The organism is Streptomyces sp. NPDC050548 (assembly GCF_044457385.1).
In the GTDB taxonomy this organism is placed as follows: Bacteria; Actinomycetota; Actinomycetes; order Streptomycetales; family Streptomycetaceae; genus Streptomyces.
In genome coordinates this window covers 55,230-112,320 of the sequence record NZ_JBITGV010000009.1, presented here as the reverse complement: position 1 = coordinate 112,320, position 57,091 = coordinate 55,230, and the positions used below count along the sequence as shown (strand labels likewise).

General features: G+C 70.1%; 50 protein-coding genes and 1 pseudogene (2 of these 51 only partly in view). 31 read left to right on the top strand and 20 right to left on the bottom strand.

What is annotated here, in order from left to right; all coding sequences use genetic code 11:
• Positions 1-161: the 5' end (the start) of an aminoglycoside phosphotransferase family protein gene (locus ACIBJH_RS25005; RefSeq protein ID WP_399119068.1), read on the bottom strand. 982 nt of this gene lie to the left of the window's left edge; only the first 161 of its 1,143 coding nucleotides appear in the window; the start codon lies at positions 159-161; its stop codon lies off the left edge, out of view.
• A gap of 243 nt (positions 162-404) precedes the next feature.
• Here ACIBJH_RS25005 and ACIBJH_RS25000 point away from each other — a divergent pair, with 243 nt between their 5' ends.
• On the top strand, positions 405-1,913 hold the full coding sequence (locus ACIBJH_RS25000; protein WP_399119066.1) for a hypothetical protein: 1,509 nt from the start codon (positions 405-407) through the stop codon (positions 1,911-1,913).
• Between the two features lie 14 nt (positions 1,914-1,927).
• Here ACIBJH_RS25000 and ACIBJH_RS24995 read toward each other — a convergent pair whose 3' ends face one another.
• The gene (locus ACIBJH_RS24995) at positions 1,928-3,355 is read right to left on the bottom strand and encodes a PP2C family protein-serine/threonine phosphatase (RefSeq protein ID WP_399119065.1); all 1,428 of its coding nucleotides are present in this window, start codon (positions 3,353-3,355) and stop codon (positions 1,928-1,930) included.
• Between the two features lie 538 nt (positions 3,356-3,893).
• Between ACIBJH_RS24995 and ACIBJH_RS24990 the strand changes: the two genes are divergently transcribed.
• Positions 3,894-6,173 (top strand): M4 family metallopeptidase, encoded by a 2,280-nt coding sequence (locus ACIBJH_RS24990; protein ID WP_399119064.1) that lies wholly within the window; start codon positions 3,894-3,896, stop codon positions 6,171-6,173.
• 99 nt (positions 6,174-6,272) lie between these two features.
• Positions 6,273-7,952: a murein biosynthesis integral membrane protein MurJ gene (gene murJ, locus ACIBJH_RS24985; RefSeq protein WP_399119063.1), complete on the top strand. Its 1,680-nt coding sequence runs from the start codon at positions 6,273-6,275 to the stop codon at positions 7,950-7,952.
• Between the two features lie 82 nt (positions 7,953-8,034).
• On the opposite strand, the gene ACIBJH_RS24980 is transcribed toward murJ, so the two are convergent.
• Positions 8,035-8,922, bottom strand: a complete 888-nt coding sequence (locus tag ACIBJH_RS24980; RefSeq protein ID WP_399119061.1) for an SDR family NAD(P)-dependent oxidoreductase — start codon at positions 8,920-8,922, stop codon at positions 8,035-8,037.
• A 71-nt stretch (positions 8,923-8,993) separates the two neighbouring features.
• On the opposite strand from ACIBJH_RS24980, the gene ACIBJH_RS24975 reads away from it, so the two are divergent.
• The 3 genes from ACIBJH_RS24975 to ACIBJH_RS24965 all read left to right on the top strand — a co-directional run bounded on the left by ACIBJH_RS24975 (position 8,994) and on the right by ACIBJH_RS24965 (position 12,656).
• Positions 8,994-9,944, top strand: coding sequence for a LysR family transcriptional regulator (locus ACIBJH_RS24975; protein ID WP_399119060.1), 951 nt, complete (start codon positions 8,994-8,996; stop codon positions 9,942-9,944).
• Between the two features lie 108 nt (positions 9,945-10,052).
• Positions 10,053-10,466 (top strand): SsgA family sporulation/cell division regulator, encoded by a 414-nt coding sequence (locus tag ACIBJH_RS24970; protein ID WP_399119059.1) that lies wholly within the window; start codon positions 10,053-10,055, stop codon positions 10,464-10,466.
• 159 nt (positions 10,467-10,625) lie between these two features.
• A complete protein-coding gene (locus ACIBJH_RS24965; protein WP_399119058.1) occupies positions 10,626-12,656 on the top strand; it encodes a phosphocholine-specific phospholipase C in 2,031 nt (676 codons plus the stop codon).
• Here the strand turns inward: ACIBJH_RS24965 and ACIBJH_RS24960 are convergent.
• Together ACIBJH_RS24960 and ACIBJH_RS24955 are read right to left on the bottom strand one after the other, a co-directional pair.
• Positions 12,646-13,671, bottom strand: a complete 1,026-nt coding sequence (locus ACIBJH_RS24960; protein ID WP_399119057.1) for a Gfo/Idh/MocA family protein — start codon at positions 13,669-13,671, stop codon at positions 12,646-12,648. The two genes, ACIBJH_RS24965 and ACIBJH_RS24960, sit on opposite strands and share 11 nt — an antisense overlap.
• Before the next feature lie 81 nt (positions 13,672-13,752).
• Positions 13,753-14,853, bottom strand: coding sequence for a chemotaxis protein (locus tag ACIBJH_RS24955; RefSeq protein WP_399119056.1), 1,101 nt, complete (start codon positions 14,851-14,853; stop codon positions 13,753-13,755).
• Positions 14,854-14,940: 87 nt separating this feature from the next.
• On the opposite strand from ACIBJH_RS24955, the gene ACIBJH_RS24950 reads away from it, so the two are divergent.
• The 3 genes from ACIBJH_RS24950 to asnB all read left to right on the top strand — a co-directional run bounded on the left by ACIBJH_RS24950 (position 14,941) and on the right by asnB (position 19,795).
• Complete coding sequence (locus tag ACIBJH_RS24950) at positions 14,941-16,368, top strand: basic amino acid/polyamine antiporter (RefSeq protein WP_399119055.1); 1,428 nt, start codon at positions 14,941-14,943, stop codon at positions 16,366-16,368.
• 34 nt (positions 16,369-16,402) lie between these two features.
• The gene (locus ACIBJH_RS24945; protein WP_399119054.1) at positions 16,403-17,665 is read left to right on the top strand and encodes an arginine deiminase; all 1,263 of its coding nucleotides are present in this window, start codon (positions 16,403-16,405) and stop codon (positions 17,663-17,665) included.
• A gap of 288 nt (positions 17,666-17,953) precedes the next feature.
• On the top strand, positions 17,954-19,795 hold the full coding sequence (asnB, locus tag ACIBJH_RS24940; protein WP_399119053.1) for an asparagine synthase (glutamine-hydrolyzing): 1,842 nt from the start codon (positions 17,954-17,956) through the stop codon (positions 19,793-19,795).
• Here asnB and ACIBJH_RS24935 read toward each other — a convergent pair.
• On the bottom strand, positions 19,784-21,394 hold the full coding sequence (locus tag ACIBJH_RS24935; protein WP_399119052.1) for an alpha/beta hydrolase: 1,611 nt from the start codon (positions 21,392-21,394) through the stop codon (positions 19,784-19,786). The genes asnB and ACIBJH_RS24935 overlap by 12 nt on opposite strands.
• A gap of 332 nt (positions 21,395-21,726) precedes the next feature.
• On the opposite strand from ACIBJH_RS24935, the gene ACIBJH_RS24930 reads away from it, so the two are divergent.
• A complete protein-coding gene (locus ACIBJH_RS24930; RefSeq protein ID WP_399119051.1) occupies positions 21,727-22,377 on the top strand; it encodes a chaplin in 651 nt (216 codons plus the stop codon).
• An 81-nt stretch (positions 22,378-22,458) separates the two neighbouring features.
• Here ACIBJH_RS24930 and ACIBJH_RS24925 read toward each other — a convergent pair whose 3' ends face one another.
• Positions 22,459-22,977, bottom strand: coding sequence for a GNAT family N-acetyltransferase (locus ACIBJH_RS24925; protein ID WP_399119050.1), 519 nt, complete (start codon positions 22,975-22,977; stop codon positions 22,459-22,461).
• Between the two features lie 25 nt (positions 22,978-23,002).
• Positions 23,003-23,932: a LysR family transcriptional regulator gene (locus ACIBJH_RS24920; RefSeq protein ID WP_399119049.1), complete on the bottom strand. Its 930-nt coding sequence runs from the start codon at positions 23,930-23,932 to the stop codon at positions 23,003-23,005.
• A gap of 178 nt (positions 23,933-24,110) precedes the next feature.
• On the opposite strand from ACIBJH_RS24920, the gene ACIBJH_RS24915 reads away from it, so the two are divergent.
• Positions 24,111-25,013 (top strand): SDR family oxidoreductase, encoded by a 903-nt coding sequence (locus ACIBJH_RS24915; RefSeq protein ID WP_399119048.1) that lies wholly within the window; start codon positions 24,111-24,113, stop codon positions 25,011-25,013.
• 82 nt (positions 25,014-25,095) lie between these two features.
• A complete protein-coding gene (locus tag ACIBJH_RS24910) occupies positions 25,096-25,872 on the top strand; it encodes a GNAT family N-acetyltransferase (RefSeq protein WP_399119047.1) in 777 nt (258 codons plus the stop codon).
• Between the two features lie 4 nt (positions 25,873-25,876).
• Here the strand turns inward: ACIBJH_RS24910 and ACIBJH_RS24905 are convergent, their stop codons facing one another.
• Together ACIBJH_RS24905 and ACIBJH_RS24900 are read right to left on the bottom strand one after the other, a co-directional pair.
• Complete coding sequence (locus tag ACIBJH_RS24905) at positions 25,877-26,758, bottom strand: GNAT family N-acetyltransferase (protein ID WP_399119045.1); 882 nt, start codon at positions 26,756-26,758, stop codon at positions 25,877-25,879.
• Between the two features lie 101 nt (positions 26,759-26,859).
• Entirely contained in the window at positions 26,860-27,123 is a 264-nt protein-coding gene (locus ACIBJH_RS24900; RefSeq protein WP_019069104.1) for a GlsB/YeaQ/YmgE family stress response membrane protein, read from the bottom strand.
• 229 nt (positions 27,124-27,352) lie between these two features.
• On the opposite strand from ACIBJH_RS24900, the gene ACIBJH_RS24895 reads away from it, so the two are divergent.
• The gene (locus ACIBJH_RS24895) at positions 27,353-28,780 is read left to right on the top strand and encodes a hydrolase (protein WP_399119044.1); all 1,428 of its coding nucleotides are present in this window, start codon (positions 27,353-27,355) and stop codon (positions 28,778-28,780) included.
• A 43-nt stretch (positions 28,781-28,823) separates the two neighbouring features.
• On the opposite strand, the gene ACIBJH_RS24890 is transcribed toward ACIBJH_RS24895, so the two are convergent.
• Together ACIBJH_RS24890 and ACIBJH_RS24885 are read right to left on the bottom strand one after the other, a co-directional pair.
• A complete protein-coding gene (locus tag ACIBJH_RS24890; protein WP_399119304.1) occupies positions 28,824-31,544 on the bottom strand; it encodes a glycosyl hydrolase 2 galactose-binding domain-containing protein in 2,721 nt (906 codons plus the stop codon).
• Positions 31,545-31,681: 137 nt separating this feature from the next.
• Positions 31,682-32,866 carry an ROK family protein gene (locus ACIBJH_RS24885; protein ID WP_399119043.1) on the bottom strand — a complete coding sequence of 395 codons (1,185 nt, stop codon included), beginning with the start codon at positions 32,864-32,866 and terminating at the stop codon, positions 31,682-31,684.
• Positions 32,867-33,007: 141 nt separating this feature from the next.
• Here ACIBJH_RS24885 and ACIBJH_RS24880 point away from each other — a divergent pair, with 141 nt between their 5' ends.
• The 3 genes from ACIBJH_RS24880 (at position 33,008) to ACIBJH_RS24870 (ending at position 36,161) form a co-directional block, all read left to right on the top strand.
• Positions 33,008-34,456, top strand: a complete 1,449-nt coding sequence (locus ACIBJH_RS24880) for an APC family permease (RefSeq protein WP_399119042.1) — start codon at positions 33,008-33,010, stop codon at positions 34,454-34,456.
• A 101-nt stretch (positions 34,457-34,557) separates the two neighbouring features.
• Positions 34,558-35,286 carry a phosphotransferase gene (locus ACIBJH_RS24875; RefSeq protein ID WP_399119041.1) on the top strand — a complete coding sequence of 243 codons (729 nt, stop codon included), beginning with the start codon at positions 34,558-34,560 and terminating at the stop codon, positions 35,284-35,286.
• A gap of 104 nt (positions 35,287-35,390) precedes the next feature.
• Positions 35,391-36,161 carry an ArsR/SmtB family transcription factor gene (locus ACIBJH_RS24870; RefSeq protein WP_399119040.1) on the top strand — a complete coding sequence of 257 codons (771 nt, stop codon included), beginning with the start codon at positions 35,391-35,393 and terminating at the stop codon, positions 36,159-36,161.
• 34 nt (positions 36,162-36,195) lie between these two features.
• Here the strand turns inward: ACIBJH_RS24870 and ACIBJH_RS24865 are convergent, their stop codons facing one another.
• The gene (locus tag ACIBJH_RS24865; protein ID WP_399119039.1) at positions 36,196-36,636 is read right to left on the bottom strand and encodes an SPW repeat protein; all 441 of its coding nucleotides are present in this window, start codon (positions 36,634-36,636) and stop codon (positions 36,196-36,198) included.
• A 90-nt stretch (positions 36,637-36,726) separates the two neighbouring features.
• A complete protein-coding gene (locus ACIBJH_RS24860) occupies positions 36,727-37,329 on the bottom strand; it encodes a sigma-70 family RNA polymerase sigma factor (RefSeq protein ID WP_399119038.1) in 603 nt (200 codons plus the stop codon).
• A 158-nt stretch (positions 37,330-37,487) separates the two neighbouring features.
• Here ACIBJH_RS24860 and ACIBJH_RS24855 point away from each other — a divergent pair, with 158 nt between their 5' ends.
• Positions 37,488-38,471, top strand: a complete 984-nt coding sequence (locus ACIBJH_RS24855; protein ID WP_399119037.1) for a MerR family transcriptional regulator — start codon at positions 37,488-37,490, stop codon at positions 38,469-38,471.
• On the opposite strand, the gene ACIBJH_RS24850 is transcribed toward ACIBJH_RS24855, so the two are convergent.
• The gene (locus tag ACIBJH_RS24850; RefSeq protein ID WP_399119036.1) at positions 38,460-39,833 is read right to left on the bottom strand and encodes a cryptochrome/photolyase family protein; all 1,374 of its coding nucleotides are present in this window, start codon (positions 39,831-39,833) and stop codon (positions 38,460-38,462) included. The genes ACIBJH_RS24855 and ACIBJH_RS24850 overlap by 12 nt on opposite strands.
• A 200-nt stretch (positions 39,834-40,033) precedes the next feature.
• On the opposite strand from ACIBJH_RS24850, the gene ACIBJH_RS24845 reads away from it, so the two are divergent.
• Positions 40,034-40,201 carry a hypothetical protein gene (locus ACIBJH_RS24845; RefSeq protein WP_399119035.1) on the top strand — a complete coding sequence of 56 codons (168 nt, stop codon included), beginning with the start codon at positions 40,034-40,036 and terminating at the stop codon, positions 40,199-40,201.
• Positions 40,202-40,219: 18 nt separating this feature from the next.
• Here the strand turns inward: ACIBJH_RS24845 and ACIBJH_RS24840 are convergent, their stop codons facing one another.
• A complete protein-coding gene (locus ACIBJH_RS24840) occupies positions 40,220-41,131 on the bottom strand; it encodes a LysR family transcriptional regulator (RefSeq protein WP_399119034.1) in 912 nt (303 codons plus the stop codon).
• Positions 41,132-41,268: 137 nt separating this feature from the next.
• On the opposite strand from ACIBJH_RS24840, the gene ACIBJH_RS24835 reads away from it, so the two are divergent.
• The 5 genes from ACIBJH_RS24835 (at position 41,269) to ACIBJH_RS24815 (ending at position 45,570) form a co-directional block, all read left to right on the top strand.
• Positions 41,269-41,352: a putative leader peptide gene (locus tag ACIBJH_RS24835; RefSeq protein WP_350966533.1), complete on the top strand. Its 84-nt coding sequence runs from the start codon at positions 41,269-41,271 to the stop codon at positions 41,350-41,352.
• 118 nt (positions 41,353-41,470) lie between these two features.
• Positions 41,471-42,592 (top strand): dimethylsulfone monooxygenase SfnG, encoded by a 1,122-nt coding sequence (gene sfnG / locus ACIBJH_RS24830; RefSeq protein ID WP_399119033.1) that lies wholly within the window; start codon positions 41,471-41,473, stop codon positions 42,590-42,592.
• A gap of 31 nt (positions 42,593-42,623) precedes the next feature.
• The gene (gene ssuE / locus ACIBJH_RS24825; RefSeq protein ID WP_399119032.1) at positions 42,624-43,178 is read left to right on the top strand and encodes an NADPH-dependent FMN reductase; all 555 of its coding nucleotides are present in this window, start codon (positions 42,624-42,626) and stop codon (positions 43,176-43,178) included.
• Positions 43,179-43,183: 5 nt separating this feature from the next.
• The gene (locus ACIBJH_RS24820; protein ID WP_399119031.1) at positions 43,184-44,392 is read left to right on the top strand and encodes an SfnB family sulfur acquisition oxidoreductase; all 1,209 of its coding nucleotides are present in this window, start codon (positions 43,184-43,186) and stop codon (positions 44,390-44,392) included.
• Positions 44,393-44,427: 35 nt separating this feature from the next.
• Positions 44,428-45,570: an LLM class flavin-dependent oxidoreductase gene (locus tag ACIBJH_RS24815; protein WP_399119030.1), complete on the top strand. Its 1,143-nt coding sequence runs from the start codon at positions 44,428-44,430 to the stop codon at positions 45,568-45,570.
• Positions 45,571-45,577: 7 nt separating this feature from the next.
• Here the strand turns inward: ACIBJH_RS24815 and ACIBJH_RS24810 are convergent, their stop codons facing one another.
• From ACIBJH_RS24810 to ACIBJH_RS24795, 4 genes are all read right to left on the bottom strand, one after another.
• Positions 45,578-46,810: a GNAT family N-acetyltransferase gene (locus ACIBJH_RS24810; RefSeq protein WP_399119303.1), complete on the bottom strand. Its 1,233-nt coding sequence runs from the start codon at positions 46,808-46,810 to the stop codon at positions 45,578-45,580.
• 89 nt (positions 46,811-46,899) lie between these two features.
• Positions 46,900-47,928, bottom strand: a complete 1,029-nt coding sequence (locus ACIBJH_RS24805; protein ID WP_399119029.1) for an acyl-CoA dehydrogenase family protein — start codon at positions 47,926-47,928, stop codon at positions 46,900-46,902.
• Between the two features lie 91 nt (positions 47,929-48,019).
• Positions 48,020-49,717, bottom strand: a complete 1,698-nt coding sequence (locus ACIBJH_RS24800) for a purine-cytosine permease family protein (RefSeq protein ID WP_399119028.1) — start codon at positions 49,715-49,717, stop codon at positions 48,020-48,022.
• Between the two features lie 213 nt (positions 49,718-49,930).
• Positions 49,931-51,013 carry a substrate-binding domain-containing protein gene (locus ACIBJH_RS24795; protein ID WP_399119027.1) on the bottom strand — a complete coding sequence of 361 codons (1,083 nt, stop codon included), beginning with the start codon at positions 51,011-51,013 and terminating at the stop codon, positions 49,931-49,933.
• A gap of 111 nt (positions 51,014-51,124) precedes the next feature.
• On the opposite strand from ACIBJH_RS24795, the gene ACIBJH_RS24790 reads away from it, so the two are divergent.
• The 8 genes and pseudogenes from ACIBJH_RS24790 to ACIBJH_RS24755 form a co-directional block, all read left to right on the top strand.
• The gene (locus tag ACIBJH_RS24790) at positions 51,125-51,601 is read left to right on the top strand and encodes a MarR family winged helix-turn-helix transcriptional regulator (RefSeq protein WP_399119026.1); all 477 of its coding nucleotides are present in this window, start codon (positions 51,125-51,127) and stop codon (positions 51,599-51,601) included.
• A gap of 92 nt (positions 51,602-51,693) precedes the next feature.
• Positions 51,694-52,050, top strand: coding sequence for a YciI family protein (locus ACIBJH_RS24785; RefSeq protein WP_399119025.1), 357 nt, complete (start codon positions 51,694-51,696; stop codon positions 52,048-52,050).
• A complete protein-coding gene (locus tag ACIBJH_RS24780; protein ID WP_399119024.1) occupies positions 52,050-53,246 on the top strand; it encodes an RNA polymerase sigma factor in 1,197 nt (398 codons plus the stop codon). Before ACIBJH_RS24785 ends, ACIBJH_RS24780 begins: the two co-directional genes overlap by 1 nt.
• Positions 53,247-53,352: 106 nt before the next feature.
• Positions 53,353-54,681, top strand: a pseudogene (locus tag ACIBJH_RS24775) (aldehyde dehydrogenase family protein); the annotation flags it as partial.
• A 59-nt stretch (positions 54,682-54,740) separates the two neighbouring features.
• A complete protein-coding gene (locus tag ACIBJH_RS24770) occupies positions 54,741-55,106 on the top strand; it encodes a helix-turn-helix transcriptional regulator (protein ID WP_026178616.1) in 366 nt (121 codons plus the stop codon).
• The gene (locus ACIBJH_RS24765) at positions 55,103-55,735 is read left to right on the top strand and encodes an SRPBCC family protein (protein WP_399119023.1); all 633 of its coding nucleotides are present in this window, start codon (positions 55,103-55,105) and stop codon (positions 55,733-55,735) included. Before ACIBJH_RS24770 ends, ACIBJH_RS24765 begins: the two co-directional genes overlap by 4 nt.
• 84 nt (positions 55,736-55,819) lie before the next feature.
• Positions 55,820-56,875, top strand: coding sequence for an NAD-dependent epimerase/dehydratase family protein (locus ACIBJH_RS24760; protein WP_399119022.1), 1,056 nt, complete (start codon positions 55,820-55,822; stop codon positions 56,873-56,875).
• A gap of 133 nt (positions 56,876-57,008) precedes the next feature.
• Positions 57,009-57,091 carry the beginning of an RICIN domain-containing protein gene (locus ACIBJH_RS24755; protein ID WP_399119021.1) on the top strand. It continues 1,282 nt past the right edge of the window, so 83 of the gene's 1,365 nt are visible here — the first part of the coding sequence; the start codon lies at positions 57,009-57,011; its stop codon lies off the right edge, out of view.

The window sequence follows — 57,091 nt, the reverse complement described above, 5'->3', positions numbered from 1 at the left end:
CTGAGCGGTTGGGTGCCGAGCCCCGGAACGCGCCGCGGCCTGCCCGCACCGAGCACGGGGCCGGCCGCCGGGCGCGCCGGGTCGAGGTAGGGGCCGCCGGCGCCCGGGCGGGGGTGCAGCGACCGGGGCGGGGCGGACACGGAGGACGATGCTGTGTACATGGGAGAGACAGATCCCTTCGTGTGCCTGCAGTGCCTGTCCAAGCAAGCGCGCTACCCGGCCCGGTCCCGTGGGTCCATCCTGGGGAATGTCCCTCGGTGACCGGGTCGGGGTGGCGCGTTCCTACCTGACACCGGATGCGCACTGGCACACCATGTGGCGCACCCTGGCGAACCATGGCGAATAGTCGCCCGGCACAGCGCACCGGGCTATGTTCAAGTCAGCCGAGAACCTGGGGGCTTGACGTGAACGGACAACCCAACTCCCGTCTCTCGGACCTGTTCGGCCTGGCCGGCTGGTCCAAGGGCGAACTCGCGCGGCTGGTCAACCGGCAGGCGGCGGCCATGGGCCACCCTCAGCTCTCGACCGACACCTCGCGGGTACGGCGTTGGATCGACATGGGAGAGATCCCGCGCGATCCGGTGCCGCGGGTGCTGGCGGCTCTGTTCACCGAGCGTCTCGGCCGTGTCGTGACCATCGAGGACCTCGGTCTGGTCCGGCACGGGCGTGTGGGGAAACGGCCCGACGACGGGAGTGTGGAACATCCCGACGGTGTGCCGTGGGCGCCCGAACGGACAGCTGCGGTCCTCACCGAATTCACGGGAATGGACCTCATGCTCAACCGACGCGGCTTGGTGGGCGCGGGCGCCGCGCTCGCCGCAGGCTCCGCACTCAGCAGCGCCATGTACGCATGGCTGCACTCCGATCCGACTCTTTCCGCCGACGCTCCCCGGTTCGACGATCCCCTGCACGCCGACCCCGCTGGGTTCGACCGCTATGAGGCCGCCCCCATCGGGTCGCAGGAGATCGAGGAACTGGAGGAGTCCGTCCAGGTGTTCCGAGCCTGGGACGCGGCCCGCGGCGGCGGGCTGCAGCGCAAGGCCGTGGTGGGACAGCTCAACGAGGTGGGCGGCATGCTCGCCTACCGGCACCCCGCCGATCTGCAGCGGCGCCTGTGGGGCGTCGCCGCCAATCTCGCCGTGCTCGCGGGCTGGATGTCGCACGACGTCGGCCTGGAGCCCACGGCCCAGAAGTACTTCGTCATCGCCGCCCACGCGGCCCGTGAGGGCGGCGACCGGCCCCGCGCCGGGGAGGCGCTCTCCCGGGCGGCTCGCCAGATGGTGCACCTCGGCCGGCCCGACGACGCGCTCGATCTCATGAAACTCGCCAAGACCGGTTCCGGCGACCAGGTGCTGCCCCGCACCCGGGCGATGCTCTACACCATCGAGGCCTGGGCACAGGCGTCGATGGGCAAGGGCCAGGCCATGCGCCGCACCCTCGGCCAGGCGGAGGACCTCTTCGTCTCCGACCGCGGCGACGTACCGCCCCCCAGCTGGATGCAGACGTTCAAGGAGGAGGACCTCTACGGCATGCAGGCCCTGGCCTACCGCACGCTGGCCGAGCACGAGCCGGGAGCGGCCGTGCACGCCCAGTACTTCGCGGAGAAGGCGCTGGCGCTGCGCGTTGACGGACGGCAGCGGTCGAAGATCTTCGACTTCCTGTCGATGGCCTCCGCGTGTTTCATCGCGGACGACCCCGAACAGGCGGACAGGTACGCGCGGTTGGCCCTGGCGTCGATGGGATCGAACTCCTCCCACCGCACCTGGGACCGGCTGCGCGAGATGTACCGGCTCACCGCCCAGTACTCCAACTACCCGAAGATCCACGAGCTGCGGGAGGAGATCAAGCTCGCGCTGCCGAAGACACAGCCGAGGAGCGCGAGGATCAGGAACGGCAACAGCGCCCAGGCGTAACTGATCCAACTGCCCTAGCTGATCCTGGCGACCAGCACGCAGGCGTCGTCCTCGCGCGCGGAGTCGCCGAACTCCTCCATGACCATCCGCACACAGTCCTGTGCGGTGCGTGCCTCGCCGAACCGCGGGGCCAGGTCGAGGAGTTGGTCGACGGCGGTCGCTCCGCTGTGCCCGGGCACCAGTCCGTCCGTGTGCAGCACGAGCACGTCGCCCGCTTCGAGGCTCTCCTCGGCCTGTCCGTAGGACGCTCCCGAGGTGGCGCCGAGCAGGACGCCGTCCGGTGCGCTCAGCATGCGCCCCGTCCCGCCGCGGAACAGCAGCGGGGCGGGGTGTCCTGCCTGCGCCCAGGTCAGGGTGCGGGTCTCGGGCCGGTACCGGCAGCACACCGCGCTGCCCAGGGCCGGTTGCACGGTGGCGTCCAGTAACTGGTTGAGCAAGGACATGAGTTGGCCGGGCTCGGTGCCCGCCATCGCCATGCCGCGCAGGGCGCCGAGCAGCATCGCCATGCCCGAGGTGACGGCGACACCGTGTCCGGTGAGGTCGCCGACGCTCAACAGGGTGGCGCCGTCGGAGAGTTGGAGCGCGTCGTACCAGTCGCCGCCGATCAGCGCGTTCGTCGAGGACGGCAGATAGCGGGCGGCCAGGTCCAGTGTCTCCGGCCCCTGGTGCGGGAGCCGCAGGGTGCCGCGCCACGGCGGCAGCACAGCCTCCTGCAGCTCGACCGCGAGCCGGCGCTCGGTCTGCGCGTGGTGCCGGTGGCGCTGCAGCGAGTCACGGGTCTCGCGCACCGTCCGCTGGCTGCGGCGCAGTTCGCTGACGTCCCGCAGCACGGCCCACATCGAGGCGGTGCCGCCGTCGGCGTCGAGCACGGGCTCGCCCATCATGTGCACGGTCCGTACGGCGCCGTCGGGCCGGACGACGCGGAACTCGCCGTCGATGGGTTTGGCGTCGACCAGGCAGTCCGTGACCATCGCGGTCAGACTCGGCCGGTCCTCGTCCAGGACCAGCGACGGCAGTTCGTCGAGGGTGAGCGGGGGAGCGGCCGGATCACGGCCGAGGATCTGGTACAGCTCACCGGACCAACTCACCGCGTCCGTCAGCAGATTCCACTCGGCACTGCCGACCCGGCTGAGCAGCGAGTCGGGTCGGGGCGCCTCCGGTACGGCAGTCGGTGCGAGCGGCGCCTCGACGGCCGCCGGCACGGGCGGCGGGCCGTCCCGCAGCTGGGCCAAGTGCTCGTCGACGTCGTTGAGTTGATGCAGGGCCAGATCGCACAAGGCCCGCTGCCACCGCTCCCGGGGATCCGAACCGTCGTGCTGGGCGTCCCGCCGTACGGCGTCCACGTCGCCCATGAGCCGCCGGGCCTGCGATATCAGCGCGTCGACCGAGCCGCGCGCGGGCGGCTGGGCGGCTGGGCGGTCCGCAGAGAGATGGGACGGCATGACGCACTCCGATGCGGGGACGGTTCGACCAAGGCGGATGGAGGGACCGGTTACGACTTTCGCACAGCCCGCGACGCCCTGTAAGGGATTTGGCAACACCCGATCCGGTGGTGCTTCTGGCATATGCCAGCGTCTTCACGGACAGGACGTGCCGTGCTCGTGGCGTAGCTGTCCTGGTGAGGCAAGTCGTAGACGCCGTACGTGAGTTGAGGGATTGGATACCCCCTCGGGTCGACATTCAACCAGCTGTTCGAGGGCCTGGTGTTCGCATGCGGCGCCGACGTCCGGTGTGAGGCCGAAAAGTGCTGCCCAGGTGAGTGATCCGCAGTACGTAACAGCCATTTTGAGCCGTTGCTTTGTTATAGCCATGACAATTCTGTGGGCGTGATGCCACGCTGCTGTGCACCACGCTCACCGAGCGTTCACTTCCTCCTCACCCTTCCTCCTCGCACCCGCGCGCCGCCGGACGGCCGTACCCCGGCCCGACCCGCTCTCCAGGACTCCACCGAGTCCGACCACCCCACATAAGGAGAACGCCTTGACCCGGCATGACCGTTATCCGCACCACCCCAGATACACCGCCGCCCTCGTGCTCACCGCGGTCGGCACCCTGCTGGCCGCCGGTATGCAGACCGGCGCCGCCTCCGCCGTTCCCGGCGGCGGCCACTCCCCGGCGAAGATCCTGGCCACCCCCCGGGCCGGAGCCGCCCCGGCCACGCTGACGGCGGCGAAGCACGCAGCCCTCCTCAAGAGCGCGGGCGCGGCCGTCAGGAGCACGGCGAAGACCCTCGGCCTCGGGGCCAAGGAGAAGCTCGTCGTAAAGGACGTCACGCAGGACGCCGACGGCACCACCCACACCCGCTACGAGCGGACGTACGCCGGACTGCCCGTCCTCGGCGGCGACCTGGTCGTCCACGCGAAGAGCGGCCGCCTCACGGTGACGAAGGCCGCGAAGGCGGACCTGAAGCTGGCGGACATCACCCCGAACGTGACGTCGGCGACGGTGAAGGCCAAGGCGCTCGTGGCCGCGGCCAAGAAGGGCGGCGAGCAGGCCAAGCTCGACGGCGCCCCGCGCCTCGTCGTCTGGGCCGCCGGAGCCAAGCCCGTCCTCGCCTGGGAGGCGGTGGTCGGCGGCTTCCAGGACGACGGCACCCCCAGTGAACTCCACGTGATCACCGACGCCGACTCGGGCAAGGCCGTCTTCCAGTACCAGGGCATCGAAACGGGCACCGGCACCGGCCAGTTCAACGGATCGGTCCCGCTCAGCACCACGCTCGACCCGGCGACCTCGACGTACCAGCTCGTCGACGGCGACCGCGCCGGACACAAGACCTACGACCTGAACCAGGGCACCTCGGGCACCGGCACCCTGTTTACGGATGACAACGATGTCTGGGGCGACGGCACCGCGAGCAACCGCCAGACCGCGGGCGTGGACGTCGCGTTCGGCGCCGCGGCCACCTGGGACTACTACAAGGACGTTTTCGGCCGCAACGGCATACGCAACGACGGTGTGGCCGCCTACAGCCGAGCCCACTACGGCAGCAACTACGTCAACGCGTTCTGGTCCGACACCTGCTTCTGCATGACCTACGGCGACGGCTCGGGCAACACCCACCCGCTGACCGCGCTGGACGTGGCCGCGCACGAGATGACCCACGGCGTCACCGCGGCGACCGCCGGCCTCACCTACTCCGGTGAGTCGGGCGGTCTCAACGAGGCCACCTCGGACATCTTCGCCGCCGCCGTGGAGTTCCACGAGAACCTGCCGGCCGACGTCCCCGACTACCTGGTCGGCGAGAAGATCGACATCAACGGCAACGGCACACCGCTGCGTTACATGGACAAGCCCTCCAAGGACGGCGCGTCCCGCGACTACTGGAGCTCGACGCTCGGCAGCGTCGACGTCCACTACTCCTCCGGCCCGGCGAACCACCTCTTCTACCTCCTGTCCGAGGGCAGCGGCGCGAAGACCGTCAACGGCGTCTCCTACGACAGCCCCACCTACGACGGCGTGCCCGTCGCCGGCATCGGCATCGACAACGCCCAGAAGGTCTGGTACCGGGCGCTCACCACGTACATGACCTCGTCCACCAACTACGCCGGAGCGCGCACCGCGACCCTCCAGGCCGCGGCGGACCTGTTCGGCGCGTACAGCCCGACGTACCTCGCCGTGGCCGACGCGTGGGCGGCGATCAACGTCGGCAGCCGGATCGCGCTCGGCGTCAACGTGGCCCCGATCTCCGCCCAGATCAGCGGAGTCGGCCAGTCCGTGTCCCTCCAGATGAGCGCGTACACCACCAACTCCGGTGCGGGGCTGACCTATTCGGCCACGGGACTGCCCGACGGACTCTCCATCGACAGCACCGGTCTGATCTCCGGCATCCCGACCACCCTCGGGAGCAGTGACGTCACGGTGACCGTCACCGACGACACCGGCGCGAGCGCCACCGCCTCCTTCACCTGGCGGGTGGCGAACATCTACGCCAACAGCAGCCGGGTGGACATCCCCGACAACGCCGCCGCCGTGGAGTCCCCGATCACGGTCACCGGCCGCGACGGCAACGCCTCGTCCACCACCCAGGTGTACGTCAAGATCATCCACACGTACCGGGGCGACCTGACCGTCGACCTCGTCGGGCCGAACGGCACCGTCTACTCCCTGTCGAACCGCGCGGGCGGCTCCACCGACAACATCGACCAGACCTTCACCGTCGACGCCTCCGCCCAACCGGTCAACGGCACCTGGAAGTTGCGGGTCCAGGACCACGCGGCGATCGACGTCGGCTACATCGACCAGTGGCAGCTGACCCCCTGACCCACAGCCCGTGTGACTGACCGTCCCTGACGGTCCCGGCCGCGCCCGCACCACGTGGGCGCGGCCGGAGCCGTCAACCGGGCGTCGTAGATTGTGTCCATGATCGAGGAGACAGAGCCCGAGGAGTTACAGCGTTCGGACACCCGACGCAGACATGCCGCGCGGAAGAAGGCGGAAGGCGGGGGCGGACTGCTGCGTTCGTCCGCGCTGATGGCGGCGGGAACCCTGGTCTCGCGCGCAACCGGCCTGATACGTCAGGTACTTCAGGCCGCGGCTTTGGGCACCGGACTGCTGGCCACCACCTACAACCAGGCCAACACGGTGCCGACCAGCCTGTACTTCCTGTTGATCGGCGGCGCCCTGAACTCCGTCCTGGTACCCCAGTTGGTCCGGGCCAGGACCGAACACCCCGACGGCGGCGCCGCGTTCGAGCAGCGACTGGTCACCCTCGTGCTGTGCGTCCTCGGCGTGGGCACCGCGCTGGCCACCTGGGCCGCCCCCGAGATCATCAGCGTCTACCAGCACGACACCCCCGCCACGCACGACGCGTTCCGACTGACCGTCGTCTTCGCCCGGTTCCTGCTTCCGCAGATCTTCCTCTACGGCGTCTTCAGCATCTTCGGCCAAGTCCTCAACGCCCGGGACCGGTTCGGCGCGATGATGTGGACCCCGGTCCTCAACAACGTCGTCCTGATCACCATGTTCGGCCTCTACCTGGGCCTGCTGACCGTGCCGGAACAGGTGTCGGACATCACGGGCGCCCAGGTCCGGCTACTCGGCATCGGCACGACACTCGCCCTCGCCGTCCAGGCGCTCGCCCTGATTCCCTATGCGATGGCGGCCGGGTTCCGGTTCAGGCCACGCTTCGACTGGCGCGGCACCGGGCTCCGCAAAAGCGTCAACGCGGCCCGCTGGACACTGCTGTTCGTGCTGACCAACCTGGCGGCGAGCACGGTGGTGACCCGTCTGGCCTCCGCCGCCGACGCGGCCCGGCCCCGCGACGGCGTCGGGTACACCGCCTACAGCTACGCCCAGCAGATCTGGATGCTGCCCCAGTCGATCGTCACCGTCTCCCTGGTGACCGCGCTGCTTCCGCGCATGAGCCGGGCGGCGACCGAGCACCGCCTCGACGACCTGCGCGCCGATCTGTCCCGCGCACTGCGGGTCAGCGGTGTCGTCATCGTCCCCGCCGCCTTCTTCTTCCTCGCCTTCGGCCCGCAGACGGCCCAACTCCTGTTCGCCCACGGCTCCGCCGACGCCGCGACCACCGCCCCTCTGGGCCACATGCTGCAGGCCTTCGGCCTCGGCCTGATCCCCTTCTCCGCCCAGTACCTCCTGCTGCGCGGCTTCTACGCCTTCGAGGACACCCGAACGCCGTTCCGGATGGCCGTGTTGATCTCGGGCATCAACATCGCGCTGGCCGTGGCCTGCCACTTCCTGCTCCCCGCGCGCTGGGCGGTCACCGGAATGGCCGGCGCCTACGCCGTGTCGTACGGGATCGGTCTGCTGCTGACCGCGCTGCGCCTGCGGCGCCGTACGGCGGGACTGCTCGACGGACGGCGGATCTGCCGCACCTACGCGAAACTGACCGTGGCCGCCACCGCCGCCGGAGGCGCCGGGTGGCTCCTCGCCCGCGTCTGCAACCAGGGCCTGGCGGCGGACAGTTGGGCACCGGCGCTCTCGCTGGCGGCGGGCGGTACGGCGATGGCCGTGCTGTTCCTGCTGCTGGCCCGGGTGCTGCGGACAGGAGAGTTGCGGAGCCTGCCCGGACTGGGGTGAGCGTCGGGCACCGGCCCGTGCGGTCCAGGGCGGGGTGTCCCCGTTTCCGACTCGTCGCGCAGGCGCGGCAGTTGGCGGGAAGTCAGGGGGTGAGCTTCAGGTCCTGCTCGACCAGCGGTTTGCCGGAGTGCCAGTCCAGGGCCGCGCCGAAGCGCACCAGTTCGCCGTAGAGCGCGGGATCGACGTGCTCCGCGAGGACGAGGTCGAGCACGGCCGTGGCCGCCTCGGCCGGGGACTTGGCCTGGCTGAAGTCGTCGAACCAGGGGCGGGAGGTGGCCGTGTCCACCATGCCGGGGCACACGGACGCGACCAGGGTGTCGCTCGCCAGGTCGTCCTGGCGGCGCTCCGCGGCGACCGCGCGGACGGCGGCGACCTGGGCCACCTTCGAGGGCACGTTCAGCCAGAGCGGCCAGCCCGCCTCGGCCGTGGTCCGGTGGTGGACGGCGCTGCGCCAGGACTCGACGGCGTACTCGACCTGGTCCAGGCTCGCGCCGTCGAACAGGTCGTGCAGCGCGGGGTCGAGATGACCGAGGGTGCCGAGGCTGCTGGCCACGACGAGGAACCGGCCGCCCGGGCGGAGGATCGGCCCGAAGGAGCGCAGCATCGCGTGGGTGGCGGTGTTGGAGACGTCGATGAACTCGTCGGCGCGCTCGGACTGCGACTCCCCGGGGAGCATGCGGGTCACGGCGTTGGAGATCACGATGTCGACCCCGCCGTGGCGCTGCCGGAGTTCGTCGGCGAGGTGGGCGATGGCGTCGGTGTCGGTGACGTCGAGGACGCGGCCCTCCACCCGGCTGCGGGTGCCGGGCAGGCCGGCCACCTCGCGGGCCGCGTCGGTGACCCGCCGGTCGTCGCGGCCGGTGAGCAGGACGGTGTCGTCGGGGCTCATGCGGGCCGCGAGTCCTTCGACGAGGGCGCGGCCGAGTCCCTGGTTGGCGCCCGTGACGAGGGCGATGCGTGGAGCGTTCATGCCTCCACGGTAGGAACGATCACATTCATGCGTCCAACGAAAGTCACGCACAGCTGGTATGCGTAATCGTCATGGACTTCACGGATGTGTCACTCACCGCCCTGCGCGTCTTCCGCGCGGTCGCCGAGCAGGGGACCTTCACGGCCGCCGCCGTGTCGCTGGGCTACACCCAGTCGGCGGTGTCCCGGCAGATCGCCGCGATCGAGCGGGCCGCGGGGACGGAACTGCTGGAACGGCGCCGCGACGGCGTACGGCTGACCCCGGCCGGCCGCATCGTCCTGCGCAGGGCGACGGTCGTGCTCGACGAGATCGACACCACTGCCCGCGAACTGTCCGGGCTGCCCACCGAGGCCGCGACCGTCCGCCTGGGCTGGCTGCCCAGCGCCGGAGCGGCCCTGCTGCCCCGCGTCCTGCTCGCCCTGCGCCGCAGCGACCCCGACCTGAATGTCGTCAGCCGGGAGGGCGGCACCCCCGCACTGGTGCGTGCCCTGCGGGCGGGCAGCCTCGATCTGGCCCTGCTGGCGTCGGCGCCCCCGTTCCGGCCGCCGGACACCGAATCACCCCCGCTGATCCTGCGCACCCTCACCGAACGCCCGTTGTACCTCGCGGTGCCCGCCACCCATCCGCTGGCCCGCGCCGACTTCGTCGACGTGGCCGACCTGCGCGGGCAGCGCTGGATCGCCGGTTCCTCCTCCGGCGAGGACCGGCTCATGGGTGTGTGGCCCGGCCTCGACGAACGGCCCGAGATCGCCCACACCGCCCGCGACTGGCTGGCCAAGCTCCAACTGGTCGCGGCGGGCTGCGGGTTGACGACCGTGTCGGCCTCCCTCGCCCCCGCCGTCCCGCCGGGCGTTCGCGTCCTGCCGGTGCGCGGCGGACCCCAGGAGCAGCGGCGACTCCTGCTGGCGCGGCTTCCGGGGGCGCCCTCCGAGGCGGTCACCCGGGTGGCGTCCGCTCTCCGTCTCGCCGCGCTCGACGCCGGGGACGTGACCCTCGAAGGGGGCGGCGCGGCGGTGGTGTGATGCAGGTCACGTCAACTCATTCGAGCTTCGGCGTAATGCAACGGGCACCTGCGAGGTCGTACATGTACACGGCTATTCGGCCGACCTCACCCATAGCGGAGACCGACCATGGACATCACCCTCGAACAGCCCACCCGAGCCCGGCTGATCACGGCGGACGACACCGAGATTCCCGTGTCGGCCACGCTTCGCTATCTCACCTCGGACCCCCTGGCCGTGCACCTCGACTTCCCACCCGAGGTGTCCCTCGACGGTGACGGGGTCACCTGGACCTTCGCCCGGGCGCTGTTGGAGGAGGGGCTGCGGCGCCCGGCCGGCAGCGGGGACGTGCACCTGTGGCCGTGCGGCCTGGCCCGTACGGTCCTGGAGTTCCACTCGCCGTTCGGACTCGCCCTGCTCCACTTCCACACCCCGGCGCTGCGCCGCTTCCTGCTGCGGACCTACGAGGTGGTGGCCACCGGACAGGAGGACATGGACGCGGTCGTCGACCGGGGGCTGAGCGCCCTGTTCGGGAGCGTCTGAGGCCAATTCGACGTCAGGACGGCGAACTCGGCGTCAGGACAGCGGCTTTGACTTTTGTTCACCTCCATCTAACCGCCCCGGTATGGACCTTGGCGATCACCCCGTGCACCCTTGCGCGCGGTGTGCCGCTCGGGCACGCCTGTGACGAGGGCGGAGCGCATGACACCGATCAGCCGAAGAGGCTTCGTGGGGCTCGGTGCCACCATGGCGGCGGGCATGGCGACGGGCACCGGAGTACGACCCGCGATCGCCGCGCAGCGGACGCGGACGGCGACCGGCACGATCTCGGACGTGAAACACGTGGTGATCCTCATGCAGGAGAACCGCAGCTTCGACCACTACTTCGGGCGCCTCAAAGGCGTCCGCGGCTTCGACGACCGCAGCGGCATCACCCTCAGCGGCGGCTACCCGGTCTTCAACCAGCCCAACGGCGGCGGCCGTCAGTACCCCTGGAAGCTCAGCGCCACCCCGGCCGCGGGCGGCAAGGACGGCGAGACCCTCGCGCAGTGCAACGGCGACCTGCCGCACTCCTGGTCCTCGCAGCACTCCGCGTGGAACAAGGGCCGCCTCGACAACTGGGTCTCCGGCGTCGGCAACATCCGCTCGCTCGGCTACCTCGACCGCGCCGACATCCCCTTCCACTACGCGCTCGCCGACAACTACACCGTCTGCGACGCCTACTTCTGCTCCACCCTCAGCGCGACCGGCCCCAACCGCACCTATCTGTGGAGCGGCAAGGTCGACTCCGCCAGCTACGACGGCGGTGACGAGTCCGGCCTGACCTGGCAGAACTACGCCGAGGCACTGCAGAACGCCGGAGTGACCTGGAAGGTCTACCAGAACGCGGCCGACAACTACGGCGACAACGCCTGCGCCTACTTCAAGAACTTCGCCAACTCCAAGGCGGGCAGCCCCCTTTACGACCGCGGGATGTCCTCCGTCCCGGCCACCACCGGCTCGACCCCCGACGACATCGCCGCCGCCATCAAGGCCGACGTCCTCGCGGGCACCCTCCCGCAGGTCTCCTGGGTCGTCCCCAACCAGGCCTTCTCCGAGCACCCCTACGCCCCGCCCGGCGACGGCGCGCACTTCATCGGCCTCGTCTACCAGGCCCTCGCCGCCGACCCGGACGTCTTCGACTCGACCGTCCTGTTCCTCAACTACGACGAGAACGACGGCTACTTCGACCACGTCCCGCCACCCGTCCCGCCCGCCGGCACGGACGGCGAGTTCCTCAACGGCGTCCCCTACGGCTTCGGCTTCCGTGTCCCGATGATCGTCATCTCGCCCTGGACTCGCGGCGGTTGGGTCTCCTCCGAGGTCTTCGAGCACACCTCGGTCCTCCGCTTCCTGGAGGCCTGGACCACCGCCCTCGGCACACCCGCCGCCTGCCCCAACATCAGCACCTGGCGCCGCAAGGTCAGCGGCGACCTGACCGGAGTCTTCGACTTCGCCGATCCGGTCTACGGCGCGGTGTCGTTGCCTGCGACCAGCGTCATCGGCATCTCCACCTGCGGCCCGCTGCCCAACCCGGTGCCGACGAACAACGCCCTGCCGACGCAGGAGACCGGCACCCGGCCCGCCCGCGCGCTGCCCTACCAGCCCAACGGGTACCTGGATCACCTGGAGTTCGGGTCGAGCGGCAAGATCCTCGCCTGGTTCGCCATGGCCAACCAGGGCGGCGCCGCCAAGAGCGCCGCCCATCTCTCCATCCACCCCAACGCCTACCGCGACACCACGCCCTGGCAGTACACGATCGACCCGGGCGGCACCGCCTCCGACTACTTCAACATCGGTACGGGCTACGGCAGCGGCAAGTACGACCTCTCCATGGTCGGCCCCAACCGCTTCCTGCGCCGCTTCCAGGGCGACGCGACGAAGGCGGGCAAGTCCGTTGAGGTGAGCACCCGTTACGCGGTCGAGTCGGGCACCGGCAAGCTCGCGATCTACTTCAAGATGGTCAACTCGGGCTCCGTAGCCGTGAAGTTCACCATCACCTCCAACCACTACCGCGGCGACGGACCGTGGACCCACCCGGTCGCCGCGGGCGGATCGACGGAGGACTTCTTCAACGCCGTTGCCTACCAAGGTGGTTGGTACGACTTCACGGTCACCGTCGACTCCGACGCGACCTGGTCGCGCCGGTTCACCGGTCACCTGGAGTCGGGCGCGGCCAGCGTCAGCGGCTGACGTCGGCGTACAGCTCCGGGCGCGGGGCGAGTTCGACGGTCACCCGGCCGCCGCTCTCCAGCGCCCGGACCCCGGCCTCGGCGACCACGGAGGACGCGTAGCCGTCCCAGGCGCTCGGGCCGGTGACCCGACCCTGCCGGGTGGCGTCCACCCAGGACTGCACCTCACGGTCGTAGGCGTCCGCGAACCGCACGAGATAGTCCAGCGGGACGTCCTCGTGCGCGCTGCCGTGCGTGGTGACGACCATCGTGCGGTCCTCGCCGATCCGGGCACTGCCCGCCTCGCACACGGCCTCGCAGCGCACCTGGTAGCCGAAGCCGGAGTTGACGAAGACCTCGACGTCGACCAGGGCGCCGCCCTCGGTCTCGAAGAGCACGAGCTGCGGGTCGATCAGCCCCTCCGGGGCATTCGCCGACGAGCGAGGGCTGAGCACCGTCACCGCCGTGAGTTCCTGACCGAGCAGCCAGCGGGCCGCGTCGATCTCGTGCGAGACCGAACTGTCGATGAGCATCGCCGACGTGAAGTAGGGCGGTGAGGACACATTGCGGTGGGTGCAGTGCAGGATCAGCGGGCGTCCCAACCGGCCGCTGTCCAGAAGGGACTTGAGGTGCTGGTACTCGGTGTCGTAGCGCCGCATGAACCCGATCTGCGCCAGCCGCCGCCCGAGCCGCGCCTCGGCCTCCACCACCCGCAGCGCTCCGGTGGAGTCGGGGACCATCGGCTTCTCGCACAGCACCGGCAGCCCGCGCGCGAAGGCCGCGAGCAGCGCCTCCTCGTGCGCGGGACCCGGCGAGGCGATGAGCACCGCCTCGACACCGGGGGCGTCCAGCGCGGCCACGGCGTCCTCGTGCACCGAGACCGCTTCCAGACCGGCCGCCGCCTCCTTGGCGCGCTCGGTGTCCGGGTCGGCCACCGCGGCCACCCTCGCTCCGCTCACCACCTGGTCGAGGCGTCGTATGTGGTCGGCTCCCATGTGTCCCGCACCCAGCACGGCCACGCCCAGCAGGTCACCCACGTGTGCTCTCCCTCTACGTCGACGATCACGCCGTAGCGTACGCCGCGGGGGAGAGGCGACCTCGGGGACGAACAGACGGCCTCAGTAGCGCAGTACGCCCGCGATGCCGGCCGCGTCGTTCAACGTGCCGTCGGGGACGAAGCGGACCTCGGCGCCGGTCTCCAGGCACTGTTCGACGATCTCGTCCACGATGTCCTCGCGGGCGTCGAGGTCGCCGCTCCCGGCCGGGACCAGATGGTCGCCGTGGTCGTCGCGGACCGTGACGCGGTAGTTCTCCTCGACGGCCAGCAGCCGGACCCGGCCCTCGCGGGCGTTCTGCCAGACCTCGTCCACGCCGGCCGCGAACTCCTTGCGCCCGCGCGCCGATTCGAGTTCCCGGGTCACCGTGACGGTGTTGTTCCGGGCCTCGGCGTCGACCAGTGGCCGTACCGCCTGCCACACCGCGTCGGGTGTGCCGTGGGCGAGACCGCCGTGGGGGATGTGCGCCGCGCCCTTGGTGGCGCTGCCCACCTCGTCGAGTGCCGAGAGGGCCGCCTGCTCGCCGGTGATGTAGAGCGGGCGCCGGTGCTCGCGCAGGATCCGGCCCATCGCGGTGTCGGCCTCGCGCAGGAAGTGCCGGGTGTCCTCGTCGCGGAAGGTGCTCGGGATGTCGCCGATGCGCTCCTGGCGCTCGGCGTCGAAGTTGTCCCGGTGGTCGCGGGTCAGCGGGAAGCCGCCGGTGTGGGCCTCGGTGACCCGGTCGACACCGCCGTTCCACAGCGTGACGCAGTCCGCGGAGACCGAGAGCACCCAGAACGGCCGCTCGGAGGCCTGCGCGGAGACGAGGTTGCGGGTGAGGAAGGTGTCGGAGAGCACCACACGTTCCGGCACCGATCTGGCGAGGGACCACACCTGGTGCTCGCCCGGCGCGGCGAAGATCACCAGACCGTCCTCGGTGTGTGCGAGATCGATCTCGGCGAGGGCCTGGTCGAGCTGGCGGACGACGTCGATCCGCCGGTCCCGGGGGACCGCGGGATCGGCCTCCAGCTGCTTCTTGGCCTCGGCCAGCACATTGCGCAGCCGGACCGGATCCTGGGCGTTGTCGGGCTCGCGACGATGTGTCGGGGTGAGCACGGAGACCGCGGGGTAGGGGCGCGGGCGCCGCAGTTCGGTCAGGGTGGCGGGACTCAGTGCGTGCTCCATAACAGCACGATAGGGCCGATCGGCGGATGGGGCATATGGGGGAAGCCCGCCAGGCAATTGGGGCAAATGGTTGCTAACGTCCCACGAGTGACGCAAGCCGCCACTGCCGACACCCGGACCACGGCCGCCAAGCTGACCCTGCCGACGCTGACCACCATGGTGGTCGGCTCCATGGTCGGGGCCGGAGTGTTCTCGCTCCCGCGCAGATTCGCGCAGGAGACGGGCGTGGCCGGCGCCCTCATCGCCTGGGCCGTCGCCGGTACCGGAATGCTGATGCTGGCCTTCGTCTTCCAGACCCTCGCCGTCCGCAGACCCGACCTCGACGCCGGTGTCTACGCCTACGCCAAGGCCGGTTTCGGCGAGTACCTCGGCTTCTTCGCCGCGTTCGGCTACTGGGCCAGCGCCTGCGTCGGCAACGTGACGTACTGGGTGCTGATCATGTCGACGATCGGCACCATCGCACCCTCCCTCGGCGAGGGCGACACCGTCCTCGCGGTGGTCCTCTCCTCGGCCGGACTGTGGCTCTTCTTCCTGCTGATCAGCCGCGGAGTGAAGGAGGCGGCGGCGATCAACCGGATCGTCACCGTCGCCAAGGTCGTGCCGATCCTCGTCTTCGTCGTCCTCGCGCTCTTCTACCTCAAGCCCCATGTCTTCGCCGAGAACTTCGGCGGCGCGGACTACGCGGGCTCCCTGTTCCAGCAGGTCAAGGGCACCATGCTGGCCACCGTCTTCGTGTTCCTGGGCGTCGAGGGCGCCAGCGTCTACTCCCGGCACGCCCGCCGCCGCGAGGACGTCGGCCGCGCCACCGTCCTCGGCTTCCTCAGCGTCTTCGCCGTCTTCGCGTCGGTCACGATCGTGTCGTACGGCCTGATGCCGATGGGTGAGATCGCCGAACTGCGGCAGCCCTCCATGGCGGGAGTGCTGGAGTACGCGGTGGGCACCTGGGGGAAGGTCTTCGTCAGCGTCGGGTTGATCGTCTCGGTGCTGGGCGCCTATCTCGCCTGGACGTTGATGGCCGCCGAGGTGCTGTTCGTCGCCGCCAAGGACGACGACATGCCGCGCTTCCTGAAGAAGTCCACGGCGGCCGACGTGCCCGTGCCCGCCCTGGTGATGACCACCCTGCTCAGCCAAGTCGTGCTGGTCGTCACCTACTTCTCCGACGACGCCTTCAACTTCGCGCTGGACCTGACCAGTTCGCTGACGCTGATCCCGTTCCTGCTGGCGGCGGGCTTCGCCGTGAAGATCGCGGTCGCCGAAAACCGGGGCGGGCGAGGCGAGTTGGTGATCGCCGGGCTCGCCACCGTCTACACCGCGTTCCTGATCTACGCGGCCGGCTTCAAGTACCTCCTCGTCTCGTTCATCATCTACGCGCCCGCCACCTTCCTGTTCGTCAAGGCCCGCAGGGAGCAGGGGCGTTCGCCCTTCTCGGCCCGCGAACTGGTGATCCTCGCCGTCTCGGCCGGTGGTGCCGTTGTCGGCGTCGTCGCCCTGGCAGCGGGCTGGATCAGCCTCTGACCCCGCCTTCGACCTCCGGAAAGGTGTGCGCACCGTGACCAACCCAGACACCGTGGACCGACATGAGTACGGCGTCCACTCCGAGGTCGGCCGACTGCGCAAGGTGCTGGTCTGCGCACCGGGCCTGGCCCATCGCAGGCTCACCCCGACCAACTCCGACGACCTGCTCTTCGACGACGTGATGTGGGTCGAGAACGCCCAGCGCGACCACGCCGACTTCGTCAACAAACTCCGCGAACGCGGCGTGGACGTCGTCGAGTTGCACGAACTGCTCGCCCAGACCATGACGATCCCCGCGGCCAAGGACTGGCTCCTGGACCGGAAGATCGTCGCCAACGAGGTCGGCCTGGGCCTCATCGACGCGACCCGCGCCTACCTGGAGAGCCTCGAACCGGCCGAACTGGCCAAGTACTTGATCGGCGGCCTCGCCACCACCGACCTCCCGGACGACTACCGCTCCGACTACGTCGCCCTCGCCCGCGAGTCGACCGGTGTCCGCGAGTACCTGATGCCGCCGCTGCCCAACACCCTCTACACCCGCGACACGACCTGCTGGCTCTACGGCGGCCTCACCCTCAACCCGCTCTACTGGCCCGCCCGGCACGACGAGACCCTGCTGATGAAGGCGATCTACACCTTCCACCCGGACTTCGCGGGTTCCCTCGTCTGGTGGGGCGACCCCGAACTCGACTGGGGGCAGGCCACGTTCGAGGGCGGCGACATCATGCCCGTCGGCAACGGCGTAGTCCTCATGGGCATGAGCGAACGCACCTCGCGCCAGGCCATCACCCAGGTCGCCAAGGCGCTCTTCGACCTGGGCGCCGCGGAGCACGTCGTCGTGGCCGGTATGCCGAAGCTGCGCTCCGCGATGCACCTCGACACCGTCTTCACCTTCGCCGATCGCGATCTGGTCACCCTGTACCCGGCGATCATGGACGCCGTCCACACCTTCTCCCTGCGCCCCGGCACCAAGGGACCCGGCCTCGACATCGTCGACGAGGGCCCGACCCCCTTCACCGACGTCGTCGCCAAGGCGCTCGGCCTGCCCGAGCTGCGGGTCGTCGAGACGGGCGGTGACATCTACGCCTCCGAGCGCCAGCAGTGGGACAGCGGCAACAATGCGGTCGCGCTGGAACCGGGCGTGGTCTTCACCTACGACCGCAACACCCAGACCAACACCCTGCTGCGCAAGGCCGGCGTCGAGGTCATCACGATCGTCGGCGCCGAGTTGGGGCGCGGCCGGGGCGGCGGCCACTGCATGACCTGCCCGATCGTGCGCGACCCGGTGGAGTTCTGAACTGCCGGGCGAACCAGGGATGTTGGTGAACTCTTTGCCCGTGGCCGGTTCCTGACGAGCACCGCCCGGTGGGACGCCGGTCGGCGGATCTCGCGGACGCAAAGCACGGCCGAAAGCGGTGGGGTGGCGCGGCCGTTCAGGTTACGGACATGTTGACCGGCTTCATGGGTGTGCCCCACGCTCGACATGTAGGTGCTAGATACAACTGGTTCGGCCGGGGGTTCCCCACACTCGGAAACACGCAGGTGATCCGGGACTCCCCGGCCGGCCGGACGCGGGAGGTAACGCATGTGCGGCATCACCGGATGGGTCTCCTTCGACCGTGAACTGCGCACCGAGGCCGCGACATTGGATGCAATGACCGAGACGATGGCCTGCCGCGGCCCGGACGACCGGGGCGTCTGGGCACAGGGCCCCGCCGCCCTCGGACACCGCCGGCTCGCGATCATCGACCTGCCCGGCGGGCACCAGCCCATGACCGCCGACACGGCGGACGGCACGGTCGCCCTCGTCTACTCGGGGGAGACCTACAACTTCACCGAACTGCGCCGCCAACTCGCCGACAGGGGACACCGGTTCACCACCGACTCCGACACCGAGGTCGTCCTGCGCGGCTATCTCGAATGGGGCGACGCCGTCGCCGAACGCCTCAACGGCATGTACGCCTTCGCGATCTGGGACGGCCGTCGCGATCAACTCGTCATGATCCGGGACCGCATGGGCATCAAGCCCTTCTACTGCCACCCCACCTCCGACGGCGTCCTCTTCGGCTCCGAGCCCAAAGCGATCCTCGCCAACCCGCTCGCCCGCGCCAGGGTCACTCTGGACGGCCTGCGGGAACTCTTCACCATGATCAAGACACCCCAACACGCCATCTGGGACGGCATGTTCGAGGTCGAGCCCGGCACCGTCGTCACCGTCGACCGCGCGGGCCTGCGCCGCCGTACCTACTGGCAGTTGGAGACCCGCCCGCACACCGACGACCGCGACACCACCGTCGCGACCGTCCGCACCCTCCTGGACGACATCGTGCGCCGCCAGCTCGTCGCCGACGTGCCCCGCTGCACCCTGCTCTCCGGCGGCCTCGACTCCTCCGCCATGACCGCCATCGCCGCCCGCCAACTCGGTGTGCACGGCGAGAAGGTGCGCAGTTTCGCCGTCGACTTCGTCGGCCAGAGCGAGAACTTCGTCGCCGACCAGCTCCGCGGCACCCCCGACACGCCGTACGTCCACGACGTGGCCCGCGCCTCGGGCACCGACCACCAGGACATCGTGCTCGACGCGCACGCCCTGGCCGATCTCGACGTACGGGCGAAGACGATCCGCGCCCGCGATCTCCCCATGGGCTTCGGCGACATGGACTCCTCGCTGTACCTGTTGTTCCGCGCCATCCGCGACCAGTCCACCGTCGCCCTGTCCGGAGAGTCCGCCGACGAGGTGTTCGGCGGCTACCAGCAGTTCTTCGACGAGGAGGCCCGGCGCGCCGCCACCTTCCCCTGGCTGGTGCGCTTCGGCCGGGACTTCGGGGACGACTCCGACGTCCTGCGCACGGACCTGACCGAGGCACTGGACACGCCGTCGTACATCGCGGACGGCTACCGCACCGCCGTCGCGGGTGTCCAACGCCTCGACGGCGAGAGCGACTTCGAGTACGGCATGCGGCGCATCTGCCACCTCCACCTCACCCGCTTCGTGCGCATCCTGCTCGACCGCAAGGACCGCGCGAGCATGGCGGTCGGACTGGAGGTCAGGGTGCCGTTCTGCGACCACCGGCTCGTCGAGTACGTCTACAACACGCCCTGGTCCCTCAAGTCCTACGACGGCCGGGAGAAGACCCTGCTCCGGGAGGCCACCGCGGACGTCCTCCCGAAATCCGTGTACGACCGGGTCAAGAGCCCGTACCCGTCCACCCAGGACCCCAAGTACGCGGTCGCCCTCCAGGACCACGCCAAGGACCTGCTCGCCCGCCCCTCCCACCCGGTCTTCGACCTCGTGGACCGCGACAGGCTCCGCCGCATCGCCCACCGCGACGCCCCCATCAGCACCCAGGCGGGCCGGCGCGGCCTGGAACGCGCCCTCGACCTGGCGCTCTGGCTCGACCTCTACAAGCCCGAGATCTCACTCGCCTGAGGGTGAGGTGTCCGGCTGGCAGGAGCTCCCGCTGGGCGGCAGCGAGCCGTACAGCAGGAAGTCGTTGACCTTGGTGTGCACACACTTGGACGACGCGTAACCGGTGTGGCCCTCACCCTTGTTGTCGAGCACCACGGCCGAGGAGCCGAGCCGGTGTGCCGTCTCCACGGTCCAGCGGTACGGCGTCGCCGGGTCGCCCCGGGTGCCGACGAGCAGCATCTTCGACGTGTCCACGTTCTTCACGTCGTCGCGGATGTAGTCGGTGCCCTTGGGGCGGCCGTAGCACATCAGGACCTCGGTGAGCCGGTAGCGGCCGAAGACCGGTGACGCGGCCTGGTACTCGGCGCGCAGTCCGGCCAGGTCCTTGGTGATCCGCTCGGCGGTGGGGCGGTCGGGGTCGTCGGCGCAGTTGATGGCCATCAGCGCGGCCGGGAGGTTGTCGAGCGGGACGTTCTGCGCGTCGACGAGCCCGCCGCCCGACTCCTCGCCACCGCTCCGCAGTCCGGGCAGCCCGGACCCGCCGGACGAGAACGCCATCACGGCGCGCGTGTCACCGTCCTCCACCAGCGAGGCGATGGCACGCTCCAGCGACGGCCACAACTGCTTGCTGTACAGCGCCTGACTGATGGCGCCCACCAGGTCCTGGCCGGAGAAGGTGTCGCCGAAGTCCGTCTGCACCGGATCCTGGTCGAGCGAGTCGACGAGCCCTACGACCCGGTCCGGCGCCGACCGTGCGTCCGTGCCGAAAGGACAGGCGATGTCCTGCACACACCAGTTGAGGAAGTCCTCCAGCGCCGTCTGCTGTCCCTCGGCGCCCGCCCTGCCCTGCTCGGACAGCGGCTCGGTGAGCGTGTCGACTCCGTCGAGCACCAACCGGCCCACCTTCTTCGGGAATTGGGCCGCGTAGACCGCGCCGAGCCGCGTTCCGTAGGAGAAGCCGAGGTAGTTGAGCTTCTTGTCGCCGAGGGCCTGGCGCATCACGTCCAGGTCCCGGGAGGCGTTGACCGTGCCTATGTGGGGCAGGACCGGGCCGGAGTACTTGGCGCAGACGGCCGCAGCCTTCCGCAACTGCTTGAGGACGACCTTCGGATCGCTGCTGTCGATGTCCGCCGGTTCCTCGTCCGTGGCGGCCGAGCCCTGGTCGGCGCCCGCGCCACAACTGACGGGCGAGGACTGGCCGACACCGCGCGGATCGAAGGTGACGACGTCGTAGCCGTTCGTCAGATCCATGAACTCCTTGCCGTCCGAGGCGAGTTCACTGACGCCGGCACCGCCGGGACCGCCGAAGTTCAGCAACACGGAACCCCGGGACTTCCCGGTCGCCCGGTAGCGGGCGAGCGCGAGATCGAGCGTGGCTCCGCCGGGCTTCGCGTAGTCGAGCGGGACGGTGACCTTTCCGCACTGCAGATCCTTGGGTGCGTCCGGGTCCTTGCACGCGGCCCACTTCACCTTCTGCCGGTAGAACCGGGAGAGGTCGGGCCGCGGCCCGTTGTCGGCCGTGGCGAGCGTGGGCAGCCCCGCGCCGAGCAGTGCCAGCGTGAGGACCCCGGTGAACGCGCAGCGCCGGAACGCGGGCCGCGATGACAGCCTGGCCAGCATCAATGCCTCCAAGGACGCGCTGTGACCAGCGCCCTCGATCACGATAAACGGGCCTCACGGGGCCCGCCTCCTGGCGGGCGGAGCGGCGATCGGTGCCGTATTCTGCGCCCCTTCAATAGGCATAAGGGGTTTTCCGACTAATGGTTTTCCGATTGGCCGGGGGTGTTGGAGCGGCGTTGTTACGAGTAGTTCGATAACCGTGACGCTCGATGGAGTGAAAGGCCGATAAGCCATAACTCGGATGGTGCGCCCACGTTTTATTCGGTGCGGGTGACCGCCCGCGACCAAGTCTGGAAGGCAGGGAACCTATGAAACGGGTTACCCGAAACGGGATGATCGCCGTCGCCGCCGCGTCCGGTGCGATGGCCGCCGCGCTGCCGGCGTTCGCCGACTCCGCCGCGGACGGCTCGGCGGCCGGTTCGCCGGGGGTGGTCTCCGGCAACACGATCCAGCTCCCGGTGCACGTACCGGTGAACGTGTGCGGGAACACCGTGAACGTGGTGGGGCTGCTCAATCCCGCCGCGGGCAACAGTTGCGTCAATGAGGGCGGCGGCGCGAAGAACCCCGCCGGGCCACGCGGAGGCGCCTCGGCGCACGGCGGCGTAAAGGACTCGCCCGGTGTGCTGACCGGAAACGGAGTGCAGCTCCCGATCCATCTCCCGGTGAATGTCACCGGCAATTCCGTGAATGTCGTGGGTGTCGGCAATCCCGTCGTGGGCAACCGGTCGGAGAACACTTCCGGCGACCACCCCCACCACCCGGCGCGGCCGACGCCCGAACCGTCGGCACCGACTCCCGCGCCGCCGAAGCCGCATCCGGCGCCCGTTACGGAGGTGCGGGGGTACCCCGCCCCGCCCGCCGCCGCGGCCTCACTGGCCCACACGGGCACGGACGACCTGGTCCCGGCCGCCGCCGCCGGCGCGGCGCTCGTCCTGGGCGGCGCCGCGCTGTACCGGCGCTTCCGCCCCGGCGCGGGCCGCTGACCCGGGCACCCGCGCCAGGACGGAAGGCCCCACCGGGCAGGCGACCGGTGGGGCCTCCGCCGTTCGAACCGGCTTGATGGATCAGGGGAGTTCGCCGCGCAGGATGCTGTACCGCACCCCGTCCCGCCACCGCCCGTCCCGGTACGCGACGCTGCGCAGGACGCCCTCCCGGGTGAACCCGGCCTTCTCCAGGGCGCGTTGCTCGGCGATGTTCTCCGACTCCGTGTCCGCCTCGACGCGCATCACCAGGGTGTGCGCGAACAGATAGCGCACCAACTGCCGTTGCGCCTCGGTCCCGACACCCTGTCCGCGTGCCTCGGGCAGCAGGGTGATGCCCATGTTCCAGTAGTGGCAGGTCGGCGTCGGGGCGACCTTCCGCCAGGCGACGAACCCCACGGGCTCCTCGGCCCGGAGCACCATCAGATACGACCGGTCACCGCCGAGCAGACGATCCTCGGACCACTGCCGTCGCCAGCGCCGGACGTCGCTCCAGCCGTACCACTGGAACTCCGACGCGGCCTCCGGGTCGCCGAGGAAGCGCTCCATGACGGTCAGGCCGGCTTCGTCCACCGGTCGCAGTGCGATGTTGTCCAAGGTCATGCGGGACAAGCGTAGAGGGCCTCAACTAGTGGGCGCCGTCCGGGTGTTCGTCCGCATCGGCCGGAGCCCTGAGGAGTGCGTGGGCCGCCTTCCGGAACGCGGAGAGCAGTCGGTTGTGCTCGCCTGCCCGGGTCGCGAGGGCGACATGACTCGGCTCGACGCCGTGCAGAGGTATCGCGACGATGTCGGGGCGGAGCGTCTGCCCGGGGCGGATGCCGGCCGCGATGGCCACGGCCCGTCCGTCGGCGACGAACTCGAACTTGTCCGCCAGGGCCCGGATCACCGGACCACCGGGCGCGGGCCGGCCGTCGGGCCGGGGATCGATACGCCAGAAGGCGGCCCACGCCGGGTCCGCGCCGGGGAGCTGCGGAACGGGCTCGTCGGCGATGTCGTCCACGGTCACGGACTCCTTGCCGGCCAGCCGGTGATCGAGCGGCACGAGCAGGACGCGCGGCTCGCCGTAGAGGATCGTGACCTCCAACTCATCGGTGGAGAACGGCAGTCGGGCCACCACCGCGTCCACTCGCCGCTCCAACAGGGCGGCGCGTACATCGTCGTAGGCCAGATGCACGACGTGCACATCGGCGTCCGGATGCCGGCGCCGTACCTCGCGCACCGCCGGGGTCACGAACAGGTTCGCCATGTACCCGACGGTGAGTCGGCTGGGTTCCGCAGCGGCGCGGGTCTCGGCGGCGGCCTGGGCGGTGGCGCGCAACAGCCCCTTGGCGCGCGGCAGAAAGACCTCCCCGGCCTCCGTGAGCCGAGTGCCCTGCGGGGTGCGGTCCAGCAGTCGGGCCCCCAACTGCTCCTCCAGGCGCCGGACTTGACGGCTCAGGGACGGCTGGGTGATGTGCAGAGACTCGGCTGCGCGACCGAAGTGACGCTGCTCGGCGACGGCGATGAAGTACCGCACGAGACGCAGTTCGAGATCGGGCGCGGGAGGCAGGTCCGTCATGCCCCAAGCGTACTGCCACATGCGCCGCACATCTGGGCCGATAGGGCCGCTGAACAGTGGTGATGCCTGATCCGCATTGCCTCATGCGAAACAGGCTTTGGACCCGGAACGGATGCCCCGACCACGATGGAAGCACAGCACGACCCAGTTCGACACTCACCCATCGAAGGAACGCAGCATGCGAGTATTCGTCACCGGCGCGACCGGATTCATCGGCTCCGCCGTGGTCCGTGAACTGCTCGACGCAGGGCACACGGTCACCGGTCTGGCCCGCTCCGACGCGTCCGCCGAGGCGCTGACGGCCGCGGGCGCCGCCGTGCACCGGGGTTCGCTCGACGACCTCGACAGCCTGCGCAGCGGCGCCGAGGCGGCGGACGGGGTCTGCCATCTGGCGTTCATCCACGACTTCACCGACTTCGCCGCCAACTGCGCCACCGACCTGCGCGCGATCGAGGCGATCGGTGACGCGCTCGCGGGCACCGACAAGCCCTTCGTGGTGACCTCAGGCACCCCCGGGCTCGACCAGGGGCGGGTGGCGACGGAGGAGGACGCGGTCGACCCGGAGTCGTTCGCGGCGGTCCGGCAGCCGTCCGAGATCGCGGCGGTCGCCCTCGCGGAGCGCGGGGTACGGTCGTCGGTCGTCCGGTTGCCCCGGTCCGTGCACGGCACGGGCGACAAGGGATTCGTCGCGGGGCTGATCGCCGTCGCCCGCCAGAAGGGCCTGTCGGCGTACGTCGGCGACGGCACCAACCGGTGGCCCGCCGTGCATCGTCTCGACGCGGCCCGGCTGTACCGATGGGCCCTGGAGTCGGCCCCGGCGGGCGCGCAGTACCACGCGGTCGGCGACGAGGGGCTGCCGCTCAGGGAGATAGCAGAGATCATCGCCGCCCGTCTCGACGTCCCGACGGGCAGCGTGACGCCCGAGGAAGCGGTCGCGCACTTCGGTTTCCTGGGCCTCGTCGCCTCGTTCGACTGCCCTGCGTCGAGCGCGCTGACACAGAAGCAGACGGGGTGGCAGCCGGTGGAGGTGGGTCTGCTGGCCGACCTCGAAGCGGGCCACTACTTCGACGACGCGGAGTAGGAAGGAGCGCCCCGGCACCGGCACCACGCCCTACGCGCATAATCCCGTTGCCGGGCTCGCCCCCGGATGTTGAAGTGGACGCATGGATCATGCCGAGGTGCTCGCCCTTCACGACCGCGACCTGCGCGAAGGCGCTCGACCCGACGGGCCGGGTGCCCGTGTGGAGCGGACCGGGGGAGTGGTCCGCCAGGTCGCCGACGCGGACGGCTGGAACGGCATCCTGTGGACGGACCTGGACGAGACCGACGCCGACGCGGCGATCGCCGAACAGATCGCGTACTTCACCGGACTCGGCCGTGATTTCGAGTGGAAGCTCTACGGCCACGATCTGCCGACGGATCTCGGGCAGCGGCTGACGGCGGCCGGTTTCACCCCCGAACCGCGGGAGACCCTGATGATCGGCGCGATCGCCGAACTCGCACTCGACGCCGAACTGCCGGACGGCATCCGCCTGTTGCCCGCCACCGACCGCGCGACCGTCGACCTCGTGGCGGACGTCCACGAGAAGGCCTTCGGCACGGACAGCTCCCGGCTGCGCTCCAGCCTGCTCGCCCAGCTCGCCGCCGATCCGGACACGGTGGTCGCCGTGGTCGCCCTCGCCGGGGACGAACCGGTGAGCGCGGCGCGGATGGAACTGGTCCCCGGCACCCCGTTCGCCGGCCTGTGGGGCGGCGGCACGGTGGAGAGCCGGCGGGGCCGCGGCATCTACCGCGCCCTGGTCGCCCACCGCGCCCGCATCGCGGCCGACCGCGGCTACCGCTACGTCCAGGTCGACGCCTCCGACCAGAGCCGCCCCATCCTGGAACGCCTCGGCCTCGCCCCGCTCACCACGACCACGCCGTACGTGTACGAGCCGTAGACACCTACAGGTCGAGCTGGTACTCCACCGCCCGATGCGTCGGCACATAGCCGAGCGCGTCGTTCACCGCTCGCATGGGCTCGTTGTCGTCCGCCGTGTCCGTGAGCAACCCGGCCAGCAGCGGGTGGAGTTGGCGTGCCCGGTGGATCGAGGCGGCCTTCATCCAGCGGGCGAGACCGCGGCCACGATGGGCGGGCAGCACGGCCGTACCGTAGTGCTGCGCGTCGCCGCGCCCGTCGCCCGGTACGACCAGTTCGGAGAAGCCGACGACCCGGCCGTCGGTCGTGTCCACGGCGGCGACGGTGTGCAGCAGCTCCCCTCGGCGCGCGACCGCCTCTGCCGCCGCGACCAGTCGTTCGACATCCCATGCGACGGTGCCGTAGTCGGTGTCCTGCATCGGCATGTCGTCCATCGCGCTGCGCGACTCGGCGTAGGAACGGGCGAGTTCGGCCGGGACCGTGCCGTCCCATTCCGTCAACTCGTAGCCGGGGTGCGGGCGTTGGGCACGTGAGCCGATCGCTGTGAGGTCCGCGTCGGCCAGCGACAGCCGGGCGTATGTCAGGGTCAGCACCGGACGGAAGCCGCGGGCCGGCAGGAACTCGTCGGCGGGTGAACCCTGTTGGGCCTGGGCGACGATCGAGCGACGGCCCTCCGCGCGGGCGGCGGCCGTCGCGGCCTCCAACAGGCGGGTGCCGATGCCCTGTCGGCGTTCGGCGGCGTGCACCGAGAGCTCCAGTTCACCGAGATGCGCCTGCCCCTCCTTGAGGAACAGGCGCAGCGAAGCCGACCCGACGGGTATGCCGTCACTGTCCTGGGCGAGCCAGACGAGACGACGGCTCGACGGTCCGGACTCCGGATCGACGAGCGGGATGAGGCGTGATGACAAGGGATCTCCGGGAGGGATACGCGAAGCGGGGGTCCGGGCGGCGGGCTCGCAGTAGCTTGCCGCCGCCCGGTCTCACCCGCAACGCAATTCCCGTCCCCCGCTCAGCGGCGCACCCTTGTCCGGTCCAGTGCGGCGATGCCCACGGCCGCCAGGCCGATCTGGATGAGCCACTCGATCCAGTCGATGCCCTTCGTGTCGGCGACCCCCAGGCCCGAGGCGATCGCCGCGCCGAGGAGCGCGGCCACGATGCCGACCACGATCGTCAGGACGACGCCTATGTGCTGGCGGCCCGGAACGACCAGCCGTCCCAACACGCCAATGATGATGCCGATGATGATGGCACTGATGATGCCCGAGATCTCCATCTCCGCCCCTCTTTGTCGATGTCCTCGCTCTCACCTTGTGCCCGCTGCGGGCCGAGTCACTCCGAGGAGTTCTGTCGGCTGTTATTGCCGCGACTTTCTGTTCACGACCCCTTCATGCCATGTACCTTTCAATCGTTCAACGCGTGTAGAACTCCCCGACTACCGTTCTACGCGCGCAGATCAGGCGCCCGCACCGCACCTTTCCCATCCCCTCACGGAGGTTCGCCGGATGCTTGGATCCAGAAGATCCCGCCGCAGACTCACCACCGCCCTCGCCGGCCTGGGACTTTTCGTCACGGGGGCGGCCCTCCAGGTCACCACCACGGCCACGCCCGCGCACGCGGCCACCACGCACCGCATCCTGTTCGACGACGGCCACGCCGAGGAGGCGGGCAACGCGGACTGGATCATCTCCACCAGCAAGCCCGACCCGCTGGCCCAGGACTCCTCCCCGTCCTCGGAGACGGACTGGACCGGGGCACTGTCGTCGTGGGGCGTAGCCCTGCAGAAGACCGGCAGTTACAGCCTGAAGACCGCCACCAGCGCGCTCACGTACGGCGGTTCGTCGACGACCGACCTGTCGAACTTCGACACGCTGGTCCTGCCGGAGCCCAACACGCTGTTCACGACGGCCGAGAAGACCGCGATCATGACGTTCGTCCAGAACGGTGGCGGCCTCTTCATGATCTCCGACCACACCGGCGCCGACCGCAACAGCGACGGCGAGGACGCGGTCGAGATCCTCAACGACCTGATGACGAACAACAGCGTCGACTCGACCGACCCGTTCGGCTTCTCCATCGACACCCTCGACATCAGCTCCGGCTACCCCGCCGCGATCAGCGACAGCAGCAACGCGGTCCTCAACGGCGCCTTCGGCACGGTCACCAAGAGCCTGATCGCCGACGGCACCACGGCCACGCTGAAGCCCGCCGACAACGCGAACGTCAAGGGCCTTGTGTACCGCAGCGGTTACTCCGGCAACACCGGCGCGTTCTTCGCCACCAGCACCTTCGGCAGCGGTCGCGTCGCCTTCTGGGGCGACAGCTCACCCATCGACGACGGCACCGGCCAGTCCGGCAACACGCTCTACGACGGCTGGAACGACACCGGCGCCACCAACGCCGCCCTCGCCCTCAACGCGACCGCGTGGCTGGCCGGCGACGGCAGCACCGGTGGTGGCGGAGGCGGCGGCGGGGGCACCTGCACCGCCGCCCAGCTGCTCGGCAACCCGGGCTTCGAGTCCGGCAACACCACCTGGACCGCCAGCAGCGGCGTCATCACCAGCTCCACCAGCGAGGCCGCCCGCACCGGCTCCTACAAGGCCTGGCTCGACGGTTACGGAACGGCCCACACCGACACACTGTCCCAGTCGGTGACCATCCCGTCCGGCTGCTCCGCCACCCTCAGCTTCTATCTGCACGTCGACACCGCGGAGACCACCACCAGCACGGCGTACGACAAGCTCACCGTCACCGCCGGATCCACCACCCTGGCCACGTACTCGAACCTCAACGCGGCCTCCGGATACGTCCTCAAGTCCTTCGACGTCTCCTCCCTGGCCGGCACCACCGCCACCATCAAGTTCAGCGGCGTCGAAGGGTCCACCCTCCAGACGTCGTTCGTCATCGACGACACCGCGCTCAACGTCAGCTGAAGACGACCTGTGGGGCCCGGCGGCGGCCGGGCCCCACAGGTGTTCACGCCGCTGGGAAGGTCCGCTCCGGCGTGTTCCAGCCGGAGACCCGCACCCGGGGCGCCGAGCCGTGCAGCTCGGACGTCCGGTAGGTCACCGTCAGCGTCTTCGACTCCCCGGGCCACAGGCTCACTTCGTTGTCGGACCACGTCACCGGCAGCACCGGCTTGCCCGCCGAGTCGACGAGATGGACGTCGGTGAGGAGCGAAGGAGTCTTCCCCTTCCCGGAGTTGTGCACCGTGACCGTCGTGGTCGAGGTGCCGTCCTTGCCCGCTGCGGTCGACGCCGTCGCCGAAACCGGCACCTGCGCCATCGAGTTGAGCCCCTTGAGGTCGGCGTAGCTCGTCGTCGGCGTGTAGTACCAGTCGGTGTGCGCCCAGTCGAGCGTGTCGGGCTTGGCGGACAGCCAGTAGACGTTCCGGCTCACCTCCTTGCCGGTCGCGTCGGTCAGCGTCAGCCGCACCAGGTACGTCGTCGACAGACCGGTCACCGAGGAGGGCAGGGTGAGCGCGGTGCTGTGTGCGCCGCCGCAGGAGACCGTCACCCCGGCCACCTTCTTGTCGTACTTCTGCGTGCCGTCGGTGTTGAACAGCGTTGCCCGCGCCGTGAGTTGCGAGGCGGGCGCGTTCCGGTTGTTCACCACGACGACCGAGCGGTTGTCGTAGGAGTACTGGATGTGCAGCGGCTCGTTCGCCTTCTTCACGCCGAAGTAGGCGCCGCCCTGGTCGAGGTAACGGTCCATCAACTGCCAGTGCAGCGAGGTCCATCCGCTGTTGAACATCCAGTGGACGACTCCGGTCGCCGGTTTCGAGGCGTCGGTGGCGTTGCGCTCGTAGGCCTCGAACTGGGCGCGGACGTTCTCGTACTGGGCGAGCTGGGCCTTGCGGACGTAGTCGGTGAGGCTCGTCGGCGGGCCGTAGCGGCCGGTGAGGGCGTTGTCGTAGAGCTTGAGGGTGTTGAAGACCGGGGACGGGGAGCGGTGGTACTGCTTGGCGGTCGGGTCTTTCCAGAGGGTGGCGAGTTCGGCCGGGGTCATCATGCGGCGCAGGGTGTCGAGGGTGGGGATGTCGGGGCCCGCGCTGGTCTCGGAGTTGAAGCCGGTGGCGCCGCCCTCGCGTTTGGCGTACCAGTAGTTCGGCGGGATCCAGTCGTAGGGGCCGGTCATCTTCATGCCCGAACTGCCGCTGACCGGCGAGGAGTTGTCGGAGGCGGCGGCGACCACCGGGGTCTTCCAGTCGGCCGCCTTCAGCGCGTCGAGGTAGGTCTTCTCGATCCTCGCGTCGGGGGCGAAGTCGCTGCCGATGAGGAAGGAGATCACGCTCGGGTGGTCGCGCAGCCGGGCGGCCTCGGCGGCCATCGACGCCTTGGCGACCGGATAGTCGGCGGCGGTCCATTTCTCGCCGGTCTCGTCCCCGTTGACCTGGCCCTCCCACTTGTCGCAGCACTCCCAGCCGGGGAGGGTCAGGATGCCGTAGCGGTCGGCCAGGTCGAAGAACTCGTCCGGCTCGATGTGCCCTTCCAGGCGGATGGTGTTCAGGCCGAGGTCGAGGGCGTACTTCAGGCGGTCCTCGACGTAGGTCCGGTCCCAACGGAGGAACTCGTCGGGCGACCAACCGCCGCCCTTGATCAGCAACTTGCGGCCGTTGATGCGGTACTGGCGGTCGCCGTCCGAGTTCAGCGGGGCCTGCACGTCGCGGATGCCGAAGGTCTGGTGCGCGGTGTCGGAGGGGGCGCCGTTGACGGAGGCGGTGAGGTCGAGGCCGTAGAGCGGCTGGCCGCCCATGCCTGCCGGCCACCAGACCTTCGGGGAGTTCAGACGGACGCCGAAGGTGACGGTCTTCGTCTGGTGTGCGGCGAGGGAGACGGTCGTGGCGAAGGTCCGGCTGTCGATGCTGCCGCTGACCTGCGTGGTGACGGGCGCGTTCGTGTCGTTGCGCGCCTGCGCCTTGACCGTCAGGTCGGCGGTGGCGAGGGACGGGACGGCCAGCTTGGTCACCACATGTGCGTCGCGCAGGGCGACCGGGCCGCCGCGGCGGACGAGGACGTCACGGACGATGCCCATGTTCTGGTCGGGCGGTGGCTGGAGCCAGTCGATCCAGCCCATGGTGAGGTTCTTGTTCGGGTCGTTCGGCCGGATGCGGAAGGCCACCGTGTTCGTGCCGGAGCGGACGAGCGAGGTGACGTCCAACTCGTGGTGTGTGTAGGCGCCGTTGACGTCGGCCGCCTTGGCGATCTGCTTGCCGTTGACGTAGACGTCGGCCGCCGAGATCACCCCGCTGAAGTCGAGGTAGGTGCGCTTGGTGCGGTCGGCGACCGTGAAGTCGCTGCGGTACCACCACGGGACCTGGAAGTCGGCCTTCGGGATCTTCTGCTGGTTGGTCGAGTAGAAGGGGTCGGCGTACACGCCGTCGGCGATCAGGGCCGCGAGGACCGTCGAGCGCGCGCCGGCCGGGTACCAGCCGGTCGCGCGATAGCCGGGGGAGGAGACGGCCGCGGGGGAGTCGGTGACCTTGGCGGACGACTGGATCGCGTAGCCGGACAGCGGGGTGGCGGCCCCGGCCGTCGGGCGTACGGCGGTCACCGGGGTCTGCGCGCGCCGCTGCGGGGACGGCTCCCGGGCTCCCGCCCAGGCGCTGGTGGTGAGGGTGCCCAGCAGACCGAGGGCGATCGCGGCCGTGGTGAGACGGCCCCTGAGGAGGGGGTGGACGGCGGGGCGGTGGAACACGGGGGACTCCAGCCTCGTCAAGTTAGGAAACTTTACTAACTGCGACAGAAGGTAGGCCGGAGGATGGGGTGTGTCAATGACTGTTGGCCGTGGGTGAGTTGTTCAGGACGCCGGGCGGTGCTGGTGGGCGCAGGTGTTCAGGACGCCGAACGGCGCTCGAAGACGAGGTCCCGGGCCGTGCCCAGGGCGGTGGCCACCGCGCCCAGCAGCACCGCGTCCTCGCCCAGTGCGCTCGGCACGATCTTCGGCCGCAGCGGGGTCAGCGCGCGCAGGTTCTCCCGCACCGGACGGAGCAGCAGATCCACGCTGTGCCCGACCCCGCCGCCCAGGACGACCAGGTCCGGATCGAGCACGGCCGCGGCGGCGGCCACCGTGTGCGCGATCCGCTCGCCCTCCAGTTCAACCGCCTTGACCGCGGCGGGATTTCCCTGCCGGGCCGCGTCGAACACCGCCTTCGCGGTGAGCTGCTGTCCGCTCATGCCGAACATGCGGGCCGCCTCGACGACGGCCACCCCGGACACGGCGTCCTCCAGCGTCTCCGGCTTCTGCTGCCCGGGCCACGGCAGGAACCCGATCTCCCCGGCCCCGCCGTGCGCCCCCGTGAACAGCCGCCCCTCGCTGACCACGCCCATGCCCAGCCCGGTGCCGATCATGATGTACGCGAACAATCGGCTGCCCGCGCCGACGCCGTACGTGTACTCGCCGAGCGCCGCGAGATTGGCGTCGTTGTGCACCTCCAGCGGGACGCCCAGGTCTTCCCGCATCCGGTCGAACAGCCCGGCCCGGCCCCAGCCCGGCAGATGCATCGCGTACCGCACGCGCCGCCGCTGCTCGTCGTACACACCCGGCGTGCCCACCACGGCGTGCACCACCGCGGCTGGTTCGACCGCCGAATTGGCGACGACCTGGTGCGCGGTGGCGACCACCAGCTCGGCCATGGCGCCCGAGCTGCGGGCCCGGTTGCGGACGTCCGCGCGGGCCACCACCTCGCCGTCCAGATCGGCCACCGCGACCCGCAGCCAGCTGCGCCCGACGTCGATCCCGAGCGCGTAGCCGGCGGCCGGATCGGGGGCGTAGAGCACGGCGGTCCGGCCGCGTTCGGGGGCCCGGGTGCCGACCTCGTGGACCAGTCCCGCCTCCGCGAGCGCGGCGAGCGCGCTGGAGACCGTGGGCTTCGACAGGCCGGTGTCGCGGGCGAGTTGGGCGCGCGAGGCGGCACCGGCGGTGCGCAGCCGGTCGAGCAGCAGCCGCTCGTTGACGCTCCGCAGCCGCTGCCGGCTCCAGGGCTGTTCGTGCTGCTCTACGGCGTCGCTGGCGGGCATCGCACCATTCTCACTCATCGGGGACACCCTCTTGACGAGTCTAGTAAGGCTCCTTAACTTTATCGCCCAGTCAGCCACCGGATACCGGCCCGCACGCCGCACCCCGCTTCCCTCGCGTCACGCACCCCCTCAGGAGCCCCCATGTCCGGTAGTCCGCCCCCAGAAGGCGGCTTCGTCCGCCGCGTCGGCCTCTTCCAGGCCACCGCCATCAACATGAGCCAGATGTGCGGCATCGGGCCGTTCGTGACCATCCCGCTCATGGTCGCCGCGTTCGGTGGCCCGCAGGCGGTCATCGGCTTCGTCGCGGGCGCGATCCTCGCCCTCGCCGACGGGCTCGTGTGGGCCGAGATGGGCGCCGCGATGCCCGGCTCCGGCGGCAGCTACGTCTATCTCCGCCAGGCCTTCCAGTACCGCACGGGCCGGCTGATGCCGTTCCTGTTCGTGTGGACGGCGATGCTCTTCATCCCGCTGATCATGTCCACCGGCGTGGTCGGCTTCGTGCAGTATCTCGGCTATCTGGCACCGGACTTGGGCAAGACGTCGGGCGACCTCATCGGCTTGGGCGTGATCGCCCTGGTGGTCCTCCTCCTCTGGCGCGGTATCGAGAACATCGCCCGCATCACCGCCGTGATGTGGACGGTGATGATCGCCTCGGTGTTCCTGGTGATCCTGGCCGCCGCCACCCACTTCAGCGGCCACCTCGCCTTCACCTACCCCGCGCACGCCTTCGACCTGGGCAGCGACCACTTCTGGCTCGGCTTCGCCGGCGGCCTCACCATCGGCATCTACGACTACCTCGGCTACAACACCACCGCCTACATGGGCGCCGAGATCAAGGACCCCGGCCGCACGCTGCCGCGCTCCATCCTCTTCTCGATCGTCGGCATCATGGCGATCTATCTGCTGCTCCAGATCGGCACGCTGGGCGTCATCGACTGGCACCGGATGATCAACCCGGACGACATCGCCTCCACCTCCGTGGCCTCGGCGGTCCTGGAGAAGACCTGGGGCAAGGGAGCCGCCGACACGGTCACCGTCCTGATCCTGATCACCGCCTTCGCCTCGGTCTTCACCGGCCTTCTCGGCGGCTCCCGGGTGCCCTACGACGCGGCCCGCGAACGCGTCTTCTTCCGCCCGTACGCCAAGCTCCACCCCAAGCACCGCTTCCCGATGCTCGGCCTGGCCACCATGGGCGTGATCACGGCGATCGGCTTCCTCATCGGCCGCCACACCGACCTCGCGACCCTGATCCAACTCCTCACCACCGTCATGGTCATCGTCCAGGCACTGGCCCAGATCATCGCCCTGACGGTCCTGCGCAAACGCCAGCCGACCCTGCGCCGCCCCTACCGCATGTGGCTCTACCCGGTGCCGAGCATCGTCGCCTTCGTCGGCTGGTGCGTGATCTACGGCTACGCCGACAAGAACTCCCCGGGCCGCCACCCCATCGAATGGTCCCTCGCCTGGCTCGCCCTGGGCTGCGTCGCGTTCGTGATCTGGGCCCGCTTCGAGAAGGTGTGGCCGTTCGGCCCGAAGGAGATCACGGAGGAGTACCTCACGGAGACGGTGCCTGAACCGGCCGGTACCTGACGGCTGTTGCCCCGCCCCGCTCTGTCGCGGTCGGCACCTCCACGCAAGCAGCGCCCCCGGAGATACTCGTGCGGTCGCACGAATTGGGGAAGGTGGGTCGCGTGGAGGAGTCGGTGCTCGGCGGAGGCGCGGTCAACGAGGTCGTACGGGTCGGGGAGACCGTACGCCGTACTCCCTCCGAACGGTCGCCGTACGTCACCGAGTTGCTCGCGCTGTTCGAGCGGCGGGGGTGGGCCGGGGCGCCGCGACTCCTCGGTACGGACGAGCGAGGGCGGGAGGTTTTCCGGTACATCGAGGGGCGGGCGGCCGTCGTTCCCGAGGAACGGTCCGCCGCCCGCTCCGACGACAGCCTGGTCCGCGTCGCCCGCCTCGTCCGCGACTTCCACGACCTGACGCACGGCACACCGGAGGCAGGCGACCAGGATGTCGTGTGCCACAACGACCTGGCCCCCAAGAACACCGTGTACGACAGCGCGTGGCGCCCGCTGGCCTTCGTCGACTGGGATCTCGCCGCCCCCGGCGAGCGCGTCCACGATGTCGCCCACCTCTGCTGGCAGTACCTGGACCTCGGCCCGGCCGTCACCGATGTGCGCGAGACCGCCCGCCGGATCGCGCTGATCTGCGAGGCGTACGGCCTCGACGACAGCGGCCGGCTCGTCGACACCGTCCTGTGGTGGCAGGACCGGTGCCGACGAGGCATCGAGGCGGGTGCTGAACGGGGCGAGCGGGGCATGGCAGGACTGCTGGCGAGCGGTGTCGTGGAGGAGATCCGGGCCGCCCGCGACTGGGTGGCCGCGCACCGCCGCGAGCTGGGCGCGTTCCTGGGCTGAACGCCGTAGAACCGCATGCGTCGGACGAAGCGGAAGCCGTTCGCCTTGACGTGCAGGTAATTGCCTGCATAACGTTGAGTGTGCGATCCGAACATGACCCAGGGATGGACGCGGTCTTCAAGGCGCTGGCCGACGAGACCCGCAGGCGGCTGCTGGACCGGCTGCACGAGCACAACGGGCAGACGCTCGGGGAGCTGTGCGGGCGCATCGACATGACCCGTCAGTCGGTGACCCAGCATCTGGCCGTCCTGGAGGCCGCCAACCTGGTCAGCACGGTGCGGCGCGGGCGGGAGAAGCTGCACTACCTCAATCCGGTCCCGCTGCACGAGATACAGCAGCGCTGGATCGACAAGTTCGAGCGCCCGCGCCTGCGCGCGCTCGGAGACCTGAAGCGACGAGCCGAGGAAGCCATGACCGACAAGCCGACATTCGTCTACGTCACCTACATCGCGAGCACTCCCGAGAAGGTCTGGGACGCCCTCACCGACGCCGATCTGACCGCCGCGTACTGGGGGCACAGCAATGTGTCCGACTGGCGGCAGGGTTCGCGTTGGGAACATGTGCGCATCGACGGTTCCGGTATCGCCGACGTCGTCGGGACCGTGGTCGAGAGCGACCGTCCGAACCGCCTGGTGACCACCTGGACCTCGCCGGAGAACGAGGGCGAGGAGGACACGTACTCCCGCGTCACCTACGACATCCGGCGGCACGAGGACATCGTGCGCCTCACCGTCACCCACGAGGACCTCGCCGACGAGGGCGAGCTGTCCGACGTGTCCGGCGGCTGGCCGGCCGTGCTGTCCAACCTGAAGTCGGTCCTCGAAACCGGCAGCCCCCTCCCGCAGTCGCCGTGGCTGGTGCCGGGCGACCACTGAAGGGGGCGTGGCTCCTCCGGGGCTCGTCGAGGTCCTACGGCTTGGGAGTGCTCCGCGCCGCCGTGGCGGCACACACGATGCCCAGGAGCACGGCCAGCCCGCCGATGATGACGTTGTTCAGGATGACGCCCTTGTCGGGGTTGTCGCCGACGATCCACGGCGAGACGATCATCCAGACACCCAGGGCGCTCATTGCCCAGCTGAGGCCGTACATGCGCTCCGGTGCCCTGGTGAACCCGAGGGCCAGCAGGCCGATCGCGATGCCGATGATCAGGTTGTGCGGCACGAGCGCCGGCTGGCTCGTCGTGTAGTGGAGTATCCACGGGGACACGGCGCAGTACAGACCGAGCAGGAACACCGGTCCGTCCACGAGCGCCACATCGCGTCCATCGAGCATGCGGGCGTAGCGCGCCTGCATTTCGGAGACATCAGGGTGGCTCGCTATGTCACCTCTGGTGTGCGAGACGTTGGCCATGACTCGTCTCCTTTGACTTGGCTGGCCTGACCGCGTCTGGTGCGGTGTGCGGTAAGAGCCGCTTCACCCCATTCTGCTCTTATTAATCCTTTATGTGTAGTGGTCGGCCGGTTCGTCGTGCCGGAGACCGCGGCGCAGCTGGTGGAGCCCGCGCCGGGCATGGCTCTTGACCGTGCCCAGCGGCCAGCCGGTGCGCCGCGCGATCTGGGTCTGGGTGAGGTCCTCGAAGTACGTCAGCCGCAGCACCCGCTGCTGGGGCGCGGGCAGCCGGGCCAGTTCACGCAGGACGAGGACACGGTCGAGAACGGCGTCGGGCCGGTGGGCGGCGGGCTCGTCGACGGTCAGGGCGGCCCCGGCGGCGGCCACGAGGTGCAGACGGCGGGTCCGGGCGGACAGCGCGTCCGCGATCCTGCGCCTCGTGATGCCGACGATCCAGGCGCCGATCGTCCCGCGCTCGGGACAAAAACCCGGCCACCCGCGCCACACCCCGAGAAACACCTGCTGGGTCACGTCCTCGGCCTCCTTGACGTCGCCCAACGAGCGCTGGGCCAGCATGTGCACGAGGGGTGACCAGCGGTGGTACACGGCGGCCAGACAGTCCTCGTCGCCCGCCCTCAGCCCGCCGGCCAGTTCCTCGTCGGTGCGCGACTCCGCCACCGGGCTCGGACGGACGGCGCTGTGCTGCGGGCCCATGACGACGGCTCCTCACGTCGGACGGCGACCGCCCGCGTCGAGTCCTCGGCGCCACGGCGGTGGGGGATGTCTGCCGGGACATGCCCCGGTTCGTCCATCCTGGGAGCCGGGGATCAAGCCCATCAACTCGCGTCGATTCTGCGTCGTATAGTCACTGGATGAGCGAGTTGCCCGCCGACCGGGTCGGACCGAACCGGTCCGCCGCCGAACTCCCCCTGACCACCGGCGCGTTGGCCCGCAGGCTGGGCGTGGCACCCACCACCCTGAGGTCCTGGGAGCGCCGCTACGGCATCGGGCCCGCCGTCCGCGCCGAGGGCCGGCACCGGCGCTGGACCCCACGTGACGTGGCGCTGCTGGAGGAGATGTGCCGGCTGACCTCGTCGGGCGTACCCCCTGCCGAGGCTGCCCACACGGCGAGAGAGGCTGCGGGTGCGCAGACGGAGCGTCCGGCGCGGGCCCTCGGCCGTTCAAGGGCGGCCGGCCCCCTGCCCCTCGGCGATGTGCGCCAGGAGTGCCGGGGCCTCGCCCGTGCCGCCGTCCGGCTCGACGCACCGGCCGTCGAACGCCAACTCGCCGACGCCGTCGACCGGTACGGCATCGTCGTCTCCTGGCAGGAGGTGATGGTGCCGACCCTGCACGCGGTGGGGCGCAAGTGGGCCTCGTCCGGGGACCGTTACGTCGAGGTCGAGCATCTGCTGTCCTGGCAGGTCTCCACCGCCCTGCGCCGGAACACCCCGGCTCCAGGACGCCAGACGGACGCCCCGCCCGTAGTCCTGGCCTGCGTACCCGGCGAGCAGCACACCCTGCCGATCGAGGCGCTCAATGCCGCACTGGGTGAACTCGCCCTGCCCACAAGGATGTTCGGCGCCGCCGTGCCCGCCGAGGCACTCACCGCGGCGGTGCGGAGGCTGGGACCCGCGGCCGTCGTCCTGTGGGCACAGTCGCGCTCCACGGCGAGCCCGCCGCTGGCCCGGCACCTCGCCGACCTCCGCTGGGGAGTGAAGGGGGCGCGACGACAGCCCTCGGTGGTGCTGGCCGGTCCCGGCTGGTCCGGCACTTCGGCGCGGGGCGCGGTACGGCCGGCGACGCTCACCGATGCCGTGGACCTTCTGTCGGGGTCGTACGGGGCCTCAGTCACCTGACCGTCCTCGCCTGAACCGCGCCAGCCCGTCGGCGAGTTCGACGATCGGATCCGGGTAGTCGCCGAGCGCGACCCGCTCAAGTCCCTTGAGTTTCCACGGCTCGTGCACCAACGGCCCGTCCAGCTCGGCGAGTTCGGGCACCCAGCGGCGGACGTACACGCCGTCCGGGTCGTGCCGCTTGGCCTGAGTGACGGGATTGAGCACGCGGTTGGGGCGCGAGTCGGTGCCGGTGCCCGCCATCCACTGCCAGTTGAGCTGGTTGTTCGCCACATCGCCGTCGACCAGGAGGTCGAGGAAGTACCGGGCGCCGATCCGCCAGTCCACGTAGAGCGTCTTGGTGAGGAAGCTCGCCGTCAGCAGCCGTCCCCGGTTGTGCATCCAGCCCTCGTGGCGCAGTTGGCGCATCGCCGCGTCGATCAGCGGATAGCCGGTACGGCCCTCCTTCCAGGCCGCGATGTCCGCACGGGCCGTGGTCTCGGAGCGCCAACGGTCGTGTTTCGTACGGTAGTCGGCGCTCGCGGCCACCGGCCTGGCCGCCAGGACCTGGCGGTGGAAGTCCCGCCAGGCGAGCTGTCGTACGAACGCCTCGGCGCCCGGTCCGGCCAACCGCCGTGCCCGGTGGACGAGTTCGACGGGGGAGAGGGTGCCGAAGTGCAGGTGCGGGGAGAGGCGGGAGGTGGCGTCCCCGGCGAGGTCGTCGTGGATGTCCTCGTACGCGGCGATCCCGCCGCGCAGCCAACGGCTCAACTCCCTGCGGCCCTCCGACTCCCCGCCGGTCGCCAGGCCCGGCGAAAGGCCCGCGACACCGGCGCGGGACGGCAACTCCTCGGAACCGACACCCTCCGGGACCCGCACGGTACGCGGCGCGGCGAGCGGGGCGCGCAGGTGGACCCCGGACCACTGCCGGAAGTACGGCGTGAAGACCGCGAAGTGGTCGGAGGAGGCGGGGGTCACGGCGCCGGGGGCGACGGCCGTGGTCACGGTGTCGTGGACGTGCAGCCGTCGCCCCTCCGCCTCAAGCGCCCGCCGCAGCCGCTGCTCGCGTTGCTGCGCGTAACCGCTGACGTCGCCCGCCATGTGCACCTCGTCCGCGTCGGTCTCGGCGGCCACCTTGCGCACCTCGTCGACGACGTCACCGGACCGGACCACCAGCCGGCCGCCCCGCTCGCGCAGTCCCGCGTCGAGATCGCGCAGACAGTCGGCCAGGAACGCCAGCCGGTTGGGCGCGGCGAACCCGGCGTCCGCCACACCCCGGTCGCGCACGAACAGGGGGACCACCTGGCGGGCCCCGTCGGCGGCCCGCAGCGCGGGGTGGTCGTGCAGACGCAGGTCCGAGGTGAACAGGACGACCGAGACATTCATGGTGCGCACTCCGGGAGACGGGAAAAGGCGGCCGTGAGGTACTTCCGGCCGGGCACCCCCGGCGGATGCGGCTGTCACCCGACCGGCCTACGGCCCCTCGGCGCCCCGGTGACGTGCGTGTCCACGCCGATCGGGGGCAGACGCACGATTACGACGGTCCCCGTGGGGAGCCGAAGTCGGATCTGGAGGTGTCTGCGGACATGGTCGCCAAGGTGTTGGAGCGGTTTCCGGCGGGAGCCCCGCGCGGATCATGGCCCGCCGAGGAGTTCGCGGCCCGGCGCCGCGCCGAGGGTCTGCCCGCCAGTGTCGTCATGGACCTGAAGTCCGACGCGTTCCTCGTGGTGGTCCCGGCCGGCGACGAGGACTGACCACACGGCGCACCGGCCTCAGCCTTGTGTCCCGCTCAGCTCGCGCGCCCGGCACACGAACGCCTCGTACAGATCTCCGGCCGCCTGCGGCACGGACTCCGCACGGCGGCGGCGCAGCATCAGCAGCACCCGGGCGGTGTCGCCCGCGATCGGCCGGTAGGTGATCGCACCGAGCCGTTCCAGCGGGTCCCCGATCACGCTGAAGTCGGGCAGGACCGTCACTCCCAGCCCTTCCGCGACCATGAGCTTGCCCATCTCGGCGCCATCGGTCGAGTAGGCGAAGGCCGGTCCCCGCCCATTGAGCAGCCGGTGGACATAGCGGTGCATCACATAGCCGGAGCGCATACCGATCAGCGGCTCGGTGAGGAGGTTGTCCACAGTGACGGTCGGCCGGGCCGCCAGCGGGCTGTCGGGACGCACGCACACCACCGGCAGTCCGGACAGCAGCTCGGTGGACTCGAAGTCGGCCGGCATGTCGTCACCGTCGAGGTGATTGACCAGGCCGAGATCGATGCCGCCCTCCGCCAGCGCCCGATGGATGTCGGTCTGCTGCGCGCCGACCACCTCGACCTGGGTGAGCGGATGCGAGGCGCGGAACTCCCGGACGACGGGCAGCAGCAGCGGCACGGTCGCCGCGTTCACCGTGCCCACCCGCACCATGCGACTGATCCGGTGCCGCTCGCCGGCCGCCGCCCGCAGGCGGTCCACCGCGTCCAGCACATCGACGATCTTCGGCAGCAGCTCCCGGCCCGCCGTGCTCATCGTCGCGCCGGTCCTTTTGCGCTCCAGGAGGTCGACCCCGAGTTCGCGTTCGAGATTGCGCACGGTCTCGCTCAACGCGGGCTGCGACAGGCGCAGTTCCTCGGCGGCCCGGCGCAGCGAGCCGAGCCGGGTCACGGCCGCGATGTATTCCAGCTGTTCGGTCCGCATGCCCGCAGAATGCGGCCGATTTCCCGGGCCGTTCAAGGGTTTCCCTGTCACACCTTCGTGAAATTCAATGGTCCGCGATACGAGACCGGTCGGGTTTTCCTTGACGGTCCTCGCGGACAACTGCCACGATCGACGACATGAAGATGCGACTGGACCTCACGCGGCGACGCCACGTCGACCTCGCGCGCGTCTCCAGTGCCTCCTGTTGCACCGCGGCCTGATCTCCCTCTTCTCCTTCCCGATCCGCCGCTCTCTTTCCGCCCCCGCCCGACATTCGCCGGATATCGCGCCGGCCGGATTCGGCGTGCCCGGAAACATATTCCGCAACAGGAGTTCCCTGTGTCCGCAGCGCCCGTGAAATTCGCCTACTGGGTCCCCAACGTCAGCGGGGGACTCGTCACCAGCAAGATCGAGCAACGCACCGACTGGAGCTACGAGTACAACCGCGAACTCGCCGTCCTCGCCGAGAACAACGGCTTCGAGTACGCGCTCAGCCAGGTCCGCTACATGGCCAGTTACGGCGCCGAGTTCCAGCACGAGTCGACCAGCTTCAGCCTCGCCCTCCTCCTCGCCACCCAGCGCCTGAAGGTCATCGCCGCCGTCCACCCCGGCCTGTGGCACCCCGGCGTCCTCGCCAAACTCGGCGCCACCGCCGACCACTTGTCGGGCGGCCGCTTCGCCGTCAACGTCGTGTCCGGCTGGTTCAAGGGCGAGTTCACCGCACTCGGCGAACCCTGGTTGGAGCACGACGAGCGGTACCGCCGCTCAGAGGAGTTCATCCAGGCGCTGCGCCAGATCTGGACCGAGGACCACACCGAACTCGCCGGAGACTTCTACCGGTTGCGAGACTTCTCCCTCAAGCCCAAGCCCCTCAACACCCTTGAGCGACCGCACCCGGAGATCTTCCAGGGCGGCAACTCCACGGCCGCCCGCGCGATGGCGGGCCGAGTCTCCGACTGGTACTTCTCCAACGGAAAGGACTTCGACGGCGTCACCGAGCAGATCGCCGACGTACGCCACTCGGCGGCCCAAGTCGGCCGCACCGCACCGAAGTTCGGCCTCAACGGCTTCCTCGTCGCCCGCGACACCGAGGCCGAGGCCCGCGACACGCTCCGCGAGATCGTCGCCAAGGCCGACCGCGAGGCAGTGGAAGGCTTCGGGGCCGCGGTGAAGCAGGCCGGGCAGTCCTCGGCCGACGGCAAGGGCATGTGGCAGGACTCCACGTTCGAGGACCTGGTGCAGTACAACGACGGCTTCCGTACGGGGCTCATCGGCACGCCGGAGCAGATCGCCGAACGGATCGTCGCCTACCGGAAGCTGGGCGTCGACCTTCTCCTGCTGGGCTTCCTGCACTACCACGAGGAGGTCGAGTACTTCGGCAAGCGGGTACTGCCCCTGGTCCGTGAACTGGAGGCCCGACTCCCCGACGCCGAGGCCGAGTCCGTCTCCGTGCACGCCTGACCGCCACCGCAGCAGACCAGAAAGAGGACCCATGGCCACCGTCCTGTCCGTCTCCGGCAGCCCTTCCGCCTCCTCCCGCACCAACCGGCTCCTGCGCCATCTGGACAAGCGGCTGATCGCCCAAGGACACGAGGTGATCCCGCTCGACGTGCGCACCATCCCCGCCGAGGCCCTGCTGGGCGCGGACTTCCGCCACCCGGCCATCGTCGAGGCGACCGAACTGTTCGCCCTCGCCGACGGAGTGGTCGTAGGCACTCCCGTCTACAAGGCCTCCTACTCCGGAGTCCTCAAGGCGCTGCTCGACCTGCTCCCGCAGTACGCCCTCACCGGCAAGACCGTGCTGCCGCTCGCCACCGGCGGGTCCACCGCGCATGTGCTGGCCATCGACTACGCGCTCCGCCCGGTGCTCAACTCCATGGGTGCCGCGCACATAGTCCAGGGCTGGTTCACCCTCGACAAGGACATCACCGCCCACGAGGACGGCTCGCTCACCGTCGCCCCGGGCACCACGGAGGCACTTACTCAGGTGGTGGACCAGTTCTCGGCGGTCCTCGGCCGCACCCCGCTCCTGGCGGCGGCGAGCTGACCACCATGACCGCCCAAGAGCCCGCCCGTGCGACCGCTCATGTGATCGCCGACGACGCCGAGGCCCTCGTCCTGGCCGCCGCGCTCGCCGACGAGTTCCGTGCCGGAGCCTCCGCCCGCGACAGCGAACGCAGGCTCCCGCGCGCCGAATTGGACCGGCTCTCCGACTCGGGGCTGCTCGCCGTCACCGTGCCCGCCGAGTACGGCGGCGCCGATGTGAGCTCTCAGACCCTCGCCGAGATCTTCCGCCTGCTCGGCTCCGCCGACGGCAGCCTCGCCCAGATCCCGCAGAGCCACTTCGCCTACGTCAATGTGATTCGCCGTCAGGGCACCCCGGACCAGCGCAAGTTCTTCTTCACCGAACTTCTTGCGGGCCGCCGCTTCGGCAACGCCCAGTCGGAGGCCGGCACCAAACACGTCCAGGACATCCGCACCCGGCTGACACTTCAGCCCGACGGCTCCTACGAACTGACCGGCGTCAAGCACTACTCCACCGGCGCCCTCTTCGCCGACTGGATCCCCGTCCTCGCCCGTACCGAGAACGACAACCTGCATGTCGCCTACGTCCCGAGCGACGCCGAGGGCGTCATGGTCGTCGACGACTGGGACGGAATGGGCCAGCGCACGACGGCCAGCGGCACGGTCCGCCTGGAGGCGGTCTCCGTCCCGGCGGACCGGGTCCTGCCCCACCACCTCACCTTCGAGGGCCCCCAACTCCACGGCGCCGTGGCCCAGTTGCTGCACGCGGCCATCGATGCCGGAATCGCCGGCGGAGCGCTGGCGGAAGCCGCCGAGTTCGTACGGACGAAGAGCCGCCCGTGGTTCGAGAGCGGGCTGGAGACCGCGGCCGAGGACCCGCTGCTGATCCAGCGGTTCGGTGAACTCGCCATCCAGGTACGGGCGTCCGAGGCCCTGCTGATCCAGGCGGCCCGGGCCGTGGACGCGGCGCGCGCCGACCTCACCGACGACTCGGCGGCCGAGGCCTCCATCGCGGTGGCGGCGGCCAAGGTGCACGCGGCACAGACGGCCGTGGAGGTGGCGGCCGCCTTGTTCGAGGTGTCGGGCACCCGCTCGGCCCTCAACTCGCTGAACCTGCACCGCCATTGGCGCGACGCCCGCACCCACACCCTGCACGACCCGGCGCGCTGGAAGATCCAGCACATCGGCAGGTACGTGCTCAACGGCACCAAACCGCCCCGCCACGGCCTCCTCTAACCCACCTTCAGGACAGTCCGGAACGGAGACCCCACGTGTCCCTCACCTTCCACTGGTTCCTCCCCACCAACGGGGACAGCCGTCATGTCGTCGGCGGCGGTCACGGCACGCCCGCCACCGCTTCCGGACGGGACCGGCCGCCGACGGTCGCCTATCTGAGCCAGATCGCCCGCGCGGCGGAGGACCTGGGATTCGTGGGCGCCCTCACACCCACCGGCGCCTGGTGCGAGGACGCGTGGCTGACCACCGCGATGGTCAGCCAGCACACCGAACGCCTGAAGTTCCTGGTCGCGTTCCGGCCCGGCTTCGTCTCCCCGACGCTCGCCGCGCAGATGGCGTCCACGTTCCAACGGCACTCCGGCGGACGGCTGTTGCTCAACGTCGTCACCGGCGGCGAGAGCCACGAGCAGCGGGCCTACGGGGACTTCCTCGACAAGGACGACCGTTACCGCCGTACCGGCGAATTCCTCGAAATCGTCCGGCAGTTGTGGGACGGCAAGACCGTCGACCTGGCCGGCGAGCATCTCCGGGTCGAGGACGCGAAGCTGGCGCGGCTGCCGGAGCCGGTGCCCGAGGTGTACTTCGGGGGATCGTCGCCCATCGCGGGCGAGATCGCGGCCAAGTACGTGGACGTGTACCTCACTTGGGGCGAGCCGCCCGCCCAGGTCGCCGAGAAGATCGCGTGGATCAGGGGGCTGGCGGCGAAGGAGGGACGGACGCTTCGCTTCGGTATCCGGCTGCATGTCATCACGCGTGACACGTCGGCGGAGGCCTGGGCCGAGGCGAACCGGCTGCTCGAAGGGTTCGACTCCGAGACCGTGAAGTCCGTACAGGCCGGGCTCGCCCGGAGCGAGTCCGAGGGACAGCAGCGGATGCTGGCGCTGCACGGGGGCAGCCGGGACGGGCTGGAGATCCACCCCAACCTGTGGGCCGGGATCGGGCTGGTCCGGGGTGGCGCGGGAACGGCTCTGGTCGGCAGCCACGAAGAGGTCGCCGAGCGGATCAAGGAGTACGCGGCCCTGGGCATCGAGGAGTTCGTGCTGTCCGGGTATCCGCACCTGGAGGAGGCGTACTGGTTCGGGGAAGGGGTGCTGCCGAGGCTGGCCGCGGAGGGAGTCTGGCGGCACCCCGTCGGCGGGCAGCGGCCCGCTCAGGCACAGGTGCCGTTCGCGGGCTGAGCCCCGGTCAGAACCAGTGCAGACAGTGCGGGGAGCGATCGGCCCGGAAGAGCGCGTCGGCGAGAGCGGCCGCGCCCGGGCGGTGGGCCCGGACGTGTCCGGCGCGCACGAGCGTGCTCGGGGCGGTGCCGCCGAGGTAGACCGAGCCCAAGTCGCTGATGTCCATGGACAGATCGGGCTCCCGGCCCGTGAGGACGCAGTCGGCCTTGCCGTCCCGGACGGTGAGCAGGTACCGGCCGTGCTCGTCGAGGAACGGGTCGTCGACGGCGAGGACCAGCTCCCCGTCCGTCGACCAGCCGCGCCCGGTCAGCGCACGCGGGACGTCCAGCAGCCGTACCCAGAGCCAGTCGGTGTCGCCGCTCACCTCTCCGGCGCGGAAGTCCGTGAGCTGCCAGCGCAGCGGATGGCCGGGCGGGAAGTGCTTGAACACCACCTGATCGACCAGGTCGTGGCCGAGCACGAACCGGGCCAGAGCCGTGAAGACGGCGTCATCGGTGGCGATCGTCTCGTCCACGGTCAGGGTTTTGGATTCGCCGAGCGCATAGCTGGCGTAGCCGTCCGGGACCCCGTCGGCGTCTCGGTGGACGGCGACATAGCGCGGCTTCGGCGAGATCGGGGGCTGCCCCGCGCGCAGGGCCCACCAACGGTGCGGCCGGGACAGCGCGCCGGGCTGTGCGCGGCGGTAGCGGTCGTAGACCTCTTCCAGGATGTCGCCGCACTTGGCGTGGGGCAGCAACTCGACCGAGCCGGAAGCCGAGTCGGACGCCGGGCCGCCGGCCGTGTCGCGCGCCCGGGGCGGAGTGAGGGCGGCCCGATGGCGCGGCACCGTCAGGCGCTGGGTGTAGGTCGCCGGTCCGTAGCCGAACCTGCGGTAGATCAGGGCCTCGGAGGCCAGCAGCACGGAGAGGGCCTCCCCGCGGGACCGCAGCTCGGTGAGCTGGTGGCGCATCATCGCGCTGAGCACACCCTGACGCCGGTGCGAGGGCAGGACGCCGACGGCGGTCACCCCGCCGACCGGGACGACGATCTCCCCGGGCAGCGTGAGCTCGAAGGAGTGCGCGCCGGCGGTCCCGACGGGCCGGCCGCCCGCCGTCGTGGCGAGCAGGCAGCGGTCCATTTCGAGCGCCGACCACCAGAGACCACCCCCGTCGGTCGGGGTCTCCGGGAAGAGCCCGAAGGCGGCATGGAGCGTGTCGACGAACACGTCGAGGTCCTCGTCGGTCGTGGGACGGATCTCCACCACTGTCGCTGCCTCCCCGGGGATACCGGCACCACGTCCCGTGATGCCCCGCCACAGTGCAGCGCCGCTCCGCGACCGGGTCAAGCGAATTACGCGTCGGCCAGCGCCTTCAAGTGGGCCGCTCTCGACTCCGCCGTCTGGCCCTGAACCAGCAGGAACAGGGCCTCGCGCGCGAGGCGTTGGGCCCTGCTCGTCAAGGACAGGGATCTGCCGCCGCCGGCCACCACGGCCGCCGTCGTGGCCGTCATCAGCACCTCGTACGCCTGTGTCCTGAGGGCCAGCCGCTCGGCCAAGTGCTCGTGCGGTACCGGGTGTTCGGCCAGGGCGTAGGCCTGTTCGCGTACCTCGTCGAGGCGGGTGCGGAGCGGGTCGGCGGTGTCGTCGTCCAGCAGGGCGAGCGCCGCGGCCGCGACTCCGAACACCGCCGGTGACGCGTTCGTCGGCTTCGGGCGGTCCGCCTTCGCCCACTCCGCGTACGGCGCGCGCAGGGCCACCGCCTCCTCGGGGAGCCACAGGCCGTCCAGCTCCAGCGATACGGTCCGGGAAGCGGTAAGTGCCGCCAACCGCATAGGGGTTGAGGGGCGCAAGCCGGGTTGCTCCCGCGCCTCCGTGAACGCGAACAACGCCTCGTCCGCGTCCGTCACCCCCGCGAGCAGCATCACGTCGTTCAGGGCCCAGCCCGTGTACCAGGGCACCGTCCCGTCGAACCGCCAGCCGCCCCGCTCCCGCGACACCCGCACCGGGATCCGGGGATACGCCCGCAGATGCGCGTACGCCACCCCGGACATCAGCTCACCTCGCGAGAGGGGGCCCAACAGGCTTTCCCGCACCGGCAGTTCGCTCTTCGCCAGCGTCAGGACGGGCGTGTGGTGCTGCGTCTGCACGAACCACGTGGAGCAGCACGCCCCGGCCAGGATCTCCGCCGTCTCCCGCGCCACCGCGCCGGGTGCCGCCGACCCGCCGTAGGCCACTGGGGCGCTGACGCCCAGCAGGCCGGACTCCTTGATCGCCTCGATGTGGCTTGCCGGGACGCCCTCCTGGTCGACCTGTTCGGCGTGCGGGGCGAGGAGGTCGCCAGCCAGTCGTCGGGCGCGGGTGACGAGAACGTGGGAGGTCATGCGGGTGATTCTCCCGATGGGCAGGGCCGGTCACGCGCGACGCTCCAGCCCGTGTCGCGGGACGCGGGCCGGAGCGGTGGGGACGCGCTGGTCAGTCCGCCGAGCGTACGGCGGGCATCGCGAGGTCGACCGGGCCTGTGGCGCCGGGGCCGCTCTTGCAGGAGTCGTGGCAGTCCTTCTCCAGGCTGCAGCAGAGGGAGCAGATCGCGCCCGAGTGGAAGGGGCAGTTCGCCACGTCCGGGCGCTCGAAGTCCGTCTTGCAGACCGTGCAGGTCAGCTCCACGGCCGAGGGCAGCCCGTCGGGGCCGAGCAGCGGCTCCTCCAGGTCGTCGAGGCGGGCGATGTAGTACTTGCCCTTGGTGAGGTATGCGAACAGGGGCGAGAGCACCATCGCCAGGAACAGGGCGATGAAGGGGGAGTACGCCTTGCCGTAGTCGCCGAACGCCTCGAAGTACGCGGCGATGGAGACGGCCGAGGCGATGAGCATCGAGCCGAAGCCGACCGGGTTGAAGTTGTAGAGGTGGGCGCGCTTGAACTCGATGTAGGACGGGCTGAGTTTGAGCGGCTTGTTGATGACGAGGTCGGCGACCACCGCGCCGATCCAGGCGATCGCCACGTTGGAGTAGAAGCCGAGCACAGTGTTGAGGAAGCCGAAGACGCCGCCCTCCATCAGGGCCAGGGCGATGCCGACGTTGAGGAAGATGTAGACCACGCGGCCCGGGTGACGGTGTGTCAGGCGGGAGAAGAAGTTCGACCAGGACAGCGAACCGGAGTACGCGTTCGTCGAGTTGATCTTTATCTGGGACAGGATCACGAAGAACGTGGCCAGGCCCAGGGCGACCGGAGCGGCGAAGGTCTTGAAGCCGGACACGTACTGCTGGATGGGCTCGTTGGCCTTGGCCAGGCCCACGCTGCCGGCGATGTAGAAGGCGAGGAACGCGCCGCCCATCTGCTTGGCCGCACCGAGGATCACCCAGCCGGGACCGGCGGAGAGCACCGCGCCCCACCACTTCTTCGCGTTCTGCGGGGTCTTGTCGGGCATGAAGCGCAGATAGTCGACCTGCTCACCGATCTGCGCGATCAGCGACAGGGCCACACCGGCGCCCGCGCCGACCCCGAGCATGCTGATGCTGGACCCGGTGGGGGAGTTGCCCGCGAAGTGCGTGAACTGCGAGAACTTGCCCGGGTCCTGGATCGCGATGGACACGAACGGCGCGACCATCAGCACCAGCCACACCGGCTGCGTCCACACCTGCATCTTGGAGAGCGCCGTCATGCCGTAGATCACCAGCGGCAGGATGATCAGCGAGCAGATCAAGTAGCCGACGGCGAGCGGGATGTGGAGGCCCAGGTCGAGCGCCTGGGCCATGATCGAGCCTTCGAGGGCGAAGAAGATGAAGGTGAAGCTGGCGTAGATGACCGACGTGAGGGTCGAGCCGAGGTAGCCGAAGCCGGCTCCCCGGGTCAACAGGTCCATGTCGATCGAGTACTTGGCCGAGTAGTACGAGATCGGGATGCCGGTGAGGAAGATCGTCACCGCCGCCGCCAGGATCGCCACCATGGCGCTGGAGAAGCCGTTCGAGATCGCGATCGAGCCGCCGATGGCGAAGTCGGCGAGGTACGCGATGCCGCCGAGCGCGGTGGTGGCCACCACGTACGGCGTCCAGCGCCGGAAGGACTTCGGCGCGTAGCGCAGCGAGTAGTCCTCCAGCGTGTCGTTCTGCGCCCAGTCGTTGTAGGTCCGTCCGGCAGCCGTTGCCGGCGCCTCTTTGTCGACGATCTCCGTCACGACACTTCCCTCTTCCACGGGTGTGGGTCACCTCCCGGACGGCCCGGGGGAGTTGGACGGAAGAGTCACGCCGAATTGTTTCCCGGCCGTTTCGGACGCTTTAAATGGGAGACCTTTCAAAATTCTTTTGGCGACGCGCGTAGATTTAATTGATACTTCCTGTGGAAACTATTCCTGCGGGAAGGTAGCCTTGATCCTTGCAGGTGGGGGGAGTCAGAGTTGGGCGACGATGTCGAAGTCGAAGGCGTCCGCCCGCGCCAGATACAGCCGTTGGCGGAGGTGATTGCCGTGCAGGCGCAGTACGCCTCTCGGGCCCTCGTAGGAAACCGTGCCGCCGAGCGCGCACATGGCGCCCACGTCGAGCGACCGGGCCCGCTCGGCCAGTGCCGCCAGCAGTCGTACGCCTTCGAAGCACGACTCGCCGAGGCTCCCCACGACGGGTGCCTCCACGCCGAAGCGCGCCGCGTAACGCCCGCTGAAATCAAGGCTTTCGGCGGTGGCGAGGGTCTCGAAGTAGCCGGCCGCCGCCCACAGCCCCTCGGTGGCCTCCGCGCCGGTGGCCAGCAGGATGTTCTCGTCCATGTGCGTGCTCAGCCGCAGACAGCGCTGGTGCAACCCGTGGGCGGCGAACGCCCTGTTGAAGCGCGCCGCGTCGTCGCCGACCAGCAGCATCAGTACGGCGTCCGCCTCGCACCGCTCGACGCGGCGCAGCACCGGACCGAACTCGTACGTGCCCAGCGGGACGAAGATCTCGTCGCGCACCCGGCCGCCGCACTCCCGGGCGTAGCGGCGCGCGGCCCGGGCTGTCACCCTCGGCCACACGTAGTCGTTGCCCACCGTGCACCAGCGCCGCGCACCCGTCTCCTCCGCCAACAGGCGCATAGCGGGCAGGAGTTGGGCCGCGTCGGTCTCACCGGTCAGGAACACGCCGGGGGTGCGCTCCCCACCCTCGTACTGCGCGGTGTAGACGTACGGCACCCGGCCCGCGATGCGCGGCACCAGCGCCTTGCGGACCGCCGAGGTGTGCCAGCCGATCACCGCGTCGACCGCGCGCATCGACACCAACACCTCGACCTCGGCGGCCACTTGCTCCGCCGGGGCGCCGCCGTCCACCACGATGAGCCGGACCTCGCGGCCCAACACCCCGCCGGTGGCGTTGAGTTCCTCCACGGCGAGCTGCGCGGCCAGTTCGCAGGACGGGCCGAAGACACCCGCAGGACCTCGCAGCGGGACGACCAGCGCCACCACCAGGGTCCTGACCGGGCCGCTGATCCGCCCGGGCGGCAGGGAACGCACCAGACCACCTCCGTGAGGGCATGAGGGCACGGAAACCGGGCCCGGCCCCGGCGCCCTCGCAGAGGCTCGTAATCTGAACCGCACAGTAGACCTACCGGAAGGACAGCGGCAATGTCGTCCGTACCGTCGCCGGGCCTCGCCCACCTGCTGAGTCATGCCGAGCGGCGACTGGGCCTGCGCATGGCCGCCGTACTGGCCGAGGAGGACTGCTCGGTCGAGCAGTGGCGCGTCCTGTCGATCATCGCGGACGGCAAGGGACATCCGATGACCGAGATCGCCGACCAGGCCCTGATGCCCGCGCCGAGCCTGACCAAGCTGGTGGACCGGATGGTCGCCGACAACCTCGTCTACCGCCGCCCCGACAGTGCCGACCGCCGCCGCGTCCTGCTCCACCTCACCGCCCGGGGCCGCACCCTCCACCAGCGCGCCGCGCACCGCCTCCTCACCGACCAGACCCGGCTGCTCGACGCGATCGGCGACCAGGGCGACCTCGTACGACTGCTGGCGAGACTCGCCGCGGCCCTGGACCAGGAGCCCGCGGAAACGCCCACCGAGGCACCCGCGGAGAAAATCCTGCCGGTTTCCTGAGGCGTGCTGTCGATCCGGGAGCACGGCGTTCGTGTAGGAGGTGAGAGATCCCCCAAGGGACTCCGAGAACCCCCTGCGCCATGGAGGACAGCATGCAGCACTACCTGCTCAGTGTGATCACGCCGACCGACGGACAGATGCCCTCGCCCGAGGAGATGGCGGAGATCCGCCGCAAGCTGGATGTTTTCCACGACGAACTCCAGGCCGCCGGCGCCTGGGTCTTCGCCGGCGGACTGCACGGGCCGGAGACGGCGACCGTGCTGCGCCCCAAGGACGGCGACGTGCTGATCACCGACGGCCCGTACGCCGAGGGCAAGGAGTATCTGGGCGGGCTCTGCCTGATCAAGGCGGCCGACCTGGACGCCGCCCTGGAGTGGGGCAAGCGGGCGACCTGGGCCACCACCCTGCCCGTGGAGGTGCGCCCCTTCATGAACACGTCCGAGGACTGATGTCGTTCGACACCGACATCGAGGCCGTCTTCCGTACCGAGTACGGGCGCGCGGTCTCCGTCCTGGTCCGCTTCCTCGGCGACATCGACCTCGCCGAGGAAGCGGTCCAGGACGCCTTCACCACGGCCGTACAGAAATGGCCGGAGACCGGTGTGCCGCCGAGTCCGGCCGGATGGATCATCACGACCGCCCGCAACCGCGCGATCGACCGGCTGCGCCGCGAGTCCTCCAGGGAGGCCCGGCACACGGAGGCCGCCCTGCTGTACGCGTCCGACGAGCCCGCCGAGGAGGGACCCGTGCGCGACGACCGGCTCCGTCTGATCTTCACCTGCTGCCACCCGGCGCTCGCCACCCAGGCACAGGTCGCGCTCACCCTGCGGCTGCTCGGTGGGCTCACCACCGCCCGGATCGCCCGCGCCTTCCTGGTGCCGGAGCCGACGATGGCCCAGCGCCTGGTCCGCGCCAAGGCCAAGATCCGCGACGCGAAAATTCCGTACCGGGTGCCCCGCGACGCCGACCTCCCCGACCGGCTCAAGGGCGTGCTGGCCGTCGTCTACCTGATCTTCAACGAGGGCTACACCGACTCGCCCGAACTGTGCGCCGAAGCTTTGCGCCTCGGCTGCCTCCTCTCCGAGCTGATGCCGGACGAACCCGAGGTCACCGGCCTGCTCGCGCTGATGCTGCTCATCGAGTCGCGCCGGACCGCCCGCGAGGGCGCGAACGGCGAGCTGGTACCGCTGCCCGAACAGGACCGCGACCGGTGGGACCGCGAGCTGATCGCCGACGGCCAGTCACTCGTCCGGCGGTGCCTGCGCCTGAACAACCCCGGGCCCTACCAGATCCAGGCCGCCATCAACGCCGTGCACAGCGACGCGTCGACCGCGGACGCGACGGACTGGGGACAGATCCTCCAGCTCTACGACCAGCTCATGGCGCTCGCGCCGAGCCCGGTCGTCGCCCTGAACCGGGCCGTCGCCGTCGCCGAGGTGGACGGCCCGCGCAAGGCCCTCGACCTCGTGGACGCGCTGGACCTCGACGACTACCACGTGCTGCACGCGGTGCGCGCCGATCTGCTGCGCCGCCTGGACCGGCACACGGAGGCGGTGGCGGCGTACGAGGCGGCCCTCGCCCGCACGGAGAGCGCGGCTGAGCGCGGGTACCTGGAACGCCGCTGCCGGGAACTCGTACGGATGTGACAGCCCTCACGTGGCGGGTGACCATGGTCCCACCGGAATTTTCCCCGGTGTATGAATGGTTGCTATATACACCTGACCGTAGAGAACTCCCACGCACCAGCAGCGAGGCACCGTGAACCAGCCCAGTCCCGAGCAGCCCGCCGACATCGTGGCCCGACTGCGCGCCACTTTCCGCACCGGCCGCACCAAGCCCGTCGAGTGGCGCACCGCCCAGCTCCACCGCCTGCGCGACCTGCTCACGGAGCACGGCGACGACCTCGCCGCAGCCCTCCGCGCCGACCTCGGCAAGAGCGCCGCCGAGTCCCAGCGCACCGAGATCGGCTTCACGATCCGCGAGATCGACCACACCCTCGACCACCTCGAAGAGTGGCTGCGCCCCGAGTCGGCCCCCGTACCGGCCCACCTCGGCACGGACGCCACGGCCTGGACGCAGTACGACCCGCTCGGCGTCGTCCTCGTGATCGCCCCCTGGAACTACCCGGTCCAGTTGCTGCTGACCCCGGTCGTCGGCGCGCTGGCCTCGGGCAACGCGGTCGTCGTCAAGCCCAGCGAGCTGGCCCCGGCCACCTCCGCCGCCATCGCCCGGCTGCTGCCCGCCTACCTCGACACCGACGCGGTCGCCGTCGTCGAGGGCGGCATCCCGGAGACCACTGCCCTGCTCGCCGAGCACTTCGACCACATCTTCTACACCGGCAACGGCGTCGTCGGCCGCATCGTCCTGCGCGCCGCCGCCGAGCACTTGACGCCGGTCGCCCTCGAACTCGGGGGCAAGTCACCGGCGTTCGTCGACCGCGACGCCGATCTCGCTGTCGTGGCCGACCGGTTGGCGCGCGGCAAGTTCCTCAACGCCGGCCAGACCTGCGTCGCCCCCGACTACGTCCTCACCGACCCGGAGACCGCCGCCGCGCTCGAACCCCTGCTGGTGACCGCGGTCGAGAAGGTCTACGGCGCCGACCCGCAGACCTCCGGCGAGTACGGCCGGATCGTCAACGAGCGCCACTTCGACCGGCTCGCCGGGCTGCTCGACTCCGGCCGGGTGGTGGTCGGCGGGCGCAGCGACCGTACGGACAAGTACATCGCGCCGACCGTGCTCGCCGACGTGGACCCGAAGGCGCCCGTCATGGCGGAGGAGATCTTCGGCCCGATCCTGCCGATCGTCACCGTCCCCGGGATCGACGCGGCGATCGACTTCATCAACGACCGCGACAAGCCCCTCGCCCTGTACGTCTTCACCGACTCCGACGACACGCGCGCCCGGATCGCCGCCGAGACCTCCTCCGGCGCGGTCGGCTACGGCCTCCCGCTCGCCCACCTCACCGTCTCCGACCTGCCGTTCGGCGGCGTGGGCGAGAGCGGCATGGGCAACTACCACGGCCGCTACTCCATTGAGACGTTCAGTCACCGCAAGGCGCTGCTGGAGAAGCCGCTGGCCTGACCCGCCATCTCATGTATCACCGGTCGCTTATATAAGCGACCGGTGATATTTTGGTGCTCATGCACGCTTTCGATGTGCTCGGAGACCCCGTGCGCCGCCGCATCCTGGAGCTGCTCGCCGAGGGCGAGCAGCCCGCCGGGACGGTCAGTGACGTCGTCCGGCGGGAGTTCGGGATATCGCAGCCCGCGGTCTCCCAGCATCTGAAGGTGCTGCGGGAGAACGGATTCGCGACGGTACGGCCGGACGGCACCCGCCGCCTGTACGCGGTCAACTCCGAGCCGCTGCGGGACATCGACGCCTGGCTCGACCGGTTCCGCCGCTACTGGACCCCGCATCTGGACGCCCTGGCAACCGAGTTGGCCCGGGGTAAGCGTGAGCGCCGGCTCCGCGAGGCCGGTGACGACACCCCGAGGAGCACCCCATGATCGACGTCACCCATCAAATCAACTCCGTGAGCCGCCGCGTCGGCCGCCGCGACTTCCGGGCGGGCGAGGCCCGCGTGATCACCATCGCCCAGTCCTACGACTCACCGGTCGCCGACGTCTGGGACGCCTGTACCGACCCCGAGCGCATCCCGCGCTGGTTCCTGCCGGTCACCGGCGAACTGCGGGTGGGCGGCAAGTACCAGTTGCAGGGCAACGCGGGCGGCACCGTCGAGCGCTGCGACCCGCCCAACAGCTTCTTCGCCACCTGGGAGTACGGCGGTGAAGTCAGCTGGATCGAGCTGCGGTTGACGCCCGAGGGCGACGGGACGCGCTTCGAGTTGGAGCACATCGCCCATGTCGACGACACCAAGTGGGCCGAGTTCGGGCCCGGCGCGGTGGGTGTCGGCTGGGACTCGATCCTCCTGGGGCTCGGCGGCAATCTGTCGGGCGCCAGTCCTGTGAAGCCCAAGGACGCCATGGCCTGGCTGGCGTCCGAGGAGGGCCGCCGCTTCGTCACCCTGAGCAGCGAGGCCTGGTACGCGGCCAACGTCGCGAGTGGCGAGGACGAGGCGGTGGCCCGCGCGTCCGCCGACCGGACCACGGCCGCCTATACGGGAACCGGGAGTTGAGAGTCGTAGCGCCCGAACCGCTGACCCGGGACCGATCACCGTTGTAGCGTGCGCGCTGGACGTCACGGGTGATCGGAGCCAGGGATGAGTGTCGGTGGCGAGACGGTGTTGGTGACCGGCGGCAGCGGATTCGTCGGCAGTCATCTGGTCCGGCAACTGCTGGAGCGCGGCTACCGGGTGCACACCACCGTGCGGTCCCTCGGCAACGAGGCGAAGGTCGCACCGCTGCGGGCGATGCAGGACCGATTCCCGGGCGCCCTTGAGCTGTTCGAGGCCGATCTGATGGCGGAGGGCTCCTTCGACGCGGCGATGGACGGCTGCCGGATCGTGTTCCATGTGGCCTCGCCGTTCCTCATGCCGGAGAAGATCAAGGACGGTCAGAGGGATGTCGTCGACCCCGCGCTCACCGGCACCCGGAACGTCCTCGCCGGCATCGAACGCACGCCCACCGCCGAGAAGTTGGTGTTCACCTCGACGGTCGGCGCGATCTTCGGCGACTACGCCGACGTACGGGAGATGAAGGACGAGATCCTCTCCGAGGACTACGTCAACACCACCAGCACGGTCGAGAACAACCCGTACCACTACGCCAAGACCGTCGCCGAACGCGCCGCCTGGGACGCGGCACACGCCCAGGACCGCTGGCGCATGGTCTCCGTCAACCCCGGCCTGATCCTGGGGCCTTCACTGACCCCGGCCTCGGACTCCGGCAGCCTGTTCCTCCTCGACGAACTCTTCAAGGGCTACTTCTTCTACGGGGCACCCGACTTCAGCTTCACCGTGGCCGACGTGCGGGACGTCGCGAGCGCGCACATCGCGGCGGCCGAACGCCCCGACGCGCACGGCCGTTACATCGTCGCCGCGAGCCGGATGGCGTCCTTCCTCGACATGTCACGCGCCCTGCGGCAGCACTTCCCGCGCAACTACCGGCTGCCCGGACACGGCCTCCCGCACTGGCCGGTGCGCATCCTGGGACCCGCGTTCGGGCTCACCCAGGACTACATCCGCAAACACCTCGGGATCAGGTTCGCGGTCGACAACCGGCGCGGAGTGGAGGAACTGGGCATCCACTACCGGCCGTTGGAGGAGACCCTCGTCGATCACTACGTGGCCTGGCGGGAGTTGAGGAAATCGCGCTGACCGGTGACCGTCCTGCGGCGTTCATTCCGCGGACCGTTCCTGCCTCTTGACTGGTCGAGACCAAAGACGCTTGGGTGTGGCCCGATCACCTTTCCGGTGTCATGAGCCTGACCACTCAACCCGAAGGGCACCCATGCGAACCCCCCACGCCCTGCTCGCCATCACCGCGGCGCTGGCCGCGACGCTCGTCTCTCCACCGGCCGGCGCCGCCGACGC

Bases quoted from the DNA above. Each gene is read 5' to 3' on its own strand.
- ACIBJH_RS24855 (WP_399119037.1), top strand. From the start codon at position 37,488: ATGAGCGAGTTGCCCGCCGACCGGGTCGGACCGAACCGGTCCGCCGCC.
- ACIBJH_RS24935 (WP_399119052.1), bottom strand. From the start codon at position 21,394: ATGCTGGCCAGGCTGTCATCGCGGCCCGCGTTCCGGCGCTGCGCGTTC.
- ACIBJH_RS24770 (WP_026178616.1), top strand. From the start codon at position 54,741: ATGCACGCTTTCGATGTGCTCGGAGACCCCGTGCGCCGCCGCATCCTG.
- ACIBJH_RS24780 (WP_399119024.1), top strand. From the start codon at position 52,050: ATGTCGTTCGACACCGACATCGAGGCCGTCTTCCGTACCGAGTACGGG.
- ACIBJH_RS24765 (WP_399119023.1), top strand. From the start codon at position 55,103: ATGATCGACGTCACCCATCAAATCAACTCCGTGAGCCGCCGCGTCGGC.
- ACIBJH_RS24915 (WP_399119048.1), top strand. From the start codon at position 24,111: ATGCGAGTATTCGTCACCGGCGCGACCGGATTCATCGGCTCCGCCGTG.
- ACIBJH_RS24860 (WP_399119038.1), bottom strand. From the start codon at position 37,329: ATGGGCCCGCAGCACAGCGCCGTCCGTCCGAGCCCGGTGGCGGAGTCG.
- ACIBJH_RS24870 (WP_399119040.1), top strand. From the start codon at position 35,391: ATGGACGCGGTCTTCAAGGCGCTGGCCGACGAGACCCGCAGGCGGCTG.
- ACIBJH_RS24760 (WP_399119022.1), top strand. From the start codon at position 55,820: ATGAGTGTCGGTGGCGAGACGGTGTTGGTGACCGGCGGCAGCGGATTC.
- ACIBJH_RS24865 (WP_399119039.1), bottom strand. From the start codon at position 36,636: ATGGCCAACGTCTCGCACACCAGAGGTGACATAGCGAGCCACCCTGAT.
- ACIBJH_RS24840 (WP_399119034.1), bottom strand. From the start codon at position 41,131: ATGCGGACCGAACAGCTGGAATACATCGCGGCCGTGACCCGGCTCGGC.
- ACIBJH_RS24820 (WP_399119031.1), top strand. From the start codon at position 43,184: ATGACCGCCCAAGAGCCCGCCCGTGCGACCGCTCATGTGATCGCCGAC.
- ACIBJH_RS24835 (WP_350966533.1), top strand. From the start codon at position 41,269: ATGAAGATGCGACTGGACCTCACGCGGCGACGCCACGTCGACCTCGCG.
- ACIBJH_RS24920 (WP_399119049.1), bottom strand. From the start codon at position 23,932: ATGACGGACCTGCCTCCCGCGCCCGATCTCGAACTGCGTCTCGTGCGG.
- asnB (WP_399119053.1), top strand. From the start codon at position 17,954: ATGTGCGGCATCACCGGATGGGTCTCCTTCGACCGTGAACTGCGCACC.
- ACIBJH_RS24970 (WP_399119059.1), top strand. From the start codon at position 10,053: ATGGACATCACCCTCGAACAGCCCACCCGAGCCCGGCTGATCACGGCG.
- ACIBJH_RS24925 (WP_399119050.1), bottom strand. From the start codon at position 22,977: ATGACCTTGGACAACATCGCACTGCGACCGGTGGACGAAGCCGGCCTG.
- ACIBJH_RS24980 (WP_399119061.1), bottom strand. From the start codon at position 8,922: ATGAACGCTCCACGCATCGCCCTCGTCACGGGCGCCAACCAGGGACTC.
- ACIBJH_RS24805 (WP_399119029.1), bottom strand. From the start codon at position 47,928: ATGACCTCCCACGTTCTCGTCACCCGCGCCCGACGACTGGCTGGCGAC.
- ACIBJH_RS24995 (WP_399119065.1), bottom strand. From the start codon at position 3,355: ATGCCGTCCCATCTCTCTGCGGACCGCCCAGCCGCCCAGCCGCCCGCG.
- ACIBJH_RS24930 (WP_399119051.1), top strand. From the start codon at position 21,727: ATGATCGCCGTCGCCGCCGCGTCCGGTGCGATGGCCGCCGCGCTGCCG.
- ACIBJH_RS24910 (WP_399119047.1), top strand. From the start codon at position 25,096: ATGGATCATGCCGAGGTGCTCGCCCTTCACGACCGCGACCTGCGCGAA.
- ACIBJH_RS24895 (WP_399119044.1), top strand. From the start codon at position 27,353: ATGCTTGGATCCAGAAGATCCCGCCGCAGACTCACCACCGCCCTCGCC.
- ACIBJH_RS24955 (WP_399119056.1), bottom strand. From the start codon at position 14,853: ATGGAGCACGCACTGAGTCCCGCCACCCTGACCGAACTGCGGCGCCCG.
- ACIBJH_RS24880 (WP_399119042.1), top strand. From the start codon at position 33,008: ATGTCCGGTAGTCCGCCCCCAGAAGGCGGCTTCGTCCGCCGCGTCGGC.
- ACIBJH_RS24900 (WP_019069104.1), bottom strand. From the start codon at position 27,123: ATGGAGATCTCGGGCATCATCAGTGCCATCATCATCGGCATCATCATT.
- ACIBJH_RS24850 (WP_399119036.1), bottom strand. From the start codon at position 39,833: ATGAATGTCTCGGTCGTCCTGTTCACCTCGGACCTGCGTCTGCACGAC.
- ACIBJH_RS24790 (WP_399119026.1), top strand. From the start codon at position 51,125: ATGTCGTCCGTACCGTCGCCGGGCCTCGCCCACCTGCTGAGTCATGCC.
- ssuE (WP_399119032.1), top strand. From the start codon at position 42,624: ATGGCCACCGTCCTGTCCGTCTCCGGCAGCCCTTCCGCCTCCTCCCGC.
- murJ (WP_399119063.1), top strand. From the start codon at position 6,273: ATGATCGAGGAGACAGAGCCCGAGGAGTTACAGCGTTCGGACACCCGA.
- ACIBJH_RS24965 (WP_399119058.1), top strand. From the start codon at position 10,626: ATGACACCGATCAGCCGAAGAGGCTTCGTGGGGCTCGGTGCCACCATG.
- ACIBJH_RS24885 (WP_399119043.1), bottom strand. From the start codon at position 32,866: ATGCCCGCCAGCGACGCCGTAGAGCAGCACGAACAGCCCTGGAGCCGG.
- ACIBJH_RS24845 (WP_399119035.1), top strand. From the start codon at position 40,034: ATGGTCGCCAAGGTGTTGGAGCGGTTTCCGGCGGGAGCCCCGCGCGGA.
- ACIBJH_RS24975 (WP_399119060.1), top strand. From the start codon at position 8,994: ATGGACTTCACGGATGTGTCACTCACCGCCCTGCGCGTCTTCCGCGCG.
- ACIBJH_RS24785 (WP_399119025.1), top strand. From the start codon at position 51,694: ATGCAGCACTACCTGCTCAGTGTGATCACGCCGACCGACGGACAGATG.